Origin of the sequence: Arthrobacter sp. PAMC 25486 (assembly GCF_000785535.1) — a bacterium.
Classification (GTDB): domain Bacteria; phylum Actinomycetota; class Actinomycetes; order Actinomycetales; family Micrococcaceae; genus Specibacter.
This window is the reverse complement of the sequence record NZ_CP007595.1, coordinates 1840337-1898007: the sequence shown is the minus strand read 5'-3', so window position 1 is coordinate 1898007 and position 57671 is coordinate 1840337. Positions and strand designations below refer to the sequence as shown.

At 64.5% G+C, this 57671-nt stretch carries 50 protein-coding genes, 1 tRNA gene and 1 riboswitch (2 of these 52 running past the window's edge); of the genes, 31 read left to right on the top strand and 20 right to left on the bottom strand.

Going from position 1 to position 57671, the window contains the following annotated elements; all coding sequences use genetic code 11:
- Positions 1-469 carry the beginning of an alanine--glyoxylate aminotransferase family protein gene (locus art_RS08675; RefSeq protein ID WP_038464080.1) on the bottom strand. The gene continues 629 nt to the left of window position 1, outside the view, so the window shows 469 of its 1098 coding nt (coding positions 1-469); the start codon lies at positions 467-469; its stop codon lies beyond the left edge, outside the window.
- A gap of 213 nt (positions 470-682) precedes the next feature.
- On the opposite strand from art_RS08675, the gene putP reads away from it, so the two are divergent.
- On the top strand, positions 683-2200 hold the full coding sequence (gene putP, locus art_RS08670) for a sodium/proline symporter PutP (protein ID WP_038464078.1): 1518 nt from the start codon (positions 683-685) through the stop codon (positions 2198-2200).
- A gap of 102 nt (positions 2201-2302) precedes the next feature.
- On the opposite strand, the gene thiE is transcribed toward putP, so the two are convergent.
- Positions 2303-2962: a thiamine phosphate synthase gene (gene thiE, locus art_RS08665; RefSeq protein WP_038469397.1), complete on the bottom strand. Its 660-nt coding sequence runs from the start codon at positions 2960-2962 to the stop codon at positions 2303-2305.
- A 44-nt stretch (positions 2963-3006) separates the two neighbouring features.
- A riboswitch (TPP riboswitch) is annotated at positions 3007-3129 on the top strand.
- On the opposite strand from thiE, the gene thiO reads away from it, so the two are divergent.
- From thiO to art_RS08645, 4 genes are all read left to right on the top strand, one after another.
- Entirely contained in the window at positions 3124-4374 is a 1251-nt protein-coding gene (gene thiO / locus art_RS08660; RefSeq protein WP_253901529.1) for a glycine oxidase ThiO, read from the top strand. Its footprint overlaps the riboswitch before it by 6 nt.
- Positions 4375-4383: 9 nt before the next feature.
- Entirely contained in the window at positions 4384-4623 is a 240-nt protein-coding gene (gene thiS / locus art_RS08655; protein WP_038464075.1) for a sulfur carrier protein ThiS, read from the top strand.
- A gap of 75 nt (positions 4624-4698) precedes the next feature.
- The gene (locus art_RS08650; protein WP_038464072.1) at positions 4699-5499 is read left to right on the top strand and encodes a thiazole synthase; all 801 of its coding nucleotides are present in this window, start codon (positions 4699-4701) and stop codon (positions 5497-5499) included.
- A 23-nt stretch (positions 5500-5522) separates the two neighbouring features.
- Complete coding sequence (locus art_RS08645) at positions 5523-6179, top strand: 4a-hydroxytetrahydrobiopterin dehydratase (protein WP_038464069.1); 657 nt, start codon at positions 5523-5525, stop codon at positions 6177-6179.
- A 158-nt stretch (positions 6180-6337) separates the two neighbouring features.
- Here art_RS08645 and art_RS08640 read toward each other — a convergent pair whose 3' ends face one another.
- The 6 genes from art_RS08640 to art_RS08615 form a co-directional block, all read right to left on the bottom strand.
- Positions 6338-6643 (bottom strand): hypothetical protein, encoded by a 306-nt coding sequence (locus art_RS08640; RefSeq protein ID WP_038464066.1) that lies wholly within the window; start codon positions 6641-6643, stop codon positions 6338-6340.
- A 47-nt stretch (positions 6644-6690) separates the two neighbouring features.
- Positions 6691-6915: a DUF3107 domain-containing protein gene (locus art_RS08635; protein WP_038464062.1), complete on the bottom strand. Its 225-nt coding sequence runs from the start codon at positions 6913-6915 to the stop codon at positions 6691-6693.
- Positions 6916-6973: 58 nt separating this feature from the next.
- Positions 6974-7612 (bottom strand): TetR/AcrR family transcriptional regulator, encoded by a 639-nt coding sequence (locus art_RS08630; protein WP_052136148.1) that lies wholly within the window; start codon positions 7610-7612, stop codon positions 6974-6976.
- A 258-nt stretch (positions 7613-7870) separates the two neighbouring features.
- Positions 7871-8674 carry a MetQ/NlpA family ABC transporter substrate-binding protein gene (locus tag art_RS08625; RefSeq protein ID WP_038464057.1) on the bottom strand — a complete coding sequence of 268 codons (804 nt, stop codon included), beginning with the start codon at positions 8672-8674 and terminating at the stop codon, positions 7871-7873.
- 72 nt (positions 8675-8746) lie between these two features.
- Positions 8747-9448 carry a methionine ABC transporter permease gene (locus tag art_RS08620; RefSeq protein ID WP_038464053.1) on the bottom strand — a complete coding sequence of 234 codons (702 nt, stop codon included), beginning with the start codon at positions 9446-9448 and terminating at the stop codon, positions 8747-8749.
- On the bottom strand, positions 9442-10425 hold the full coding sequence (locus tag art_RS08615; RefSeq protein ID WP_038464050.1) for a methionine ABC transporter ATP-binding protein: 984 nt from the start codon (positions 10423-10425) through the stop codon (positions 9442-9444). Before art_RS08615 ends, art_RS08620 begins: the two co-directional genes overlap by 7 nt.
- 411 nt (positions 10426-10836) lie before the next feature.
- On the opposite strand from art_RS08615, the gene moeB reads away from it, so the two are divergent.
- Both moeB and art_RS08605 read left to right on the top strand, forming a co-directional pair.
- Positions 10837-12039, top strand: coding sequence for a molybdopterin-synthase adenylyltransferase MoeB (gene moeB / locus art_RS08610; protein WP_038464047.1), 1203 nt, complete (start codon positions 10837-10839; stop codon positions 12037-12039).
- A 60-nt stretch (positions 12040-12099) separates the two neighbouring features.
- Complete coding sequence (locus art_RS08605) at positions 12100-13086, top strand: SDR family NAD(P)-dependent oxidoreductase (RefSeq protein WP_038464044.1); 987 nt, start codon at positions 12100-12102, stop codon at positions 13084-13086.
- 58 nt (positions 13087-13144) lie between these two features.
- Here art_RS08605 and art_RS08600 read toward each other — a convergent pair whose 3' ends face one another.
- Positions 13145-14515, bottom strand: a complete 1371-nt coding sequence (locus tag art_RS08600) for a glutamyl-tRNA reductase (RefSeq protein WP_038469391.1) — start codon at positions 14513-14515, stop codon at positions 13145-13147.
- A gap of 164 nt (positions 14516-14679) precedes the next feature.
- On the opposite strand from art_RS08600, the gene hemE reads away from it, so the two are divergent.
- From hemE to art_RS08550, 10 genes are all read left to right on the top strand, one after another.
- Positions 14680-15735, top strand: coding sequence for a uroporphyrinogen decarboxylase (gene hemE / locus art_RS08595; RefSeq protein ID WP_082000202.1), 1056 nt, complete (start codon positions 14680-14682; stop codon positions 15733-15735).
- A gap of 52 nt (positions 15736-15787) precedes the next feature.
- Positions 15788-17323 carry a protoporphyrinogen oxidase gene (hemG, locus tag art_RS08590; protein ID WP_082000201.1) on the top strand — a complete coding sequence of 512 codons (1536 nt, stop codon included), beginning with the start codon at positions 15788-15790 and terminating at the stop codon, positions 17321-17323.
- 74 nt (positions 17324-17397) lie between these two features.
- On the top strand, positions 17398-18093 hold the full coding sequence (hemQ, locus tag art_RS08585; RefSeq protein WP_038464038.1) for a hydrogen peroxide-dependent heme synthase: 696 nt from the start codon (positions 17398-17400) through the stop codon (positions 18091-18093).
- Positions 18090-19313, top strand: coding sequence for a ferrochelatase (locus art_RS08580; protein ID WP_052136147.1), 1224 nt, complete (start codon positions 18090-18092; stop codon positions 19311-19313). Before hemQ ends, art_RS08580 begins: the two co-directional genes overlap by 4 nt.
- A 5-nt stretch (positions 19314-19318) precedes the next feature.
- On the top strand, positions 19319-20314 hold the full coding sequence (gene hemC / locus art_RS08575) for a hydroxymethylbilane synthase (RefSeq protein ID WP_082000200.1): 996 nt from the start codon (positions 19319-19321) through the stop codon (positions 20312-20314).
- Positions 20311-21240, top strand: a complete 930-nt coding sequence (locus art_RS08570; RefSeq protein WP_052136146.1) for a uroporphyrinogen-III synthase — start codon at positions 20311-20313, stop codon at positions 21238-21240. Before hemC ends, art_RS08570 begins: the two co-directional genes overlap by 4 nt.
- Positions 21237-22217 carry a porphobilinogen synthase gene (gene hemB / locus art_RS08565; protein ID WP_038464036.1) on the top strand — a complete coding sequence of 327 codons (981 nt, stop codon included), beginning with the start codon at positions 21237-21239 and terminating at the stop codon, positions 22215-22217. Before art_RS08570 ends, hemB begins: the two co-directional genes overlap by 4 nt.
- A 56-nt stretch (positions 22218-22273) precedes the next feature.
- A complete protein-coding gene (gene hemL, locus art_RS08560; RefSeq protein ID WP_038464033.1) occupies positions 22274-23581 on the top strand; it encodes a glutamate-1-semialdehyde 2,1-aminomutase in 1308 nt (435 codons plus the stop codon).
- Positions 23582-23633: 52 nt separating this feature from the next.
- Positions 23634-24338, top strand: coding sequence for a HipA domain-containing protein (locus art_RS23310; RefSeq protein WP_082000199.1), 705 nt, complete (start codon positions 23634-23636; stop codon positions 24336-24338).
- A complete protein-coding gene (locus art_RS08550; RefSeq protein ID WP_052136145.1) occupies positions 24220-24978 on the top strand; it encodes a glycosyltransferase family 2 protein in 759 nt (252 codons plus the stop codon). Before art_RS23310 ends, art_RS08550 begins: the two co-directional genes overlap by 119 nt.
- Before the next feature lie 73 nt (positions 24979-25051).
- Here the strand turns inward: art_RS08550 and art_RS08545 are convergent, their stop codons facing one another.
- The 6 genes from art_RS08545 to art_RS08520 all read right to left on the bottom strand — a co-directional run bounded on the left by art_RS08545 (position 25052) and on the right by art_RS08520 (position 30880).
- Positions 25052-26104, bottom strand: a complete 1053-nt coding sequence (locus art_RS08545) for an alpha/beta fold hydrolase (protein WP_367643772.1) — start codon at positions 26102-26104, stop codon at positions 25052-25054.
- A 42-nt stretch (positions 26105-26146) separates the two neighbouring features.
- Positions 26147-27157, bottom strand: coding sequence for an alpha/beta hydrolase (locus art_RS08540; protein ID WP_253901528.1), 1011 nt, complete (start codon positions 27155-27157; stop codon positions 26147-26149).
- 159 nt (positions 27158-27316) lie between these two features.
- On the bottom strand, positions 27317-28054 hold the full coding sequence (locus art_RS08535; protein ID WP_038464027.1) for an amino acid ABC transporter ATP-binding protein: 738 nt from the start codon (positions 28052-28054) through the stop codon (positions 27317-27319).
- 3 nt (positions 28055-28057) lie between these two features.
- On the bottom strand, positions 28058-28816 hold the full coding sequence (locus tag art_RS08530) for an amino acid ABC transporter permease (RefSeq protein WP_038464024.1): 759 nt from the start codon (positions 28814-28816) through the stop codon (positions 28058-28060).
- A gap of 3 nt (positions 28817-28819) precedes the next feature.
- Complete coding sequence (locus art_RS08525; RefSeq protein WP_038464021.1) at positions 28820-29752, bottom strand: ABC transporter substrate-binding protein; 933 nt, start codon at positions 29750-29752, stop codon at positions 28820-28822.
- A 441-nt stretch (positions 29753-30193) separates the two neighbouring features.
- The gene (locus art_RS08520) at positions 30194-30880 is read right to left on the bottom strand and encodes a 3'-5' exonuclease (RefSeq protein WP_038464018.1); all 687 of its coding nucleotides are present in this window, start codon (positions 30878-30880) and stop codon (positions 30194-30196) included.
- A 67-nt stretch (positions 30881-30947) separates the two neighbouring features.
- Between art_RS08520 and art_RS08515 the strand changes: the two genes are divergently transcribed.
- The 3 genes from art_RS08515 to art_RS08505 are packed head-to-tail and all read left to right on the top strand — an operon-like array spanning position 30948 to position 38448.
- Positions 30948-31421: an MGMT family protein gene (locus art_RS08515; RefSeq protein ID WP_082000197.1), complete on the top strand. Its 474-nt coding sequence runs from the start codon at positions 30948-30950 to the stop codon at positions 31419-31421.
- The gene (locus art_RS08510) at positions 31418-34855 is read left to right on the top strand and encodes an ATP-dependent DNA helicase (RefSeq protein WP_038464016.1); all 3438 of its coding nucleotides are present in this window, start codon (positions 31418-31420) and stop codon (positions 34853-34855) included. The genes art_RS08515 and art_RS08510 overlap by 4 nt, the downstream gene beginning before the upstream one ends.
- Entirely contained in the window at positions 34852-38448 is a 3597-nt protein-coding gene (locus art_RS08505; protein WP_038464013.1) for an ATP-dependent DNA helicase, read from the top strand. Before art_RS08510 ends, art_RS08505 begins: the two co-directional genes overlap by 4 nt.
- 118 nt (positions 38449-38566) lie before the next feature.
- On the opposite strand, the gene art_RS08500 is transcribed toward art_RS08505, so the two are convergent.
- Complete coding sequence (locus tag art_RS08500; protein WP_162182046.1) at positions 38567-38974, bottom strand: hypothetical protein; 408 nt, start codon at positions 38972-38974, stop codon at positions 38567-38569.
- Between art_RS08500 and art_RS22505 the strand changes: the two genes are divergently transcribed.
- Positions 38973-39149, top strand: coding sequence for a hypothetical protein (locus art_RS22505; protein WP_162182045.1), 177 nt, complete (start codon positions 38973-38975; stop codon positions 39147-39149). The two genes, art_RS08500 and art_RS22505, sit on opposite strands and share 2 nt — an antisense overlap.
- On the opposite strand, the gene art_RS08495 is transcribed toward art_RS22505, so the two are convergent.
- Complete coding sequence (locus art_RS08495) at positions 39130-40458, bottom strand: macrolide 2'-phosphotransferase (protein WP_082000196.1); 1329 nt, start codon at positions 40456-40458, stop codon at positions 39130-39132. The genes art_RS22505 and art_RS08495 overlap by 20 nt on opposite strands.
- 174 nt (positions 40459-40632) lie before the next feature.
- On the opposite strand from art_RS08495, the gene nudC reads away from it, so the two are divergent.
- Complete coding sequence (gene nudC, locus art_RS08490; protein ID WP_038464006.1) at positions 40633-41580, top strand: NAD(+) diphosphatase; 948 nt, start codon at positions 40633-40635, stop codon at positions 41578-41580.
- Positions 41581-41612: 32 nt separating this feature from the next.
- Positions 41613-43724 (top strand): ATP-dependent DNA helicase UvrD2, encoded by a 2112-nt coding sequence (locus art_RS08485; RefSeq protein WP_038469360.1) that lies wholly within the window; start codon positions 41613-41615, stop codon positions 43722-43724.
- On the opposite strand, the gene art_RS08480 is transcribed toward art_RS08485, so the two are convergent.
- Complete coding sequence (locus art_RS08480; RefSeq protein WP_157875215.1) at positions 43685-44779, bottom strand: TOMM precursor leader peptide-binding protein; 1095 nt, start codon at positions 44777-44779, stop codon at positions 43685-43687. The genes art_RS08485 and art_RS08480 overlap by 40 nt on opposite strands.
- 162 nt (positions 44780-44941) lie before the next feature.
- Here art_RS08480 and art_RS08475 point away from each other — a divergent pair, with 162 nt between their 5' ends.
- On the top strand, positions 44942-45574 hold the full coding sequence (locus tag art_RS08475; RefSeq protein WP_082000194.1) for a M48 family metallopeptidase: 633 nt from the start codon (positions 44942-44944) through the stop codon (positions 45572-45574).
- Between the two features lie 100 nt (positions 45575-45674).
- On the opposite strand, the gene art_RS08470 is transcribed toward art_RS08475, so the two are convergent.
- Positions 45675-47036 (bottom strand): zinc-dependent metalloprotease, encoded by a 1362-nt coding sequence (locus tag art_RS08470; protein WP_038469355.1) that lies wholly within the window; start codon positions 47034-47036, stop codon positions 45675-45677.
- Positions 47037-47268: 232 nt separating this feature from the next.
- On the opposite strand from art_RS08470, the gene art_RS08465 reads away from it, so the two are divergent.
- The 3 genes from art_RS08465 to art_RS08455 all read left to right on the top strand — a co-directional run bounded on the left by art_RS08465 (position 47269) and on the right by art_RS08455 (position 51653).
- A complete protein-coding gene (locus art_RS08465) occupies positions 47269-48363 on the top strand; it encodes a PDZ domain-containing protein (RefSeq protein ID WP_038464001.1) in 1095 nt (364 codons plus the stop codon).
- An 85-nt stretch (positions 48364-48448) separates the two neighbouring features.
- On the top strand, positions 48449-51439 hold the full coding sequence (locus art_RS08460; RefSeq protein WP_038463998.1) for a UPF0182 family protein: 2991 nt from the start codon (positions 48449-48451) through the stop codon (positions 51437-51439).
- 140 nt (positions 51440-51579) lie between these two features.
- Positions 51580-51653 (top strand) — tRNA-Met (locus art_RS08455).
- A 279-nt stretch (positions 51654-51932) separates the two neighbouring features.
- Here art_RS08455 and art_RS08450 read toward each other — a convergent pair.
- Positions 51933-53756 (bottom strand): SLC13 family permease, encoded by a 1824-nt coding sequence (locus art_RS08450; protein WP_038463995.1) that lies wholly within the window; start codon positions 53754-53756, stop codon positions 51933-51935.
- A gap of 199 nt (positions 53757-53955) precedes the next feature.
- Between art_RS08450 and art_RS08445 the strand changes: the two genes are divergently transcribed.
- The 4 genes from art_RS08445 to cls form a co-directional block, all read left to right on the top strand.
- Positions 53956-54333: an SHOCT domain-containing protein gene (locus art_RS08445; RefSeq protein WP_038463992.1), complete on the top strand. Its 378-nt coding sequence runs from the start codon at positions 53956-53958 to the stop codon at positions 54331-54333.
- Positions 54334-54365: 32 nt separating this feature from the next.
- Positions 54366-55919: an AbgT family transporter gene (locus tag art_RS08440; RefSeq protein ID WP_052136143.1), complete on the top strand. Its 1554-nt coding sequence runs from the start codon at positions 54366-54368 to the stop codon at positions 55917-55919.
- Between the two features lie 64 nt (positions 55920-55983).
- On the top strand, positions 55984-57486 hold the full coding sequence (locus art_RS08435) for a M17 family metallopeptidase (RefSeq protein ID WP_038463986.1): 1503 nt from the start codon (positions 55984-55986) through the stop codon (positions 57484-57486).
- Positions 57487-57539: 53 nt separating this feature from the next.
- Positions 57540-57671: the beginning of a cardiolipin synthase gene (gene cls, locus art_RS08430; RefSeq protein ID WP_253901527.1), read on the top strand. It continues 1374 nt past the right edge of the window; only the first 132 of its 1506 coding nucleotides appear in the window; the start codon lies at positions 57540-57542; its stop codon lies off the right edge, out of view.

Genomic DNA, 57671 nt, shown 5'->3' with positions numbered 1-57671 from the left:
CCTTGAGTTGGCCCAATGCGGCAATGTCCGAGAGTACGCCGGTAGAGGTCTCGGCGTGAACGGCTGCGATGACCTTGGGGTTTGGGTGGGCGGAGGCAACGCGCTCCGGGTCAATGGGCTGGCCCCATTCATGGTCCACACGGACCACCTCGGCACCGGCGCGGCGGGCCACCTCGCACATGCGCTCACCAAAAAGCCCGTTCACGGCCACCACGGCCACATCCCCCGCACCCACGGTGTTGACGAAGGCGGCTTCCATGCCGGCCGAGCCGGTCCCGCTCAACGGCAGTGTGCGCTCATTGCCGGTGCCCCAGACCAGGCGCAGCCCGTTGCACGTGGCGTCCATCACGTCGATGAACAGAGGGTCGAGGTGGCCCAGAATTGGATGCCCCAAAGCCGCGATGGCTTCCGGATAGCAATTGGTGGGGCCGGGGCCAAAAAGATGCCGGAAGGTGAGTGCGGTGCTCATGGTGCTCCTTTGCGCCTGACGTTGCTTGCCACCCAGCATAAGCACGGCGCTCATGAAGCCCGGGTGCGGCGCGCATGAAGGAATTCTCTATCAATCTTGATACGGTGTACGCACCAGTCCCACTATTGGCGCGTACTCTTTGCGAAGTTGCGCATCCCCGGCGGATGCCATCGATGATCCGATGAAGTGTCACAGAACGCAAAGGAATACCAAGTGTCAGACAATATTTTTCAATTACTCGCCATCGGCGTTTATATGGCGGGAATGCTCGCCATTGGCTACTTCGCCTTCAAAAAAACGGACGACCTGGACGACTACATGTTGGCCGGGCGCGATCTCAAGCCAGGTGTTGCCGCTCTCTCGGCTGGAGCTTCAGATATGTCGGGCTGGCTCATTATGGGCCTCCCCGGGGCCATCTACCTGTCGGGACTGGTCGAGGCATGGATTGCCATTGGGCTGACCATTGGCGCCTGGCTGAACTGGAAGTTCGTCGCGCCAAGGCTGCGTTCTTATACGATGATTTCGCAAAATGCCATCACCGTCCCCAGCTTTTTTGAGAAGCGGCTCAAGGACAATTCACATCTGCTCCGCATCACCGCCTCCGCCGTTATCCTGGTGTTCTTTACCTTCTATGTGTCCTCGGGCATGGTGGCCGCCGGCAAGTTTTTTGAGGGTTCCTTCGGCTGGTCATATCTGCTGGGCATGGGCGTCGTCACTGTCGTCACTTTGACATACACGCTCTTTGGCGGGTTCATTGGGGCAACACTGACCGACGTGGCCCAAGGACTGCTCATGTTTGCCGCCCTCATCGTGGTCCCGGTGATTGCCGTCATTCAAACCGGTGGCGTCGGCGCAACCGTGACGCGCCTGCAAAGCATTGACCCCGACACGTTGAACCTGTTCAAGGGCTTTGGCGAGGGAAACAGCCTGGTGTGGATGATCGGAATCTTTTCCACGGCCGCATGGGGGTTGGGCTACTTTGGACAGCCGCACATCATTGTCCGCTTCATGGCGTTGCGTTCCCCGCAAGACGCCAAGGCCGGCCGTCGGATCGGCATTGGCTGGATGTTCTTGACCGCGGCCGGGGCCGTGAGCACGGCGTTGATCGGCATTGGCTACTTTGCCGACAACCCCGACTTGACGTTGGCGGACCCGGAAACGGTGTTCCTGAAATTGAGCCAGGTGTTCTTCCACCCGTTCGTGGCGGGCCTGGTCCTGGCAGCCGTGCTGGCCGCCATCATGTCCACCATTTCCTCCCAGCTCATTGTGTGTTCCTCGGCGCTCGTCGAAGACCTGTACAACATGACAGGACGGGAGTCCTCGGCCAAGAAACAGGTGATTCTTGGCCGCCTGGGCGTGTTGGTGATCGCCGTCATTGCAGCCACCATTGCCTTGGACAGGAATGCAAGCATCCTGGAGCTGGTGTCATTTGCCTGGGCCGGCTTCGGTGCAGCGTTCGGCCCGATTGTGCTGCTGAGCCTTTACTGGCGCAAACTCACGGCCAAGGGCGCCCTCGTCGGCATGATTGTGGCGACGGTGACGGTGTTTGTGTGGGGCAAGACGCCAGTGCTGCATGACGCGATGTATGAAATCGTGCCCGCATTTATCGTGAACCTGCTGGTCGCCGTCATTGTTTCCCGGTACACCTACAAGGAGAACTCCGTGATCGAGGGCGAATTCGACGCCATGCTGGAAGATTCCGCCCCGAGCAAGGTCGCAGCCAACAGCTGAACCGGGCGGGACGGCAGCGCCGGTTTCCGGAACGGGGATGGATTTTGAGGTCGCCCAGCGACCGAGGAAATCTTACTGCCCGCGAGGAAACCGACGCGGACGCTACCCCAGCGCAGGCAGGCGGGAGAGCAAGGCCTGGGCGGCCGCCGTCGGATCTTCGGCGTGGGTGATGGCGCGAACAACAACAATCCGGGAAGCTCCGGCGTCGACCACCTGGTCCACAGTGGACAAATCCACCCCTCCGATCGCGAACCACGGCTTCGTCGTGCCGAGCGAGGCGGCGTGTTCCACGAGGGAGAGCCCGACGGCGGCCCGGCCCGGTTTGGTGGGGGTGGCCCACAGCGGGCCCACGCAAAAGTAGTCGGCCTCGGAGGCTGCCGCGGCGGAAGCCTGAGCAGGATCGTGGCAGGACAGCCCGATTGAAATCGCAGGCCCAACGAGCGAGCGGGCGGCCGGCAGTGGCAGGTCCTGCTGGCCCACATGGAACACGGGGGCTCCGCTGAGCGCGGCGATGTCGGCCCGGTCATTCACGGCCCACAACTTGCCAAACTCGGCCGCAACGGAGCGCAACACAGCAAGTTTTTCCAGCTCTTCGGCAGCCTCGATGGACTTGTCGCGCAACTGGATGATGTCCACACCACCGGCATACGCCGCCCGTAGGAAATCGGCAAAGTCACCTTGATCGGCGCGGGAATCCGTACACAAATACAGGCGGGCGGAGGCCAGGTCGGGGACAGCGGACGGTGCGGCGGAAGCGGACATGGCGTCATGGATGGCAGAAGTGCTGTGCATGTCTCATAGACTAGTGCAGTACCGCGGGAGCCAGTGAAGCTGGCTGAGAGGGCGCCGACTACGCCGACCGATTGCGCCTTGAGGGCGCGGAACCTGATCCGGATCATGCCGGCGTAGGGAAGGAGAACATTGTGGCACCCTCCGTGCCTTTGCACTTGAGCCCCGACAAATCAACCACCGGGGTGGCCGTCATCGGCGGCGGCATCGTGGGACTCGGCATCGCCTGGGAGGCCCAGCGTGCCGGCCACACAGTCACCGTGATCGACCCGGCCCCCGCCACCGGCGCCACTTTCGCGGCCGCTGGCATGCTGGCCCCCGTGAGCGAGCTCCACTACCAGGAAGAGCAACTCCTGGACCTCACGCTTGCCGCCGCCGCCCGCTGGCCCGACTTTGCCGCATCCCTGGCCGGCCCCGGTGTTCCGGGTACCGGATTTCGTACGACGCCGACCCTCGTCGTGGGTGCCGACGCTGCGGACCGGCGCGCCCTCGCCGAGCTGCGGGACGTCCAGCGCCGGCACGGGCTCGAGGTCGAGATGCTCACGATCAAGGCGGCCCGGGCGGAGGAGCCGCTGGTGGGCCCGCACATTTCCTGTGCCTTCCGGATCGTGGCCGACCACCAGGTGGACCCCCGCGGAACTGCTGCTGCCATCCGCACCCGGCTGGTCGAGGTTGCCGCTCATCGGGGCGAGTCGGATCCCTTCATTGGCCAGGGTGCTGCGGGACTGTTGTGGGACGGCAGGGGAGTCGAAAAGCGGAGGCGGGTGACCGGCGTCGTGCTTGCCGACGGCACGGAAATCCATGCCCGGGAGGTGGTGGTGGCCAACGGGCTGGACGCCCCGAAACTCCACAACCTGCCGGCTGGGCTCGAGCTGCCGCTGCGCCCGGTGCACGGCGATATTCTGCGCCTGCGCGTGCCCGAACACCTGCGGCCGCTGACCACGGCCACGATTCGCGGCCTGGTGCGCGGGCTCCCCGTGTACATTGTGCCGCGCGAGGACGGCACCGTGGTCATCGGCGCGACCAGCCGCGAGGACCACGGTGCCGGGGTCAGCGCCGGGGGAGTGCACCAGCTTTTGCGCGACGCCCAGGTGCTCCTGCCCGCCGTCGCCGAACTTGAACTACTTGAATGCACGGCCCGCGCCCGCCCCGGAACGCCGGACAACGCCCCGCTGCTGGGCCGGGTCGCAGCTGCCTCGGGGAAGGACATCCAGGGACTCATTATCGCCACCGGGTTCTTCCGGCACGGCGTGTTGCTGACCCCGATCGCCGCCTTGATTGTCCGCCAATTGCTGGGCGACATTACCGACCTGGCCTGGACGGGCTTCCGCCCCGACCGCTTTTCCCCCTCACTCCGCCCGGCACTCGCCGGCCCCACCGCGTAGGAGCATGCCATGCACACGATCGAACTCAACGGCACCACCCAGACCCACCCGGCAGGCACCACGGTCGCCGACCTGGTCACCGCCACTACCGGCCGGGCGCTGCTTCCCACCGGGCAGGCGGCCGACGGTGGACGGTTGGGTGTCGCTGTAGCCCGCAACTCGGCCGTGGTGCCGCGCAGCCAGTGGGCTGCCACCGCCGTGGAAGACCGGGACGACCTGGAGATTGTCGCCGCAGTGCAGGGCGGCTGAGATGACTGCCCAGGATGCTTCTTCCGCCCCTGCCGCCCACACCCCACATACGCCCCACGACCGAAAGTGAACGCCATGACCGAAACCCTGACCCGCAATGACGCCCTGGTGATCGACGGCGTGGCGCTGCAATCCCGGCTCATCATGGGCACCGGCGGCGCCCCCAGCCTCACCGGTCTGGGTGCCGCACTCATCGCCTCCGGCACCGAACTGACCACCGTGGCCATGCGCCGCTACTCGGTGGATGAGGCGGCCGGCGGCGGAACAAACCTGTTCAAGCTGCTGCTGGAAAACAACATCCGCATCCTGCCCAACACGGCTGGCTGCTTCACCGCCCGCGAGGCCGTCATGACGGCCGAGCTGGCCCGCGAAGCCCTCGAGACAGACTGGGTGAAACTGGAAGTCATCGCCGACGAACACACGCTGCTCCCTGACGCGCTGGAACTGGTGGAGGCAACGGAGGCGCTGGTCAACCGTGGTTTCAAGGTGTTCGCGTACACCAATGACGACCCGGTTCTGGCACTGCGCCTGGAACAGCTGGGTGCGGCCGCCGTCATGCCGTTGGGGGCCCCGATCGGTACCGGGCTGGGCATCCTGAACCCGCACAACATTGAGCTGATCGTCTCCCGCGCCTCCGTGCCCGTGGTGCTCGACGCCGGCATCGGCACCGCCTCCGACGCCGCCCTGGCCATGGAGCTCGGCTGCGACGCCGTGCTGCTGGCCACCGCCGTCACCCGCGCCCAGAATCCGGTGGTCATGGCGGAGGCCTTTAAACATGCGGTCATCGGTGGCAGACTGGCAGCACAGGGGGGACGCATCCCCAAACGGGCCCATGCACTGGCGTCGTCGGCGATGAACGGCCGCCCTGATTTGTAACCGAATACCCTAAGGAGCCTGCCATGGCTGCGAACGATGTTTTGACCAGGGACCAAATCGACACTGAACTGGCGGCGCTGCCGGACTGGACCCTGGGCCTCGGTGCCCTGCGCACGGTGCTGAAGTGTCCGACGTCGGCCAGCGCCTTGGACTTGTTCGCCGCCATCGGGGCGCTGGCCCAGACAGCGAACCACCACCCCGATGTGGACTGGCGCTACGACCACTTGTTCGTGACGCTGACCTCGCATGACGCCGGCTCCAAGGTGAGCGCGCGGGACACTTCCCTGGCCGGGGCAATATCGGCACGGGCCAAGGAAGCCGGTGCCGTGGCACGCCCGGAGTTGCTGCACACTGTTGAAATCGCCATTGACACAGACGATGCCGATGCCATTGCGGACACCTGGCAGACCGCACTGGGATACCGCACGGCCGCCGATGGGGCGCTCGTGGACCCGTTCGGCCGCGGTCCGTCCGTGTGGTTCCAGAAAACGTCAACCCCGAACGACAACCGCTTTCACCTTGATGTGACGGTGCCATACTCCCAAAGTGCCCGGACCCTTTCAGGGCTGGAGTCAGCAGGGGCGTCCCTGGACCATGGGGCCGCCCCGCGCTTCGTTGTGGCCACCGATGTTCAGGGCAACAGGCTGTGCGTCTGTACCGAAAAGGGCCGCGACGCGTAAACCTCGGGGTGCAGAAATTCCATAGTTCGTGAAAAATGCCGCCGTTTGCCGGAAATGCCATGGATCAAACCATGGCATTTCCGGCAAACGGCGGCATCTAAGGTGCCTCAGGCGCAAAGGCGGGACGGGCGCGGTGGTGACGTCCCGCCGTCGAACATTTAATGCATTTGCAGAATCTGGTTGGTCCGCTCAACCTGCCGGGTGTGGCGGGTGCGGCCCACAAAACCTGCGGTGGCCCAGGCAGCCGCGCCGCCAACCACCATGGACAGGATCCAGGGGATCCACGCGGTGCCGGCATTGTTGTCCAGACCAACGGCCATGGTGATGATCCACACGAGCAGGGCAGCCACCACGGCCACACCGGCCGGCAACAGGGCGCCGAAGGTGTGACGGTACTTGTCAACGGCCCAGGCAATGGCACCAAAAGCGCCAGCCGTCAGGGCAATAATGACCAATGCAACCATGAAGTGAGATCCTTAGCCTTGGACGAATCGTGGAGTTTTGTGCCGGTTTAGAGTGCGCCGAATCCTACGCTGCGGGCCTTCTCGCCGCCCAGTTCAACGTACCCGATGGTGCTGCCGGGAACAATCACCAGACGTCCCTTTTCGTCCTTCAGACGCAGCTCGGTGCCCTTGGCCAGTGCCTCGGACACCAGGGCGGCAACGTCGTCCGCGCTTTGCTCGGACTCAAGGACAATTTCACGGGTGATGTGTTGGATGCCGATCTTGATTTCCACAGTTGTCTCCTTGGGTGCAGACCTATAAGTATGTACAAACCACTCTAGGGGCAGGTGGTCAGGATTCCTTGGGGAAGCGGCTAATTCCGCGCCAAGCTAAACGGTAGACCAGCTCGCTGGCAACATCGATGTCCAGGTCGCCCTTGGCCTCGAGCCAGTAGCGGGCGCTGACCTGCGCCATGCCGGCCAAGGCGCGGCCCAGCAGGATTGCCTCAACCGGCGGCAGCTTGGTGTCTTCGGCAATGACCTGGCCGATGGCGTCGGCGTAGTCTGCGTTGAATTTTTCCAGCCGGGCGGCCACCTCGGGGTCGTTGACAAGGTCGGACTCGAACACCAGCCGGTGCGCCTGGTCGTCGTTGGCCATGAACGTGAAATACGCCTTCATGGTCGCGTGGACTCGGAGCTTGTTGTCCGTGGTGGAGCTCAGCGCCGTCACCAGCATGTTGGTCAGGGACTCCAGATGCGCATCCAGCAGGGCCAGGTACAGGTCCCGCTTGCTGGGGAAGTGCTGGTAGAGCACCGGCTTGCTGACCTTGGCGGTCTCCGCAATTTCATCCATCGCGGCCCCGTGGTAGCCGTGGTTGACAAACACTTCAAGGGCGGAGGCCAGCAACTGGGCCCGGCGTTCATCGCGGGGCATGCGGCTCGGCTGTGTCTTGGGTGCAGGACGTTCCTTGGCGGCTGGGTCCAAAGTCATGGCGGCTGCCTTTCTCTCCGTAGCCCGTGGCTGGTGCATGGGGTCGTTGTGTCATTCTACCGGCCGGTAATGCGCCGACGGGAGCAGCCAGGGCCGGACGGTGGGCGCAAGTCCCGGGTGCCGAGGCCATTGGCGGGGCGGTGGCGTTTCCACTCACTTGGATGTGGCCCGAATCTGGCAGGGACATCAGCAGACCACAAAAGGGGGCCGCCTGTCGCGACACCCCCTGTGCACACCTAAGGGTCGGTGCGAAAAAAACTAGGACGCGGGGACGACCAGACCCTTGAACTCGGTCTCGACGAAGTCCTTCATGTCCTGCGAGGTGAGCACCTTGAAGAGCTTCTGCACGCGGGGATCGTCCTTCATCTCTGCCCTTACGGCGAGCACGTTGTAGAAGGGGCTGTCTTCGCCCTCCACCAAAAGCTGCTTGTCCGAGCTCAGGCCCGCTGGCAGGGCGAAGGCCAGCGTGACGATCGCCGCGTCCTTGTCGTTGAGTGCCTGGGGGAGGCTGGCGTTCTCAATCTCCGTGAACTTGAAGTTCTTGGGGTTGGCGGTGATGTCCTTCAGTGTGATGGGGTTCTCCTTGACCTCGATCAGGCCTTTGGACGCCAGCAGCAACAAGGCGCGGCCTTCATTTGTGGGGTCGTTGGGGATCGCGATGGACGCACCCTCGGGCAGGTCGGCAAGCGCGGCAATCTCATTGGAGTAGAGGGCCATTGGGGGCAGATACACCTTGCCAACGCTGACCAGATCCTTGCCGGCAGCCTTGTTGTAGGTCTCCATGAACGTGGTGTTCTGGAATAGGTTGGCGTCGATGTCGCCGTCGCTGAGTGCCGCATTGGGAGTGTTGTAGTCGCTGAATTCCTTGTAGTCGACCGTTAGCCCTTCCTTCGGGGCAAGCTCTTCGGACACGTGCTTGAGCATGTCGCCGGCCGGGACGGCGAGTGCCCCCACCTTGATGGTGTCGGCGGCGGAAGAGTCGGAGCCCGTGCCGCAGGCGGTGAGTGCGAAGACGGCGGCTACGCCGACGGCGGCGGCCTTGAGGAAGGTGGAACGGATCATGGTGATTCTTTCGATAGAGAGGTGTCCGCATGCGCGGATTGTTCCGGCACATGCACAGTTGAGGTGTGGTCCCTAGCGGTGCGAGAGGCGCCGCGCAGCAAAGTTGCCCAAGGATTGGAACAGCTGGACCAACAGGATCAGGAGGATGACCACGGCGAACATGTATTCGGGGCTGTAACGCTGGTATCCGTAGCGGAAGGCGACGTCGCCCAGACCGCCGCCGCCCACGGCACCGACCATGGCCGAATAGCCGATGAGCCCCACAATGGTCGTGGACAGGCCCAATGCGATGGCGGGCACCGCCTCGGCCACCATGACCTTGGCAAGGATCGTCCAGCGCGTGGCGCCCAGCGATTCGGCGGCCTCGATGAGCCCGACAGGCACTTCACGGATGCCGATTTCCACCAGCCGGGCGAAGAAGGGAATGCCGGCAATGGTCAGCGGAACAATGGCGGCCGTGGGGCCGATGAAGGATCCCACGATCAACCGCGTGAACGGAATCAGGAGGATCATCAAGATGATGAACGGGATGGACCGGCCCACATTGACCAAAAGATCCAGCACCCTGTTGATGACGATGCCCAAGGCGCGACTGCCGAAGGGCTTGGCAAGCAGGCCGCCGGCTTCGGTGGTCACCAGCACCACCCCTGCGGCAAGGCCGAAGATCACGGTGAAGAGCAGGCTGACGCCCACGGTGTACAACGTTTCGCCGGAGCCCTGCAGGATGGTCTCGAAGAGGTCGGTCCAAAAGGACGGGTCATTGCGGTCTAGCATCCGATTACCTCCACAAAAAGTCCTTGGCTGCGCAGATCGTCGATGGCTGCGGCGACGTTTTCCTGGGCGCCGGGCAGTTCAAGCCGGGTCCTGCCCGTTTGGTGCCCGTGGATGGTTTCGATGGCAGCACCGAGGATGCCCACGTCGATGCCGTGTGTCCGGGCCAGCTGTGCGATGACCGGGCGGTCGGCTGTGACGCCGTTGAAGGTGATCTCAATGATCGTGTTGCCGTTTTGCGGAATCTCGCCGAGCGGGAAAAGGGCCTGCCCCAACAGGGACTTCTCGGTTGTCAGCAACCCCTCGACGGAGCCTTGCTCCAGGATCCTGCCTTGGCTCATGACAGCGGCGGAATCGCAGATCCTCTTCACCACATCCATCTCATGGGTGATCAGCATGACGGTCAATCCCAATTCCCTGCTGAGTTCGCGGATGAGGTCCAGGATCTGGCGCGTGGTCTCAGGGTCCAGTGCGGACGTTGCCTCATCGCTCAGGAGCACCGACGGTTTGGACGCAAGCGCGCGGGCAATGCCGACACGCTGCTTCTGGCCGCCGGAGAGTTGCGAGGGATAAGACGTGGCTTTGCCTTCGAGTCCAACGAGTTCCAGGATTTCCGCGACGCGCCTGCGCCGGGCACCGCGGTCCATGCCGGTGATTTCCAGTGAGAGTTCCACATTGGACTGGACCGTCCGGCTGCTCAGCAGGTTGAAGTGCTGGAAAATCATGCCGATGTTGTGGCGGGCCGAGCGCAGCCCCGCGCCCTGCAGGCGGCCGATGTCTTGTCCATCGACGGTGACGGTGCCGCTGTCTGGGCGCTCCAGGGAATTGATGGTCCTGATCAAGGTGCTCTTGCCGGCGCCGCTTTGGCCTACGACGCCGAAAATCTCGCCCTTGGCGATGTTCAGGGAGACATCGTCGAGTGCGTGGACAGCATTGTCCCCCGAGCCATAGCTCTTGCTGATCCGGTCAACTGAAATCATGTTGCTCCTGTTCCCGTTGATAAATTCGGCGTGTCCCTCCGGGGCACTCAGACAGTGCGCACCGCACAAAATTCTTGCAAATGGCGGATGGCGAAGCAAAATCAGAACTATCGCAGGCTTAGGGGTGAAATTACGGCATTTAGTTCATCCAAAGTGCCGGCATTGAAGCGGTTGGGGCCACCGGGGCCGGCAATGCCCGGATAATCATCAACTCGGAGACGGTCGTCTTGCGATGAGACCTTCCCCACAGGGCTCGGCAGGCGTTGCGCCGGCGAAGGTCTCCTCCGCGGAGGGCCAACACCCGCACTCAACGCCCAGGGACAGAGGTGTCTTTATTCCCGAGCCGTCAGCACCGCCGGGCAGCAACCAAGGGACTGGCCACTTGAGCGGGCACGCCCTAGATTTATAGGTATGGTTTCCTTGATCCAGCCCTTGAAGTCCGCCACACCCCAGTCACTGCCGCCCCTCGTTGAGCCCGGCCCGCCCCTGGCCCCCGAGGAACTGGAACGGTATTCCCGCCACGCGCTGATCCCCGAAATTGGCTTGGAGGGCCAGCGCAGGCTGCGCAACGCCCGAGTGCTGGTCATCGGCGCCGGAGGGTTGGGCTCCCCGGCCCTGCTGTACCTGGCCGCGGCCGGGGTGGGCACGCTTGGCATCATTGACGACGACAGCGTTGAACTGAGCAACCTGCAGCGCCAGGTCATCCACGGCGTGTCCGACATTGGCCGCACCAAGCTGGAATCCGCCCGCGACTCCATCCTGGAACTGAACCCGGGCGTCAACGTGGTGCTGCACCAGATCCGGTTGGATTCCTCCAACGCGCTCTCGCTGTTCGAGGACTACGACATCATCCTGGACGGGGCAGACAACTTCGCCACCCGCTACCTCGTCAACGACGCCGCGGCGTTGCTGGGCAAGCCCTATGTGTGGGGTTCCATCCTGCGCTTCGATGGCCAGGTCAGCGTCTTCTGGGACAAGTTCGGCCCCAATTACCGCGACCTCTACCCCGAACCGCCGGCCCCCGGCACCGTCCCCTCCTGCGCCGAAGGCGGCGTATTCGGCATGCTGTGCGCCTCGATCGGGGCCATGATGGTCACCGAGGCCGTCAAACTCATCACCGGCATCGGCCAAACACTCCTGGGCCGGCTCCTGATCTTCGACGCACTCACCTCCCGCTGGCGCGAAATCCGCATCGCCAAGGACCCCGCCGCGCCGCCCATCACCGAGCTCATCGACTATGAGGTGTTCTGCGGGATATTCCCGCCTTCTTCCGAGAACGACGGCGATCTCATCTCCGCGGATGAGCTCGCCTCCCGCCTGGCCCGCCGAGAGGCTGGTGAGGACAGCTTTGTGCTGGTGGATGTGCGCGAGCCGGTGGAATTCGAGATCTCCAAGATTCCTGGTTCCGTGCTGATTCCCTTGGGAGGGATCCGTGAAGGTTCCGCGCTGGGACTTCTGCCCCACGGGGTTCCCTTAATACTGCATTGCAAGGCGGGCACCCGCTCGGCCCAGGCCTTGGCGAGCCTGCGCGCGGCCGGGTTTGCCGACGTCGTGCATCTCGCAGGGGGTATTGATGCCTGGGCCACTCGAGACAAACGCGGCGCGCAGGAGTAAATTGCGCACAAGGGCTCCCTCGCGCCATGGAGGGACCGGCACTTAAAGAAGAGGCGCATCATGAGACGTGTGGACATTCAGCCAACCCCGCAAAAGCCCATTGATTCGGGGTTTGGCCATGACACCGCGGCGGGCTCCGTGGTTGAGGGCATGGACCTTTCCGGGTGCGCGGCCATTGTGACGGGCGGTTATTCGGGGCTGGGGCTGGAGACGGTGCGCGCCCTGGCCGGAGCAGGCGTCAGTGTCACCGTGCCGGCGCGGCGCGCGGATCATGCGCGCGGGGTGCTGGCGGCGGCCGACCTCGGCGGTGTGGCGGTTTTTGAGATGGACTTGGGTTCTCAGGAGAGCGTGAAAAGGTTCGCCGCGGGCTACCTCGATGCGGGGCAGCGGCTGGACATTCTTATCAACAATGCCGCCATCATGGCCTGCCCGGAAACGCGGGTGGGGCCCGGCTGGGAGGCTCAATTCGCCACGAACCACCTGGGCCATTTCACCCTCACGAACGAGCTGTGGCCGCTGCTGTCCGACGGCGGGGCGCGCGTGGTTTCGCTCTCATCCACGGGGCACAAACGCTCCGGCATCCACTTTGACGACCCCCAGTTCTTAAGGGGGTACGACAAATGGGAGGCGTACGGACAGGCGAAAACAGCCAACAGCCTGTTCGCCGTGGAGCTGGATGCGCGCGGGGCCGGGGACGGGGTGCGGGCCTTTGCCGTGAACCCGGGCGGCATCATGACGGGGCTGCAGCGCCACCTGACCCAGGAAGAAATGATGGCTGCCGGCTGGATGGACTCCGCCGGAACAGTGCGCAAGGGTTTCAAGACTCCCGAGCAGGGTGCCGCGACCTCCGTGTGGGCTGCGACCTCGCCGCTGCTCGACGGTCGCGGAGGCGTGTACTGCGAGGACTGCGACATTGCCGCACCCACGGACCCCGCCTCGGAGCTGGCCCGCATTGCCGGAGTGGATGCGCACGCCGTCGATCCTGACAGTGCGCGGAGGCTGTGGGACCTTTCGGCGGAACTGACCGGCGTTAACGCGTTCGGCTGAGTCCAGCCCGGCCGGAGTGTGGGTGTGCAGGGCCGGGTGGGCGGGCGAACCTGGCAGCTCAGGCGCTGGCTTCGGTGTCCGATGCCGTTCCGGCGGCGGCCACAGCCGTGCCGATGGTGTCGGCGGACAGCTTCAATCCGTAGAGGACGTCCAGTGCGGCCACATAGCTTTCCGCGTCGCCGGCCGCGGCCAATTCCTTGGCCCTGACGGTGGGCACATGCAGGAGCTGCTTGACCATGCGGCGCATGGCGAACTCCACCTCGGCTGTGGCAGCGGAGCAGCCGTGCTGCTTGCGAACCTTGGCAAGTTCGTCGTCGAGCACGGCCATGGTGTGTCGGCGCAGGGCCACGATGGCATGGTCCAGGGAGCGGGAGTTTTGCGACTGCTCAAAGTTGTCCGTGGCCTCGGCGACCAGCGCCGAGGCTTGAACCAGGGTCGCTTCCTGTTCGGCGGGGGCTGCCTGGCGGACAGTTTCCAAGGTCAACAGTTCGACGCCGGGCAGCTCGGCAACGTCCGGGGCAAAGTCGTGGCTCAGCGCCAGATCGATGACCGTGAGTTGGGGTGAACCGTCATGGCGCAGCGGTGCCAAATCCGACTTGGAGACTTGATGGTCCGATCCGCTGCAGCCCACCAGCAGGGAGGCGTTGGCCAGGGCCTGCGCCAGGGTGTCGTCGTTGAGTGCCGTGCCGCCCCGGGACGCCACAAAGATGTCAGCACGGCCGGAAGATGAGAACACCGAGATGTCAGTACAGCCGCGCTCCATGAGTTGTGCCATGGCAGCACCGGCATAAGCGCCGGTGCCAAACAGGACAGCCGACTTGCCGACCAGTTGGCGGAAAGCCCCGGCAGTTGAGGCAATGTTGGGGGGAAGTGCCCCGGAAGGTGAGGGAACGTTGTGAAGGTCGGTGGCGAGGTCAAGAGCCACGGAGACGATCGACATGCCGCGGCGCCCCAGTGCCGTTTGGGAACCCACGTCCTTGGCGGTTTTGGCGGCGGCCTGGAACAGCCTGACAAGTGAAGGCGTGGTGACGCCCTGGTCCTGGGCTGTGCTGAGCGCGCGGCGCACCTGGCCGGCGATTTCCCGCTCACCCACAACGGCCGATTCGAGCCCCGTGCTGACGGCAAAAAGATGGCGCGGAACCGCGTCGGCGTGCAGCGTGGTCAGGGCCTGGGAAACCTGGGATTCGGCCAGGCCGGAATGCCTGCTGACCGCTTCGATCGCCGAGCTGCGTGCTGCTTCAAGCTCTTCACCGCTACGGGCATGGACATAAAGCTCGTAGCGGTTACAGGTTGCCAAGGTCACAAGGCCGGCCACGGCATTTTGGCCGGCAACAAGCTCAGCACTGACAGCCGCGGCCCCGGCGCTAAGGCGGGCAACGGTTTCCAGGTCAAGGGCGGTGTGCGAGGCAACGAGAGAAAAGAGAACCACAATTTCAACATGGTAGACCCCCAACCTGATGGTTTATGCACAGGAAGTTCAAAAGCGTCACCAAGCATGTGTGATGCTGCTTACGGCGGGCCGCAGGGCGGCGCCCTCCTGCGGTGACAACTTGTGCACAAAATATGCCCAGATTCGCTCTGTATGGTGGTGCCATGACACTGAGCCCAAACCACCCGTTGATGGATGGTCGCACCGAAAAGTCCCCGCTGATCACCGCCTACAGAGGTGGCAAGCCCAGCCGCCGCCCCGTCTGGTTCATGCGCCAGGCAGGCCGCTCGCTGCCCGAATACCGCGAATTGCGGGTGGGCACCACCATGCTGGAATCCTGCCTCAAGCCGGAAATGGCCGCCGAAATCACGTTGCAGCCGGTCCGCCGCCACGACGTTGACGCCGCCATCTTCTTCTCCGACATCGTCATCCCGCTCAAGCTGGCAGGGGTGGGCGTCGACATCGTCCCCGGCGTCGGCCCGGTCCTGGATAAGCCCATCCGCACGGCCGAAGACATCGCGGCCCTGCCCGAGCTGACGGATGAGTCCCTGGACCCGATCCGCGAAGCCGTGGCGCTGACCGTGCAGGAACTAGGCAGCACGCCGCTGATCGGCTTCGCAGGTGCGCCCTTCACTGTGGCCGCGTACATGGTTGAGGGCCGCCCGTCCCGCGACCACATGGGCCCGCGCACCATGATGCACGCCCAGCCCGAACTCTGGACGCAGCTCATGCGCTGGGCGGCGGACGCCTCCGGGAAGTTCCTGCGCGCCCAGATCGAGGCCGGCGCCAGCGCGGGCCAGCTCTTCGACTCCTGGGCGGGGTCCCTCAGCCTTGCCGACTACACCAAATCTGTGGCCCCGGCGTCGGTCATTGCCTTGGACCATGTCCGCGACCTGGGCGTGCCGCTGGTCCACTTCGGCACCGGCACCGGCGAACTCCTCGGCGCCATGTACGACGTCGGCGTTGACGTCATGGGTGTCGATTACCGGCTCCCTCTGGACGAGGCGAACCGCCGGCTCGGCGGCACGGTGCCGCTGCAGGGCAACATCGACCCGGCGCTGCTCAGTGCCCCGTGGGAGGTGCTGGAACAACATGTCCGCGAAGTCGTCGCGGCTGGCTCCGCGGCGCCCTCACATGTGGTGAACTTGGGACATGGCGTGCCGCCGGAAACGGACCCGGCCGTCCTGACTCGACTCGTTGAGCTGATCCACTCGATCTAGCGCATCGACCGCCAGGCCCACCGCCAACTTGCACCAGCCGTAAGGGGACACCATGGAAAACCGAAAGACCGCAGCCAAGGCCCACCGGCCGCAGAGCCACCCCTCGCCGCAGCAGGCGATCGTGGTGGGCGGCGGCGTGTCCGGGCTGTTGGCGGCCAGGGACCTGCAAGCTGCGGGATTCCAGGTGAGCATCTACGAGGCCTCCGGCACGTGGGGCGGCTGCGTTGGCCGCCACGAGGTGGCCGGGACGGTGCTGGATTCCGGCGCGGAATCGTTCGCCACCCGCAATACGGCCGTGGCCGACCTTGCCGCCGAGCTGGGCTTGGCGGAGCGCATCGTGACCCCCAATCCGGCCGGCGCCTGGGTGTGGCTGCCCGACGGCCCCGTGCCCTTGCCGCGCACCGGTATTCTGGGCATCCCCTCGGACCTGAACGCCCCTGAGGTGCGTGCCGCATTGGGCGCTTCCGGCGTGCTGCGGGCCGCCCTGGACGCCAAGATGCCGGTCACCATCGGCACCACCGAAGAGGTCTCCAGCGTGGCAGAACTGGTCCGTGCCCGCATGGGCAAGCGGGTGCTGGAGCGGCTCGTGGCGCCGGTAGTTGCGGGCGTGCATTCGGCCGATCCGGAGAAGCTCGACGTCGACGCTGTGGCGCCGGGACTGCGCGCCGGCATCCGCGAACACGGCTCACTGGCCGCCGCCGTGGCTGCGCAGCGGGCCGCCAGTACCCAGCCGGGGTCCGCCGTGGCCGGGCTGGCCGGCGGCATGCACACGCTGGTCGCCGCGCTTGTTGCCGCGCTGCGGGAGGCCGGGGTGGCCATGTATGCCGGCTACCAAATCAAGGCTGTCTACCGCGGCGACACGGATGCCGAGGCGGCCCCTGCCCCCAAGAAGTACGACGGCGGAGCCCCCTCCCCGTGGATCGTTGACTGGGAGCATGGCACAGACCGCGGCTTCGAGTCCGCCAAGCTGCTGGTCATGGCCACCGACGGCCCCGCCGCCGTGGCGCTTTTGACCCCGGAGCTGCCGGAGCTGGAACCCTTCACCCCGGCCCCCGGCCCCGACGTTCGCCTGGTTACGCTGGTCGTGGACGTGCCGGAACTCGACTCCGCACCGCGCGGCACCGGCATCCTCGTGGCCCCCGATGTTCCCGGCATCAAGGCCAAGGCGCTCACCCACGCGACGGCAAAATGGGATTGGCTGGCGGACGGCACAGGCCCCGGCACGCACGTGCTGCGGCTCTCGTATGGCCGCGCCGGCGTCAAGCCCTCGGACGCCGTCCGGCTCACGCCTGCAACGCCCCGGGAGGACGACCTCATCGCCACGGCGCTGGCCGATGCCAGCAAGCTGCTGGGCCTTCCCGTGACCGAATCCGACCTCCTGGGTGCGGACATTGTCCGGTGGAAGGGCGCACTGCCGTTCGCCGCCGTCGGGCATCAGGCAAAGATGGCGCAGCTCCAATCCGTGGTGGCCAAGGTTCCGGGACTCGTGCTGACGGGCGGCTGGATGAGCGGGAACGGCTTGGCGGCCGTGGTGAGCGGCACCCGGCGGGCGGTCCGGGCCGCCGTCGACCGCTCCAGGAAAGTGTAATCTTCCTCACTTTCTACGCCTTGTAGAGAAGTCTGGTTTTAGCTTTTGTGCGGTTTGGGTGCAGACTTGAACCCATGAGCCACACAAACGCACAATCTGTCACTAAAACTCCTGCCGAGACGCCGTTCACCCTCTGGACCGTCTTCAAGCGCACCGGATCCTTCGCCGGCGGGGAAGGGGCGGTAGCGGCGTTTGAAACGCTGGTCGCCGAGCTGGCCGCCGAAAGCATCACCCTGCGCGGCAGCTACGACGTCTCGGCCATGCGCAACGATGCGGACATCATGCTCTGGCTCGTGGGCGCCGACGCCGAAGGCCTGCAGCGGGCCGTGCGCAGCATCCGCCGCACTGAACTGTTCGCGGCCACCGAGATCGCCTGGTCCGCCATGGGCGTGCACGTCGAGGCCGAGTTCGCCAAGAGTCATGCCCCGGCCTACATGGGCCCCAACGCGCCGAAGGGCTGGGTTTGCGTCTACCCGTTCGTGCGCTCCTACGACTGGTACATCCTGCCTGCCGAGGAGCGCTCCCGCATGCTGCGCGAACATGGCATGCTGGGCCGGGAATACCCGCAGGTGCAGGCCAACACCATCTCCGCGTTCGCCCTGGGCGACTGGGAATGGCTGCTGGGACTGGAGGCCGACAACCTCATCGACTTGGTCGACATGATGCGCAGCCTGCGCTACTCGGACGCCCGCCTGCACGTGCGCGAGGAAACACCGTTCTACACCGGGCGCCGTATCGACGCCGCCGAGGTTGCCGAGGTGCTCCGATGACCGCGGACCTTCGTGCAGCAACGCCTGCCAGCCCTGCCCGCTATGACGCGGTGCTGCTCGCCTCCTTCGGTGGGCCCGAGGGTCAGGATGATGTCCTGCCGTTCCTGCGCAACGTCACGCGCGGCCGCGGCATCCCTGACGAGCGCCTCGAAGAAGTTAGCCACCACTACCGCGCCAACGGGGGCATCAGCCCCATCAACGCCCAGAACCGCGCACTCAAAGCCGCCCTGGAGGCCGAACTGGCCGCCCGCGACATTGCGTTGCCCGTGCTGTGGGGGAACCGGAACTGGGATCCCTACATCCCCGCTGTTTTGGCGGATGCGTACGACGCCGGTCACCGCCGACTCTTGATGGTCACCACGAGCGCCTACTCCTCATACTCCAGCTGCCGCCAGTACCGCGAGGACATCGGCATGGCCTTGACCGAGACCGGCCTGGACGGAAAGCTGGCCGTGGACAAGGTGCGCCAGTACTTCGACCACCCCGGTTTTGTTGAGCCCTTTATCGAAGGCACGGCCGCCTCCCTGGACCGCGTCCGGGCTGCGCTGGCCGCCGCCGGCACCCCGGACGCCCCCGTGCACGTCATGTTTGCCACGCACTCCATCCCCATCCGGGATGCCGAGGCCTCGGGCAACTCCGAGCTGGAACTACGAGAATTCGCCGAGAATTCGGCCTACGTGGCGCAGCACCTGGCCGCAGCCGAGGCCATCATGGCCCGGGTCGACCCGTCGCAGGAATGGTCACTGGTTTACCAGTCCCGTTCGGGTGCTCCGCATGTGCCGTGGCTGGAGCCGGACATCAACGATGCCCTGGCCGAGAAGGCCGCTGCCGGCACCAAGGGCGTTGTTGTTGTCCCCTTGGGCTTTGTCAGCGACCACATGGAGGTCCGCTGGGACCTCGATACCGAAGCCGCAGAAACATGCGCCGAGCTGGGCCTGGCCTTCGACCGCGCCCCCACGCCCGGCACCCACCAAAAGTTTGTTGCCGGGCTGGTGGACCTGATCTGCGAACGCACCATTGAAAACCACATCGCCGAGCGCCCCGCCATGACGAAGCTCGGGCCCTGGTTTGATGTGTGCAACCCCGGCTGCTGCGCGAACTTCCGCGGCGAAAAACCGGTCATCGCCGAAACCGGCAGCACCGTCGGGCTGCCCGCGGGCGCAGTCGCTGCTGCCCCGGTCGATTCCGCCCCGGTCGATTCCGTGCAAGGTGGTTCTTAATCTCCATGGCTGAAACAATGGCAAGTGTGAAAATTGGAACCCGCGGAAGCAAGCTGGCCCTGAGCCAGACCCAGCAAATTACCGACCAGCTGCGCGCAGTCGGCGGCTTTGCGGCCGAGATCGTGCCCATCAAGACCGACGGCGACATCCTCACGGGACCGCTGTCCCAAATGGGCGGCACCGGCGTGTTCGCCGCCGAACTCCGGGCAGCCATCCTGGACGGGCGCGTCGATGTGGCGGTGCACTCGCTGAAGGACCTGCCCACCGCGGCCGTCCCCGGCCTGACGCTGGCCGCCGTGCCAGTGCGGGCAGACGCCCGCGACGCACTGTGCTCCCGCGACGGGCTGAAACTCTCCGAGCTGCCCGTCGGAGCCACCGTCGGCACCGGCTCACCCCGCCGGGCGGCCCAGCTGCTAGCGGCCCGTCCCGACCTGTCGATTGTCGACATCCGCGGCAACGTCGACACCCGCCTGGCCCGGGTCCCCGGGTTGCCGGGCAACCCCGACGCGGACATGGTGCCCGGCAAGGTGGGCGACCTCGACGCCGTCGTGCTTGCCGCCGCCGGGCTGACCCGGATCGGCCGGCTCGACACCGTCACCGAATTCCTCGACACCGACGTCATGCTCCCGGCTCCCGGCCAAGGCGCACTTGCGCTGGAATGCCGCACCGCCGACGCCGAACTGACAGGTGTTTTGGGTCAGTCACTGTCCGCCGTTGACGATCACGATACCCGCCTCGCCGTCACCGCCGAACGGGCACTGCTCGCCCGTCTTGAGGCCGGTTGCAGCGCACCCGTTGGCGCCCTCGGGCACCGCAAGGGCTCCATGCTGCACCTGGAAACCGTTGTTGTTTCCCTGGATGGCAAGCGTTCACTGCGCCTGAAGAAGGCCACCGACGGCCTGACGGTTGTTGGCGCCACGTTGCTGGGCATCGAACTGGCCGAGGAACTTCTTGCCGGCGGCGCCGCAGACCTGGCGGATTTGGCCGGCCCCGCGCAATGACCGAACTCGGTGACGGGGCCGCGACTTTGGCTGCGTCCTCTCGGCCGCTTGCGGGTTTGCGCGTTGCCGTGACCCGGAGTGTGGATCGGGCCGGGGCGCTGATTTCTGCTCTCCAGGATGCAGGGGCCGATCCTGTCCTGGTGCCGCTCATCGATTTCGAGATGTCAGATAATGCCCTCTTGAGCGCTGCCCTCCGGCGCCTGGCCGCGGGGGAGTACCGCTGGCTGGTGATCAGCTCCATCACAACAGTGCGGGCACTGAAGCAATGGTGTGAGTCGGCTGGGACCACGTTGGTGGACGTCATCCCGTCGTCGACAGCAGTGGCAACGATCGGGCCCACCTCCGTTGCGGTCCTGGCAGCGGAGGGGATCCACGCCCTGCTGGCGCCGGTGGACGTACAATCCGCCGCCGGGCTCGTCGCCTTGTGGCCGGACTTCAGCCCGGCCGACGGCGGCTCCAACAAGGTCCTGCTGCCGCAATCGAACATTGCAGAGCCGACCCTTGTGAATGGCCTGGCAGCGAAGGGCTGGACGCCGGAAGTCGTCACCGCCTACAAAACCGTCAACTACCCCGCGCACGATGGACTCCGACTGACCGCGAGTCTGGAACTGAGAGCCGGCGGCCAGTCGCAGGAGCTGCAGGAGATTCTCACCCCGGCCCAAGCGGCAGGCGAGATTCGCGCCGGGGCGATTCACGCCGTCGTACTTGCTTCGGGAAGCGCGGCGAGAAGGACGGCCGAAACGATGGCGCCACTGCCGGAAAACTGCCTCCTCATCGCCATCGGGGAGCCCACGAGGGCCGAGGCCGAACGGCTGGGAATGAACGTTGCCGCGACCGCCGAACACCCCACGCCCGAGGGGATTGTGGCCGCGCTGACCCAGGCCCACACCATTTTTCACACGCTAGATTCACAGGAGCCATCATGAGTTTCCCCCAGCACCGACCGCGCCGCCTGCGCACCACGCCCGCCATGCGCAGGCTTGTCAGCGAATATTCGGTGGCGCCGTCGGACCTGATTCTGCCGGTTTTCATCCGCGAGGACCTGACCGAGCCGCGCCCCATCACCTCAATGCCGGGCGTGGTGCAGCATACGACGTCGTCACTTGTGTTGGCGGCGCGGGATGCGGTTGCGCTGGGGCTGGGCGGCATCATGTTGTTTGGGATTCCGGCCGTGCGCGACGCCCAGGGCAGTGCCGGCACGGACCCGTTTGGCGTGCTGAACAAGGCGATTCGGGACGTTCGCGCCGCGGTGGGGGATGAGCTCGTCATCATGAGCGACCTCTGCCTCGACGAATTCACCGACCACGGGCACTGCGGTGTGCTGGCCTCGGACGGTTCAGTGGACAACGACGCCACGCTGGAAATTTACGCGAAGATGGCCGTGGCGCAGGCTGCGGCAGGCGCGCATGTTGTGGCGCCGTCGGGCATGATGGACGGGCAGATCGCCGTGATCCGCGAAGCCCTCGACTCCGCCGGCTACACGTCCGTTTCCGTGTTGGCCTACGCGGCCAAGTACGCGTCCGCGTTTTACGGCCCGTTCCGTGAAGCCGTGGATTCCCAGCTGCAGGGTGACCGCCGCACGTACCAAATGGATCCGGGCAACAGGAGCGAGGCGCTGCATGAAGTTGAGCTGGACCTGGCAGAAGGCGCCGACATTGTCATGGTCAAGCCGGCCATGAGCTACCTGGACATCCTGGCCGACGTGGCAGCCATGTCACCTGTGCCGGTTGCGGCGTACCAAATCTCCGGCGAGTACGCCATGATCGAGGCTGCTGCGGCGAACGGCTGGATCAACCGCCGGGCCGCCATCGAAGAGTCGGTGCTGGGCATTAAGCGCGCAGGGGCGAATATGATCCTCACCTACTGGGCGGCCGAACTGGCCGGCTGGCTGCGCGAAAACTAAGCCCGACGGCACCCGCCTCACCTTCACCGTTCGACCGAAAAACCAAAGGACTTTTCATGACCAGCTCGCAGGAACTTTTTGACCGCGCCAAGACGCTCATGCCCGGCGGGGTGAACTCGCCCGTGCGCGCCTTCGGCTCAGTGGGCGGCACACCGCGCTTCATGGTGAATGCCAAGGGCGCCTACCTGACCGACGCCGACGGCCGGGACTACGTCGACCTGGTCTGCTCCTGGGGTCCGGCCCTGCTGGGCCACGCACACCCCGACGTCCTCGCCGCCGTCCACGCCGCCGTGGACCACGGGCTGAGCTTTGGCGCCTCCACGCCGGCCGAAAGCGAACTTGCCGCCCTCGTGCAGGGGCGGGTGTCCGGCGTCGAACGCCTGCGCATGGTCTCCACCGGCACCGAGGCGACCATGACCGCCGTTCGCTTGGCCCGCGGCTTCACGGGGCGTGAGCTGATCATCAAGTTTGCCGGCTGCTACCACGGCCACCTCGATTCGCTGCTGGCCGCCGCCGGATCCGGCTTGGCCACCCTGGCGCTGCCCGGTTCCGCCGGCGTCACGGCCGCAACGGCCGCCGAAACACTGGTGCTGCCGTACAACGACCTCGCCGCCGTCGAGGCCGCCTTCGCCACGCACGGGGACCGGATCGCCGCCGTCATCACCGAGGCCGCACCCGCCAACATGGGCGTTGTCACCCCCGGAGACGGTTTCAATGCGGGGCTGTCACGCATCACCTCCGCCCACGGTGCTCTGCTGATCCTGGACGAGGTGCTGACCGGGTTCCGTGTAGGGGCGGCAGGCTATTGGGGTCTGACCGGTGCCTCCGAGGGCTGGACTCCGGACCTGTTTACCTTCGGCAAGGTCATCGGCGGTGGGCTTCCGACGGCGGCGCTCGGCGGCCGCGCTGAGGTCATGGACTATCTGGCCCCCCTGGGCCCGGTCTACCAGGCCGGAACGCTGTCCGGAAACCCGGTGGCCATGGCCGCCGGCGTTGCGACACTGACCGCCGCAACGTCTGACGTGTACGCCACGGTCGACGCCCGCTCGCTGGAACTTTCCGCCGCGCTCTCCTCGGCGTTGGCCGCCGAAGGAGTGGACCACTCCATCCAGCGTGCCGGTAACCTGTTCTCCGTTGCGTTCGGCACCTCTGCTGCCGGCGTGCGCAACTACGCCGACGCGCAGGCCCAGGAAGTCTTCCGGTACGCGCCGTTCTTCCACTCCATGCTGGACTCCGGCGTGTACCTGCCGCCGAGCGTGTTCGAGGCCTGGTTCCTGTCCGCGGCGCACGACGACGCCGCCATGAACCGCATCTTCGGCGCCCTGCCGGCAGCAGCAAAGGCAGCCGCTGCGGCAACCGCCTAACCCCTCGAAGATTCTGTGTGGCAGCTGTTGGCCGAAAAACCACGGCGGCATCGTGAGTCTGAAGCGCATCGACGACGTGCTGAGAACTCACGGTGAGGCGAACGATATGCGGCAGCTTGCCGTCATTACAACCCTCGGCGTCGCCATCTCAAACCTCGACACGCACGCGAAGAACTTGGGTCTCCTGCATCATGCCGATGGGCACATTGCGTTGGCGCCGGCGTATGACTTTGTACCTCACGGTCTTCGCAAGGGGCTGGGCGGGCAGCTGGCCCTCGCTGTGAGCCAGAAGTGCCTGCACACGACCATCACCAAGGATGATCTCATCAGCGAGCTCAGCTCGTGGGGCATCCGCGGCGCTGAAGGCATCGTCAACGACACGCTCGAACAGGGGCAAGCCGTCGCGGCCAGAGAGAAGCCTGTGGCCCAAGCTGCGGCAGCGCTGGCCGAGAACGCGAGTGCCACTGTGCAGAATCTGCTCGACGGACGCGCAGCGGGGCAGTGGGAGCAGGGTCGTGATGACAAACGAGGTCAGCTGGATGCGCTAGCTCCAGCATGCTGTCTCGGACGTCCAAGTCTCGTTCCGACGGCGGCATTTGGGACGCGCCGTCGTCCATCACCTGTTGTAAGGTGTGCCCATGGGGAGCAACCGCCAATCCATGCGGACCATCGCCGTCGTCATTCCCTCGCGCAACGATGCAGCGATGCTTGCCGTGTGCCTGGCCCACCTGGCCCTGCAGTCCCGCCCGGCCGATGAGATCATCGTGGTCGACAACGCCAGCACCGACAATACGGCCGAGATTTGCGCTGCGGCCGGTGTGCGGCGGATCTTCTGGCCGGTGCCCGGTGTGGCCGGGGCCTCTGCCCGCGGCTTCGATGCGGCCGGCACCGACATCATCGCGCGGATCGATGCCGACTCCCGCCCCGGACCGGACTGGCTGGCCCGGGTTGAATCCGATCTGACCGGTGCTGGGCCGTTGGCGCTCGTCACGGGGCCGGGCGATTTCTATGGCGGTCCGCGGGTGGTGTGCTGGCTGGGCCTGACCCTGTATCTGGGCGGCTACTTTCACGTGGTTGGATTGCTGCTGGGGCACCCGCCGGTTTTTGGCTCAAACTATGCCATGACCTCCGAGGTTTGGGAGCGGATCGGTCCCGCCGTGACCCGGAATGTGCCCGCCATGCACGACGACCTGGAAGTCTCCTACCTGCTCCGGCCGGACATGCACGTGAATTACGACGCCGGCCTGCGCATGCCGGTCTCGGCCCGCCCCTTCGAATCGTGGTCGTCTTTGGGACGGCGGCTGGTCATGGCCTGGGGGACTTTTGGGCACCTATTCGCCTCGGAACGTCCCCTGATACGACGCCGGACCCGCTTGCGTTGGGCGCGTGGTCACTAGAAGTGAGCGAGCGTTTGGGAAAAGTGCCCCGTATGTGAGCGAGCGTTTGGAATGGGGTGCCGGATTGGGACGCTCAGGGCGATAATCTGAATAGTTGGAGCAGGTCGCGGCAAAACTGGTTCGGTGAGGTCTCGCACGGGCTGTGGCCTGCCGGGTAGACGGCGAGCCCGGCCCCGATTGACTCGGCAAATTCAACATGCAGGCGCGTGGGCCAAAGGTCGTGTTCGCCCACGGCCACCAGCTTGGGCAGTTTTGTGCCGGACAGGACGGGGCGCAGGTCGGGGTTGTGTTTCATGAGGGACACGATGTCGCGCACCGACTGTCTGCGGGTCAACTTGAACCTGTCCCGGGCGAAGCGCAGGCGCCCTGCCGGGACCGGGACGACATTGGATTTGATGCCCCAGATCATAAGCGCGGCCCCCACCCTGCCGGGGGCGATGCCGGTGGCAGGGCCGATCCTGCTGACACCGCGGAAACTTTGTCCCTCCAGTGGCGGACAGCTGAGCAGGGTCAGGCTGGCGAACAGCTCGGGCTCCCGGGCTAAGGCAAGCCCAGCGACGGTGCCGGCAAAGGAGTAGCCCACCACATGGGCAGGCCGGCCGATATCGTGCAGGACTGCTCGGAGGTCGTTGACGAACAGCTCGAAGTCATAGTGCGCCTGTGGAGGTGTGAGATGCTCGGGGCCCGCCCCGGACGATTCATATTGCCCGGCCAGGTCAAAGCTGAGCGTGAAAAACCCTGCCGCAGCCAGGACCGGCATCATCAGCACAAAGTCTTCCTTGGACCCGGTGGCACCCGGGACCAGCACCACCGGCGGCCTCAGCGGTTCGCCGCAGCTGATCACGGACAGCGGGCCGCTGGGTGCTGAAAAGGTTGACCGGGTGAAGCCCTTCGGCAGCACCGCCCAATCAAAGTCGGAGAGTCGTGAATCGGCCAATTCCGCGGCATCGCTGACTCTCTCACTTGCCGCCGCGTCCCGGGCCCGTCCCCTTATCGGCTCGCCAGGTGCCGCCGCGTTCTTGGCGTCGCCTGCCTTGGCGTCACTTTCCTTGGGGGCACCCGGGCCGCCGGGGCCGCTTGGCCAGCTCACGCCGTCGTTCTTCCCTTGATCGGCAACAAAACCCACGGCAACACCTCCGGTTCGCATCGGGGCCTGGCGGCGCAATGGCTAGGCCTGCACCGTCACCTTCGTTATAAAGGATTCTAGGCGCCGGTAAACCTCCTGTGATTCGGGGTAGCGGTAGTTTTGCTGCCAGGTATGTTCGGTGTTGGAATTTCCCCAGCCGTAGACCATGGAATCGACCGCTACGCCGTGCTCGCCCAGCAGCCGGATGAATTTCATGTTGGAGTGGTAGAAGAAGTCGCGTTCGGACGTCGTGATGAAGACGGGCGGGCAGCGGGAATCCAGCCATTCAATGGGCGACATGTAGTGGGCGGCCTCGCGCAGCTTGTGCCGGTCGGTGGCAGCCGCCTCCCCGCGGGGCAGCAGCATGCGGATGAAGTTCAAGCTCATGACAAAACCCTTGTCAAAAAACACGGAGAAATCCACGATGCTGCAATGCTGCACCAGGCCGCGCAGCTGGCCCGACTGCAGCACCGGATCCAGTGAGTAGTGGCGGGTCAGTTCGGGACGGAAGGTGGCTGCGGCCATGAGGGCGGAAATCTGGCCGCCGGCAGAATCGCCGCCGAGCACGATGCGCTGGCTGTCGCCGTTGAATTCTCCAATGTGCTGGGACACCCAGCCGAGCGCCGCATTGGCATCCTCCAACACGTGGCCCAGGTGGAAGTGCGGGGCCATCCGGTAGTTGACGTTGACCACCACGACGCCGCTGGCCGCCTGCCCGGCACAGTATTTTGTCAGGGAAGCCTTGTCCCCGGACGTCCACCCGCCGCCGTGAAAGTACACGTACACGGGTAAGTTGTTCGGGGTGTTTGTTGGGCGGGCCGGGCTCACCGGGGCCAGGACATCCAGGCGGTGCGAACGGATGTGGTCGCCCACAAAGTCGATGTCATGCCAGTGCCTGATGCCGGTGATGGGGTCCTGGTTCAGGTGCCGCAGTTCCACCTTGCCCATGCCGTGCATGAACAGCCGCCAAGCCCACACCGGCACGCGTTTTAATACGTTCCGGGCTCGGCGGCCTGGGACAAAAGAGCCTTGGACCGGCTGCTGATGGACCATGCCTCCAGCGTACGCCCGGGGTGCTGGGATGAGCCTGTGAATTCTTGGGCACCATCTTAAGCAACTGACCCGCAGAAACTGCCCCGCAGAAAACGACGAAGATTCGCGATTTCGCGTTGATTTTCGTCGTTTTCTGCGGGACAGCTGTAAGGAAAGGGACTACAGGACGTCGGAGAGGAAACCCTTCAGGCGGTCCGTCTTCGGCTCGCTGAACAGTTGGTCCGGTGAACCGGTTTCCACGACGACGCCGGCATCCATGAAGGTGACGGTGTCGGAGACGTTGCGGGAGAAGCCCATCTCGTGGGTGACCACAACCATGGTCATGCCTCCCTGGGACAGGTCCGTCATGAGTGCCAGGACGCCCTTGACCAGCTCCGGGTCCAAGGCCGAGGTGGCCTCGTCAAAGAACATGACCTCCGGTTCCATGGCCAGCGCGCGGGCGATGGCCACGCGCTGCTGCTGGCCGCCGGACAAGTTGCCGGGACGCGAATCAGCCTTGTGCTTGAGCCCCACCAACTCCAGCTGGTCCAGGGCCTTGGCGCGGGCCTGCTCCTTGGGCATCTTGCGCAGCTTGATCAGGGCCAGGGAAACATTGTCCAACACGGTTTTGTGGGGGAACAGGTTGAACTGCTGGAACACCATGCCAATTCGACGCCGGAGCTCGTCCGGGTTGTCCTGCAGAACAGAGCGTCCGTCCAGAAGGATGTCGCCCTGGTCCGGCTCGATCAGCCGGTTCATGACGCGCAGCAGCGTTGACTTGCCCGACCCCGACGGCCCAATGACCGAGGCCGTGGTGCCCTGAGGGACATGCAGGTCAATGCCGCGCAAGACCTTGTTGGAGCCGAAAGCCAAGTGGATGTTTGTTGCTGTCAGGGAGCCTGACTTGAATTCACTCATGCGCTAGACGCCCTTTCCAATGACTGCTGCCGCCGCGTCGGGTTCGACTTTTTGGGCCTTGCCCTCACGCATGCGCTTGTCCATGAAGTTGACCAGGTGGGTGAGCGGGATGGTCAGAATCAGGTACAGCAGGCCGGCCGCCACCAGGGGGGACAGGTTGCCGGTGTTGGCAGCCTGGTCCTGCCCGATCTGGAAGATTTCCCTCTGGCTGGCTAAAAGCCCCAGTAGGAAGATCAAGGACGAATCCTTGATCAGGGAGATCAGTTGGTTCACCAATGCGGGCAGGACCCGGCGGATGCCCTGGGGGATGACGATCAGGACCATGGCCGAACCGTAGCTGAACCCCAGGGCGCGGGACGCCTCGAGCTGGCCGCTTTCAACGCTTTGAATGCCCGAACGGAAGATTTCACCAATGTAGGCCGCCGCCATCAGAGAAAGCGCCGCAATACCCAAGGGGACAGGGTTGGTACTACCGGTCAGGATACGGATGACTGGACCGAAGCCCAGCCCAATCAGCAGAATGGTCAAGATGGCGGGCAGTCCGCGGAAAATATCGGTGTAGACCCGGGCGATCCAGCGCGGGATGGGATTGCGGGAAATGCCCATCACTGCCAGGACCATACCCAGGAAACAACCGATCACGGCCGAGGAAACTGCCAGGATCAAGGTGTTGGGCAGGCCGACGGTCAGCATTTCGGGGATGACTTCCCCCATCGCTTCCCAATCGAAAAACGTCTTTGCAAGCTGCTCGAGAACATCCATAAATTAGGCCTTCGGAACCGTTACGGCCTTGGAGCCCGGTGTCCAGTCTGTGGGCGTTTCACGCGTCGGGTACCATTCCTTGGTCAGCTTGGACCAGGTGCCGTCGGCAACAACGGAATCCAGTGCGGAGTTCAGCGCATCGGTCAGGGCCTTGTTCTCGGAGTTCACGGCGTACGCGGTAAAATTCTGCGTGTTGACAACGCTCTCAACGATCGTGGCGCCATCGCCTTCCTTGACCTGGCCTTCAGCCTGCTGCGAGGGGGCAACCCAGGCGTCAATCTGGCCGTTCTTCAGATTTGCGTAGGCAATGTTGTAGTCCTTGAAGCGGACCGGCTCGTACTTGAGCGTGTTGGTGACGTAATCATCCTGGACGGTGCCCTGGACTACGCCAATGCGGGTCTTGTCCGTCAGGTCGGCGAAGCCCTTGATGGGCGTCTTGTCCATGGCAACAACGGCCATGTAGCCAAAGTCGTAGCCGTTGGTGAAGCCGACGTTCTTGCGGCGGGCGTCGGTGGTGGAGATGGAGGAGGATCCGACGTCGAACTGCTTGTTCTCAACCTGGCCCAGGAGGGAGGCGAAGGAGGTTGACTTGAATTCAACCTTCAGGCCGAGCTTGTCGCCCATGGCGCGCAGCAGCTCGTTGTCGTAGCCGGTGAACTTGCCGTCCTTGATGAAGATGTTCGGCGGGGCATCGGAAAGCGTGCCAACTGTGATGGTGCCGGGAACGATCAGGCCCAGTTCATCGACGTTGATCTTGTCCAGCGGGGTGACGTCGTCGGTGGTGTACTTGTCCAGCGACGTCTGGTCGCTGCCGGCCAGGGCGTCGGTGGGCTTGTCCGAGGCGGTGTCGCCTGCGCCGCCGCAGGCAGCGAGGGAGAACGCCAGGGCAACGGCCACGGGGACGGTTGTGAGCCACTTCAGGGCTGATTTCTTCATCAAACATTCACTTTCATTGCAGGATCCAGCCCGAAAAATGCCTCGGGAAGGGAATACTTGTGATGCCGGGAATCATGGAAGAGGTCTCACAGGAGTTTCTTAGCAGACCTCGGCCAGCAAAACTAAATTATGTCACCCAAGCGGAAATTGTGGCGGATGCGAATTTATGCGAAGCCATAAGCATGTTCATCAGAAGAAGATGCGAACATTGATGTGTTTCCGAGGGTGGGGGGCGGCTGTGAGGCTGGCGACTCTGCACGATTGACGCGCAGGAAAGTTCCCCATGCCGAATTTGTTTGGCTGTGATTTAGCTCATGAGCGAAAGTGGGCAGGATTCAGGCATTGTTTGTGACGGCCTGTGACAACGGGGCCACCGCGTGATGCCTGTGCCCCGAGGGCCCAGGGCGTTGGACGGGCCCGCGCCCGCCTAGCAGGCGCAGCCTACGGCAGCACCGGCCAGTCGCCCTCGATGACGGCGGCGGGATCCTTGACGCGGCGCAGGTACCCCTGGAAATCGGCGGCTTGCTCCTGTGCCCACACGACCTGGGCGTTGTGCAATTCCATGACATCCACGCGCAGGGCGCTGTACTTGGCGGCCAGCGCATCGGCGAGCCGGAGCGTGGCTTCCGCGTCGGCAGCCGACGTGTGGGCGTCGTCGAGCTTGATGCCGTACTCCTCACACAGGGCCACCAGTGTGCGGCTGCCCTTGCGGAACTTGTCCACGTTCTTGTTGCAGATGAACGGGTCGATGACCGGCACGGCCGTGATCTGGTCCAGCTCGTGGCGGCGGGCCTCGTTGGCCAGGACCGTGAAATCGTAGCTGGCGTTGAAGGCGATGACGGGGATGTTGTTCTTAAACAAGGTGGCCAGGACGGCACCCACCTCGGCCGTCACAACGTCGGAGGGCCGGCCGTTCTCGCGGGCATGGGCGGTGCTGATGCCGTGGATGGCTGCGGCTTCTTCGGGGATTTCGACGCCCGGATCGGCCAGCCATTCGTGGGTGTCGGCAACGGCCCCGGACTCGTCAACGATCACGATGGACGCCGTCACGATTCGGGCCGTGCGGGGGTCCTTGCCGGTGGTCTCCAGATCGAAGGCGGCGCGGGGGTGCATGCTCCAGCTAGTCATGCCTTTACGGTACCTTCTGCCACCGACATTGCCGCATTGGGATACCCCGGCGGACTACGCTTGAGGCATGCGTGAGCAGTATATGGAAGCAGTTTTGGCCGTCGCGGGGCTCATTCCGCCGTCGAAAGTCCTCTCTTATGGGGACATTGCGGCCCTGTTGGAAAGCGGCGGGCCGCGGCAGGGGGGCGCCGTCATGTCCGCGCAGGGCAGTGCCGTCCCGTGGTGGCGTGTCATCCGCGCCAACGGTGCCGCGCCGCTGTGCCACGAGGGCCAGGCACTGACGCACTACCGAGCCGAGCGCACTCCCTTGCGCGGCGATACTTCCGCCCGGACGCCGTCGGGCAAGGCGGTGCCGTGGGGCGTCGAGATGAAGGCCGCCCGCTGGAACCCGTCCGAATCCGATTTTGACCGGATCGACGCCATTGCCTCCCGCCTGCAGTCCGCCGATTCCGCTCCCAGGGAAGACCTGGAAGACATGGACGACGGCGGATCCCGCCCGCGTGCCACAATGTCAGACCCTCGTGGTGGACTGGAGTCATGAGCACGCACGCAGAACACGCATTGCCGCAGTTGACGCTGGTCCCGCCGGCCAACAGCGTCCGCAGCGCCCCGCAATTGAGCGCCGACCAGCAAGCAATTGTGGCACTGTCGCCCGGCAGCGGTCCGGTGTTGGTGTGGGGTGCCCCGGGCACGGGCAAATCCACCGTACTGATTGAGTCGGCCGTCAAGCGGATGGAGCACGACGGCGTTGATCCCGGCGGTGCGCTCCTCCTGGCACCTTCCCGGCTGGCTGCCGCACGGCTGCGTGATGGCCTGAGCGCCCGGCTCACCAAAAGCCTGAGCACGTCCCCGGCCAGGACCTGGTCCTCCTACGCGTTCGACCTGCTGCGCCGGGCCAAGGTTGAGGGGCGCATGCCGCACCTTGACGGCCCGCCGCGGCTCATGAGCGGACCCGAACAAGACCTGATCATCAGGGACCTGCTGGCCGGCCACAAGTTGGGGCTGGGTACGGCCCCGGACTGGCCCCGGGAGCTGGCTGATGCGCTGGAGACCCGCGGCTTCCGCCAGGAGCTCCGCCAACTTTTTGACCGCGTCATTGAATACGGCCTGGTGCCGGAGGAGCTGGCTGCGCTGGGAGCAGCCAACCACCGCCCGGACTGGGCGGCGGCGGCGTCCCTGTACCGCGAATACCGGGACGTGGTGGATTGGGGAAAATCGGGCTCCTTCGACCCCGCCGGCATCATCACCGCGGCAACCACGCTGCTGCAGCTCGACCCGGAGTTCCTGGCCCGCGAACGCCACCGGTTGGCGTTGATCGTGGTGGACGACATCCAGGAGGCCAACAAGGCAGTCCACGAACTGCTGGCGTTGGTGGGGCGCGGCAAGGACATCGTTGTGGCCGCCTCGCCAGACACCGTGGTGCAGGGGTTCCGCGGTGCCCGTCCGGACCTGGTCGCCTCGCTGGCAGACTCGCTGTCCACGGAGGACCGGGCGCTGCAACACTTTGCGCTGTCCACCTCGCACCGCATGAGCCCGGCACTGGCAGCTGCCTGGGCGGGCGTGGCGGAGCGGATCTTCCAAATCCGCGGCGGCCACAAAGCCCGGGAGTTCACCTGGCCGGCAGGGGCAGGCGCCCCGGAAGGTGACCGGGCAGGCACAAGGACAGGTGCCCCGAAGGCCCAGGCCGGGGACCCGGCGTCGTCCATCAAAGACGTGTACAGCAGGGAACCGGCCGTCACCGCCCACGTGGTGGCCTCCGAGGTGCATGAACTGCGGCTGGTGGCCGAGCGCATCCTGCACCTGCAGCACCTGCGAGGGCACAGCCTCAGCGAAGTCGCCGTCATTGTGCGCACCGGTTCAGCCCTGGCCGCGTTGCAACGGTACCTGAGCGCGCAAGGCATCGCCGTCAAGGTGCCTGTGGCCGAGAATCCGGTGCGCGACGAGCCTGCCGTGCGGCCGCTGCTTGAAGCGCTGGGCATTGCGCTGGCACCGGAATCGCTCGACGCCGAGGCTTGCGTTGCGCTGCTGACCTCGCGGCTGGGGCGCTCAACCGCGCTGCATCTGCGACGGCTGCGGCAGGCGCTGCGACAGCAGGAACTGCACGACGGCGGCGGGCGCGCCAGCGATGAGCTGCTGGTTGAGGCGTTGCTGAACCCGGAAAAACTGGCCCCGCTGGGCTGGGAGGCGGCCAATGCACGGCGGATTGCGGCCATGCTCGCCGCGGGCAGGGGCGCCGTTGCCGAGCCGGGCGCCAATGCGGAGACCGTACTGTGGGCGTTGTGGGATGCCTGCGACAGTTCCGGCACGTGGGAGTCGCAGGCGTTGCGCGGCGGGCCCACGGGCATCCGCGCCGACAGGGACCTGGACGCCGTCATGGCCCTGTTCCAGACGGCCGAACGCTATGTTGACCAGCTGCCCGGTTCCAGCCCTCAGCAGTTCCTTGACTACCTGCTGAGCCAGGAACTGCCCATGGACACCTTGGCCGCCCGCGCCCAGCGCAGCGACGCCGTGGAAATCCTCACCCCTGCCAGTGCGGCGGGGCGGGAATGGCCCATCGTCATTGTTTCCGGGTTGCAGGAAGGGGTCTGGCCCAACACCCGCCTGCGCGGTGAGCTGCTGGGCAGCCAGCTGCTGGTTGACGTGCTGGAAAACGGGTCCGAAACTGCGCGCCAGATTGAGCCGGCCGCCAGGCTGCGCGACATCCGCTACGACGAGCTGCGCAGCTTTGCCGCAGCCATTTCCCGTGCCGGGAACAAACTCATTCTCACGGCGGCCGCCGGGCATGACCTCCAGCCCTCCCAATTCATCGACCTGGCCGCGCCCTACATCCCCGTCACTGATTCCGGCGGCGAATCCCAATACCCGGTGCGCCCGGTGGAACAGGTGCCGCGGCCCATGACACTGCGCTCGCTCGTGGCCGAACTGCGCCAGGAATCGGAAATGCGCGCCGATCCGGAGGCGGCGCGGATCCTCGCCGTGCTGGCCGCAAACCGGGTGCCGGGTGCCGCCCCGGACCAATGGTGGGGGCTGCTGCCGCTGAGCACAGAGGCGCCCATCATTGCGCCGGGGGAGCCCGTTGTGGTCTCGCCGTCCAAGGTCGAGGAAGTGCTTAAATCCCCCTTGAACTGGTTCATCAAGGCCGCCGGGGGAGAGGCCACCACCGATTTTGCCCGCAGTCTCGGCACGCTCATTCACGGCATCGCGGAGCAGATCCCGGACGGCGCCGGCCACGAATACCTGGTCGAACTGGAGCGCCGCTGGCCGTCACTGGGCCTGCCCGAGGCCTGGGAAACGGACCGCGACTATCAGCGCGCCCGGGACATGCTGGGCAAACTCGCCCAATACGTCATCGACGCCCGCATGGACGGGCGCACCCTGCTTGGTGTGGAACAGAACTTCACGGTTGACGTGGGCGAGCTGCCTGCTGAGACTGCTCGGACCGCAAGAATGGACGACGGCGGGACGTCGCCTGCAGGGGATGGCGGCGGTTCCGCTGTGCCCTCGGAAGAGCCGCAGCCGGAGGGACTGCCCCGCGTGGTGCGGTTGCGCGGGCAGGTTGACCGGCTCGAGGCCGATGCCAACGGAAACCTGATCGTCGTCGACATCAAGACAGGTCGCAGCAAACCCACCAAGGAACAGGTGCTCGTGCACCCGCAACTGGGTGCCTACCAGGTGGCGGTGGCGGCGGGCGGCTTTGCCGAACAGGCGGCGGCGGCCGGACTGGCCGGTGCCGCCTCCGGCGGTGCGGCTCTGCTGCCCCTGGGGGACGCCACCAAGTCCGTCAAGACCCAGGACCAGCCAGCCATGGTGCCCGGCAGCGACGACGACCCCACCCGGAAGGTCATGGAAGCCGCACTGCTCATGGCACAGGCAGCCTTTCCGGCACGCCACGGAGCCGACTGGTCCGAACGCAACGGCTGCCCCCTGCCCACCATCTGCCCGCTGTGCCCGGAAGGAAAACAAATCACCGAATGAGCACTTCATCCACAACGAGTCCGGCGGAAGCACCCAGCCCAGAAGAAGCGCCCAGCCGCGCTGAGTCCTCCCCCGCTGAGTCAGCGGCCGCCGCCGAGGCCCAAGATGCGCGGGCAGTGTTGAGCCCCTACGAGCTGGCCGAACTGCTGGGCCAATTCCCGCCCACCGCAGAGCAGGCGGCCATCATCTGCTCACCGCTGGAACCACTGCTGGTCATCGCCGGCGCCGGTTCGGGCAAGACCACCACCATGGCCGACCGGGTTGTCTGGCTCGTCGCCAACGGGCAGGTGCTGCCCGAGGAGATCCTCGGCGTCACGTTCACCCGGAAGGCAGCTGGCGAGCTGGCATCTCGGATCCGCGGCCAGCTGGCCAAACTGGGGACCCTGGCCCGGTCGGGCGAGGTGGCGCTGGCACCCGCAGCAGCAGCCCGCGACGCCTTGGAACCCAAGGTTTCCACCTACCACTCCTACGCGAGCGGAATCGTCACGGACTACGGGCTGCGCCTGGGCATCGAACGCGACGCCGTGGTGCTCGGTGCCGCCGACGCCTGGCAGCTGGCCAGCGAAGTTGTCGAGGGACACGACGGCGCCCACGAGCACTTCACGGCGGCCAAATCCACGCTCATCCAATCCGTCATGGACCTGGCCGGGGAGTGCGCCGAGCACCTGCAGGAACCCGAGGCAGTCATCGCCACGATTGAGCGTTACCTAGCCAGTTTTGGCGCACTACCGTACATTGCCGAGACGGCCAAGCCGCGCACCGGCGTCGTCAACAAACAGCTCGACGTCCTGCGCACGCGGGCATCGGTGGCCGCACTGGTGCAGAAATATGCGGAGGCCAAGCGCCGCCGCAACGCCCTTGACTACGGCGACCTCGTGGCGCTGGCCGCCAGGATTGCCCGCGACGTGCCGCACGCCGCCGAGATGGAGCGTCAGCGCTACAAGGTGGTGCTGCTGGATGAATTCCAGGACACCTCACATGCCCAGCTGCAGCTTTTTGCGGAACTTTTCGGTGCCGGGCACCCGGTCACCGCCGTGGGCGATCCACACCAGTCCATTTACGGCTTCCGCGGCGCCTCCGCCGGCCAGCTGTTCCGCTTTCCCGAGATTTTCCCCAAGTCCGACGGCGGGTACGCACCAACAGCCGAACTCACCATCGCCTGGCGCAACTCCGCACATATTTTGGCTGCGGCCAATGTGATGTCGGCTGAGCTGACACAGGCCCAAACCCGCAAGGCCAATGCCAAGCTGGCCGCCGGTCTGTCCGGGGAGGAAAGAGCTGCTGCCGGGCCGCGTGTTGTTGTCTCGCCGCTGCGGGAAAAGCCGCAGGCACCTGACGGAGAGGTGCTGCTGGCCCGTTACGACACCGAGCTGGCCGAAGCCGAAGCAATTGCGGAGCAGATCCTTGACCGCAAGGGCGACTTCAGCCACCGGGGCGGGGCCCAAGGCGCCATGACAGTGGCAGTGCTGTGCCGCCGTCGAGCACAATTCACCAGGTTCCAGTCAGTGTTTGAGGCCCGTGGCATCCCCTATGAAATTGTGGGGCTGAGCGGCTTACTGGGGACCCCTGAAATTGTTGACTTGGTGGCAACGTTGCGGGTCATCGCCGATCCCGGCCGTTCGGATGCGCTCATGCGGCTGCTGACGGGGGCACGCTGGCGGATAGGGCCCGCCGACCTGATGGCTTTGGCCGACTGGGCCCGGTACCTGGCCCGCCGTCGGGAGTGGGCGGCGAAGCACCGGGTGGACTTTGATGCAGCCGTGCTGCGGGACGATGCGCCGGATCATGCCGGGGGCGCCCCTGGGCAGGTGGGGCCAGAACCTGCCGGAACTGTCCAACCGGCGGTGGTGACGGCGGACCTGGTAGACGCCTCATCACTCGTTGAGGCGCTGGACTATTTGAGCCCGGATTACTGGCCGACGTCCGCCCGGCCGTTGAGCGGGGTGGCACGCACCCGGCTGCTGGCCCTGCGCGATGAGCTGCGCATGCTGCGCGGATTTGTGGGGGAGGATCTCGTGAACCTGCTCGGCGTGGTGGAGAAAACCATGCTCCTTGACGTGGAACTGGCAGCCAAACCCGGCTCCAGCATCCATCATGCCCGGCGCCACCTTGACGCCTTCGCCGATGCCGCCGCGACGTTCATGCAGGCCGCGCAGAGAGTGGACCTTGACGCCTTCCTCGGCTGGCTGGAAACCGCAGAATCCGAAGAGGGCGGGCTGGAAATGACGCCCGTGGAGAGCAATCCGGACGCTGTTGCGCTGCTGACGGTGCACGCCTCGAAGGGGCTGGAATGGGATGTGGTTTTTGTGCCCGGCATGAACTCCGGAGCCTTTCCCAGCACCCGTGCGGACCGCTGGAGCACGGGCGCGAAGTCACTGCCGTGGCCGTTGCGCGGGGACAGGGACGACCTCCCCGTGTGGGACCTGGACGTGCCCGACCTGAAGACCCTGATGGAGAACGAGAAACTGTTCGCGGCGGATGTCCAGCTCCACGGTGAGGAGGAGGAACGCAGGCTGGCCTATGTGGCCTTCACCCGTTCCCGCGACTTCCTCATGTGCTCCAGCACCGTATGGGGCGGCGGGAAAAAGCCGCTGGCCGTCTCGCCCTTTCTGGACGAGCTTCTGCCGCTCACGGAAGGCGCCCAACAGAGCGCCGTGCGGGGCCCGTGGGGTGCCGACCCGGAGGACGGGGCCGAGAACCCGGTCAGCGCCGGGGCCGAAAGTGCGCCCTGGCCGTACGATCCGCTCAACGGCCCCGTCATCGTAGGCAGGTCAGGTATCGCCGCCCGCGTTGGACGTCGCGACAATGCGGAAAGGTCGGCCGCGGCCGTGGCCGCCGCCTCCACCGGTGTTGGAGTCGGCGGCACACCCGATGGGCCGGGAGGTGTGGAATTCCTGGAAGCCAACCCCCGATGGGGCGCCGAAGCCAGCGTGCTGCTGGCCCAGGAGCAGATGGAATCGGACCAGCTGCGGGTGGAGCTGCCTCCGCACATTTCAGCGTCTCGGCTCGTGGCGCTGGGGGAGGATCCGGAAAAGGTCACCCGCGCCATGCGCCGTCCCGTGCCCACCAAGCCTGGGATGGCAGCCCGCAAGGGAACTGCGTTCCATGCGTGGATTGAGGATTTCTTTGCCACCACCGGACAGCTCGACTTTGACGAGGAGCCCGGCGCCGACGCCTACGTCGATGAGGCCTACGGGCTGGCCGACATGCAAGAGACGTTCAAGAACTCGGTTTGGGCCACCAGGATTCCCGCCGATCTGGAAGTCCCCATCGAGACGAGGGTGGCCGACGTCGTCGTCCGTGGGCGCATCGACGCCGTCTTCCGCGACGACGACGGCGGCTGGGACCTGATCGACTGGAAAACGGGCAAGATCCCCTCAAAGGCGCAGCTCGCCGTGCGCGGGGTGCAGCTTGCCGTGTACCGGCTGGCCTGGTCACGGTTGAAGGAGGTGCCGCTGGACCAGGTCCGTGCGGCGTTCTACTACGTGGGTCAGGACAAGCTCATTCGCCCGGTCGACCTGGCTGGGCAGGAAGAGCTTGAAGCCATCGTCAGCAACGCCTATACCGTTTCTAAAGCAACTAACCCGCAGTAAACGGCGAAAATGCGCGTTTTGGACACGATCTTCGCCGTTTGCTTGGGCCCACACCGGCAGGGTTCCCTGGCCAAGGCACGAGGTTGGGGTGCCGGTGGGGAGGGTCAGATCAGAAGAGCTAGTAGATGCTGTCGTAGGCCAGTTGCCTGTTTGAATAGATGGTGATCCAGAAAGTGGTCCCGGCAGGTACATCCACCGTAACGCTGCTGACCTCTGCCGGGTCTGCTGGGGCGAAAGTCATGGAGCCGTGGTTGGTCGGGGAACAGTCGCCGCTGCCCGATATCCCTTGCTCGGAGGAAATGCCGGCGCTCCACCCACCTGGTCCGTCGCAGTTGATGACCAGGCCAATCAGTTTTTGCTTGTCTGTGAGTCCTGACAGGTTGAAAACGCTTTTTCCCGAACCGGTGGACTGTTCAATGAGCGTTCCGGGAGTCGGTCCCTCTGCGATCAAGGCTTTCTGTGCGGCCAGAATTCTCTCCGTGGGCGGCGTGGAAGCCGATGCCTCAGTTGTAGGGGCTACTGGCATGTCCGCCGGTGTTGCACACCCTGACAATGCCAAGGCAGCGACGGCTGCGGTGCTGATGAGTGCCAAAAACCTCTTTGCTGTCCCCATGGGCGACAGTCTGGCACAGATCGGTGCCTTTGGCTCGGGCCACCACCTTGTCGGCGGTGGCACGCAGACTACTTCTCAAGCGGGATGACCTTCATGGCAGTGGTGTCCACATCCTCAGTTGCCGCCTTGGTGATGCCAGAGTCTCCGGATTCCGCTGTTGCTGAATCCTTCTCGGAGGTCTCTGTGGCCTCAGCAGAATCGAGCGCCGCATCCGTGCCTGCCCCGGTGGCACTTTCGGTGCCGGCCTCAGCGGGGGCGGCGGCAGCAACGGCGTCGTCCGTTGCTTTAGGCTCTTCATGGGCTGCCGGCCGGTCAGCCGTTTCCGGGATAGGTGCGGCTGACACTTTTTCAACCGGAACAACTTGAACAACCGGGGCAGCGACCACGACGGGGGCGGCCGGCGCAGCGACCTCAACCGGTGGGACCTGGGCAGGGTCCTCAGCCGGTGCGGCCGGGGCAACGGCCGTTTCGATGCTGATCGGCTGCCCGCCGTGCTCGGCGATGTCGGCTTCGAGCGTGCGCAGCATGGACTCGGCGTCCTCAACCATGCGGGCACTGTCGGCCGCGTAACCCTTGACGAGCCACTGGGCCAGCGCAAATTCGGCGCTCAGGGCTGCGCGGCGCAACAGGTGGGGGTCGGGAGTTTCGTTGCGCGCCGCGGCATAGGCCTGCATGACGGTGTCAACAAAGTCGGGGTCGTTGACGGCCACCAACCAGGCGAAATCGTCGGCCGGGTCGCCCACGCGCAGGTCGGTCCAGCCAATGACGGCGCTGACCGCATCGCCGTCGAGCAGGATGTTATCTTCGTGCAGGTCGCCGTGGACCACGCAGGAATTGAAGCGCCACAGGGCCACATCCTCCATGGCGTGCTCCCAGCGGCGCAGCAGCGACGGCGGGATCTTGCCCGTGGTGGCGGCCTGGTCCAGCTCGTTCAGCTTGCGCTGGCGAAACTCATTGGCCGTGTAACTGGGCAGGTCAAAGGTGGTGACAAGTTCCTGTGGCAGGTCATGAATGGCGGCGATGGCCCGACCAATTTCCAAGGCCAGGGTGGCACTGCCGGTGGCCAGGTCGTCCACAGTTTCGGCCTTGCCTGCAATGTGCGAGTACACAAAAGTGATCAGTTCGCCTTGCCTGACGGTTCCGGCGACGGTGGGCAGCAGGAAGGGCAGCTCGGCGCGGATGGCGGGGGAAAAGGCCCGCAAAACCTGGCGCTCGGTTTCCAGCCGGGTGCTGGCCTCGGCATGGCGGGGGGAGCGCACACGCCAGCGGCGGTTTTCCGAATCCACAAGCAAGGCAGAACAGAAATTGGCGCCATCATCGGGTTCCGGACCGAACGCTGTGACGTTGAGTCCGGGCACGGCGGCGCTGGCTATCGCGGCCAATTCAATTGCTGTCATTCTTCTCACCCCTCCACCGTAGAGCGCGAAGCCGCCAACCCGGCGTCGTTGGGGCGGCGAGTCGCAAGTTCTCCTGTCACAACAGGGCCAAATACGCCTCCAACGCGCGCATGGTTATCCACAGTAACGGCGGCAGGAATGTCAAAATCTGCAGTGGATGCGTACGGTAGAAACATGACCAAAGCCAACCCCTCACCCGAATCCGTGCTTGATCGCCAATGCGAGCAGCGCAGCGAACCAGGGTATTTGGCGGCGGTGCTGGCTTCCCCCACCCATAAGGTGATGTTTTTTCACCGCGGCAAGGCGCTTTTGAGCGGTTCCGAGGTCGGCTATTTCGACCCGGCAGGGCTCCCTGCTGCCCTTCCCGCCGGGACGGTCCCTGTGTACCTCGGCAAGGTGTTGGCTGGCCACGGGCACCCTTTGCGGGCGGGCACCGACATTGTGCTCCAGGTTCTTCCGTACGACGCCGGTGACCTCACCTGGCTGCCTGGGGGCGTCGAGTTTGCCGGGTATAGGGACGCGGCACGGCAACTCAGTGTGGGCGATGCCCAGACTTTTGTGGTTGCCCAAGCCATCTCCAATTGGCATGGCACCCACACGAACTGCCCCCGGTGCGGTAGTCCCACCGAGGCGCAGTTCTCTGGCTGGATGCGGCGCTGCGTCCAGGACGGTTCGGAACATTTTCCACGCACAGACCCGGCCGTCATCGTGGCCATCGTTGGAGCCGACGAGCGGATTCTGCTGGCCAACAACTTCCAGTGGGAAGAAAACAGGTATTCCACGGTCGCCGGTTTTGTTGAGGCGGGCGAGAGTGCTGAAGAGGCGGCCGTCCGCGAAATTCAGGAAGAGGTGGGCGTCCACATGCATGCCCTTGAGTACTCTTCCTCGCAGGCGTGGCCTTTTCCGCGTTCACTCATGCTGGGCTTCATTGGCTACACCACCGACGTTGCGGCCACGCCTGACAACGTGGAGGTGCGGGCTGCCCGCTGGTTCGGCCGCGAGGAACTGCAGGCCGCAGTTCTCAGCGGCGAAGCAATTATTTCGCACAGGCTGTCCATTGCCCGGTCCCTGATTGAGCACTGGTACGGCGGCCCCATACTTGAGCCCGGTGACAACGCATGAGTTTTGACCCGCAGCAATCTGGCCTTCCGGTCATGGATGAGCACACAGCGGAGCAGCACATCCTTGCAGGACTAGACGAGGAGCAGCGCCAGGTTGCCACCACCTTGAACGGGCCACTGTGTGTCTTGGCCGGGGCCGGCACAGGAAAAACCCGAGCCATCACTCACCGCATCGCCTATGGCGTGCACACGGGCGTTTACAACCCCAACAGGCTCCTTGCCGTGACTTTCACTGCCCGTGCCGCAGCTGAAATGCGAACCCGGCTGCGCGACTTGGGCGTGGGCACTGTCCAGGCGCGCACCTTCCACGCCGCAGCGTTACGGCAGTTGCAGTATTTCTGGCCGCACGCCGTCGGAGGTCAGCTCCCGGGGCTGCTGGACCATAAGGCGCAAATTATTGCCGAGGCTGCCCGGCGGCTGCGGCTGCCCACGGACAGGGCCGCGATTAGGGACCTTGCCGCCGAAATTGAGTGGGCAAAAGTTTCCATGCTGACCCCTGAGACGTACCTTGTGAAGGCGGTGGACCGCGGCGAGCCGGGCGGTCTGGACAAGTTGGCCGTTGGGCGCCTGTTCCAGGCCTATGAGGATGTGAAGGCAGACCGGAACCTGATCGACTTTGAGGATGTTCTGCTGATTACCGTGGGCATCTTGCAGGAAGATCCGCGGGTGGCCGCCACCGTGCGCGACCAGTACCGGCACTTTGTTGTGGACGAGTACCAGGACGTGTCCCCGCTCCAGCAACGCATGCTGGATCTGTGGCTGGGCGGGCGCGACGACCTGTGCGTGGTTGGCGATGCCAGCCAGACCATTTACTCCTTCACAGGTGCCACGCCGCGACATCTCCTGGATTTCCCCAAGCAATACCCGAGCGCCAATGTGGTGAAGCTGGTGCGGGACTACCGTTCCACACCGCAGGTTGTGGGCTTGGCAAACACCTTGTTGGGCAGCAGGCGCAGCGGCGGGATGACGGCCGATGCGTTGTGGTCCAAGCCGCTTGAGCTGCTTGCCCAGCGGCCCAGCGGGCCTGCGCCAGAGTTCCTGGAGTGCAGCGATGATGAGGCTGAGGCGGCTGCCGTGGCAGCCCGCATCAAGACGCTGATTGAGCACGGCACCAAGGCCAGCGAGATCGCCGTGCTGTTTAGGACCAACGGACAGTCCGAGGCCTACGAACAGGCCTTGACAGCTGCCGGGGTTGGCTACCAGCTCCGCGGCGGTGAACGCTTCTTTGCCCGCAAGGAAGTCCGTGATTCCATGCTGCAGCTGCGGGCGGCAAGCCGTGCGGCAGAGGATGAACCACTGGGCCAACTGGTGCGGGATGTGCTCAACAACCTGGGATACCAGCCTGACGCGCCCAAGACCGGTGGCGCCGTGCGGGAACGGTGGGAGTCGCTCTCCGCCATTGTGGCGCTGGCCGATGAACTGGTGGTTTCACGCAGCACCCCCGAGCACACCTTTACCTTGGTGGACTTTGTTGCTGAGCTGCAGGACCGGGCCTCAGCCCAGCACGCGCCGACAGTGCAGGGCGTCACCCTGGCGTCCCTTCACTCGGCCAAGGGGCTTGAGTGGGATGCGGTGTTCCTTGTTGGCCTGAGTGAAGGCCTGATGCCGATCTCCTTTGCCGACACTCCGGAAACGGTGGATGAGGAGCGGCGGCTGTTGTATGTGGGCATCACCCGTGCCCGGGAGTTCCTGAACTTTTCCTGGTCCACGGCGCGCACACCTGGCGGCCGGGCGAACCGTAAACCGTCGCGCTTCCTTGACGCCTTGCGGCCTGGGTCCGTTGGTGGGGCGCCAACGGGACCGCGCATGGCCACCACGCGCAAGTCCCGAAAAGCAGCCGGGCCGTCCGTGTGCAGGGTGTGCGGGAAAATCCTCAACACCGGGGCGGAACGCAAGGTGGGGCGCTGCGTGGAATGCCCGCCAGGCTACGACGAGGCTGTCTTTGAACAGCTGCGAGCATGGCGGCTCGGTGAGGCAACAAGCGCGGCAGTTCCTGCGTTTGTGGTGTTTACGGATGCCACGTTGATGGCCATCGCCGAGGCGGCACCGCAGGACCTGGACGCCCTGGCGGCACTGCCGGGTGTGGGGCCGGCCAAGCTTGAACGTTACGGTGAGGCTGTTTTGGAAATCCTGGCCAGGGACTGATTCTGCCACTGGCAGCCGCAGTCTGGATGGGCGCTGAACTCCTGCCGGGTCCACCTGCCATTGTCCTGATGGAAGGTCAACACCGAAGACCACGAATTTGGCTGGTTGACGGCATCCAGAAACAGCAGGATCTGTGTGGCTGCCGCCCCGGCCAATGTCATGGCCAGGGCCACGTTCTCCAGATGTTCAGCCCTTGGCTTGCGCCCCGGGGGGTGGGCCGCCTTGGCGGCAAGCTGGGCGGAGATGTCCAACCACTGCGGGTCCACGACGGTGCGGTTCCTGTCCACACATTCGGCACATGCCGTTTCCCCCGGGACGACCAGCGGGCCGATCGTGCCGTCCTGCTCACGGAGCAACACAAAAAGGTGCGGACGCTCGGCCGCCAGAAAACGTGCTGCAGTCTCTGCTGAGGCGGTGTCATGCCCCACCATGACGGCAAGGTCAAGGCAAGCCGGGCCGGGAGCCGAGGCCCCGCCGTCGTGCACCACATGGGCCTGGGTGCCAGGATCAATTCGCAGCAGCTGGCGCCGCACGGCAATGGACCTGGCCAGGCCAATGTCGCTGAGTGCAAACGCGCCGGGGCCCACATCGGCGGCCGCAACCGCCCTGTCATCCTCCAACAAGATGGTGCCCAAACCGGCGCTGACCAGCACGGCGGCCAATGCAGCCCCCGTGCGCCCCAATCCGATGAGATGGACCACTGCCTGCTCGCGACGGGTCATGAAGTCATTGCAGGGGCCCTGATACAAACCTAACAGGGCAAGGCGTTCGGGGAGCAGGCGTTCGGCACGAAAACCCTGCGTGCGCAGGTCGGCGTCGGTGAAGAGCAGACCCATCAACTTCGTGCAAATTTCCTGGGCGCGCAGGATGTCCACACCCAGGGCTGCGGCCTTCTCCATCACCTTCTTGTCGGCAATCCCGTGATGCAATGCCTCCACGAACTCCATTTCAGCGTCTTGCAACCCGGTCAGGATCTTCCCGCCTGCGCCCATGCCGATCTGAACGCTGTGCCCGCCACGGCGAACCATGCGAAGCCCCGGATTGATAGTTGCCATGATGCCCTCCCGCACTGTTGAGCAGACTCTTCCAGCGTGTTTCCCTGTCCTGATCATGGCACGTTGGCGTGCTCGGCGTGCAGAGTTATCCACAGGCAGGGGTTGTCCACATTTTGCTGTGGCAGTTACAAAAAGTGCCGGGATTCGTTGTACCGTCGATGCATGGCAGCACCAGCATCCCCGCGTCGAACCCTTGGCACCGGCACCCCCGGCCCGCTGGGGGACTCCGTCTCCGCGCACCTGCTCAGCAACGGCAATCCAGTGATTGTTCGGCGCACCGCCCGGCGCAAAACCGGGCTGAGCGCTTTTTGGGAGGACGGTCAAGCGGTCATAGCAGTCCCGGCCAGGTTGACGCTGGAAGAAGAAAAATACTGGGTGCCGCACATGGCCGCCAAGCTGGAGGCGAGCCGGCGCGAGCGGCAGCGGAGGATCCCCGCCAGTGACGAAGCGCTTCTGCAGCGCAGCCTGTCGCTGAGCAGGAAGTATCTCGGCTCCCGCGCCCGCCCCGACTCAGTGCGATGGGTCAGCAACCAGAATGACCGTTGGGGCTCTGCCACCCCGGCACGCAAAACCATCCGCATCTCACACCATGTGCAGGGCATGCCCGAATGGGTGCTCGACTACGTGGTGCTGCACGAACTGGCGCACCTGATCCATCCCAACCACAGCCCCGCTTTCTGGGCCGAATTGGAGGGCTATCCGGAGCTGGAAACCGCGAAGGCCTTTCTCGCCGGGGCTTCCTTTGCCGCCGCCCGCAACATCAGCGGAATGGGTGGGGACGACCTGGATCCCTAGACGATTAAAACGGCACGGCGGCTGGTTGGCTCTTGGCGGCGATGCATCACCCACAAGAGCCAACCAGCCGCCGAACCTGCAACCGGGGCCAAATTCCCGCTTATTTGTCCTCTTCGGGCTCCGGATCATCGAAGCCGCCGTCAAGCAGCTTGGCCAACGCGGCATCAACGTCCGATTCGGAGGCAGCCTCGGCGGTGCGGCGGGCGCTGAAGCCGGCGGCGTCGTCCAGGTCGGCTGAGGTGGGCAGCAGGTCGGGGTGGGCCCAGATGGCGTCGCGCCCGGCAATGCCGTGCTGTTCCTTCAATGAAGCCCACAGGGCAGCGGCTTCGCGGAGCCTGCGTGGGCGCAGCTCCAACCCGACCAGGGTGCCGAAGGCATGTTCAGCGGGACCGCCGGTGGCCCGGCGCCGCCGGATGGTTTCGCGGATGGCGGCAGCCGACGGGAGGTTGGCGGCTGCTTCAAAGGTCAGCTCATCAACCCAACCCTCAACAAGTGCCAGTGCGGTTTCCAGCTTGGCCAGGGCGGCATCTTGGTCCGGGGTGCGCGCTGGCATGAAGACGCCTTCGGAGAGGGCAGCCTGCATGGATTCCGGGTTGGCCGGGTCGATGTTATGCGCCAAATCCTCAATGCGGGACATGTCGATGTGGATGCCGCGCGCATACGATTCGATGGTTCCAAGCAGGTGGCCGCGCAGCCAGGGGACCTGGACAAACAAGCGCGCGTGGGCTGCCTCGCGCAGGGCCAGGAACAAGCGGATTTCCTGCTCCGGGACCTCCAAACCCTCGCCGAAGGCTTTGACATTCGCCGGCAACAAGGCCATCTGCAAATCTGCCAGCGGGATGCCGATGTCAGTTGAGCCAACCACTTCCTTGGCAAGCGCGCCCACGGCCTGGCCCAGCTGCAGCCCGAACAACGCACCGCCCATGTTTTGCATCATGGATGCTGCACCGCCCACCATGGACTTCATCTCTTCGGGGAGCTGCTCATTCATGGCCTTGGATATGGCAAAGGCGATGCTGTTGGCCACCGGTTCGGTCAAACGCTGCCAGGTGCCAAGTGTTTCCTCAACCCATTCCGCGCGTGACCAGGCACGGCCAATGATGGCGGTGGGGGCCAGTTCGGTGAACGGATCAAGCCACATTTCGGCAAGTCGCAGGGCCTCGTCCACCTCTTTTTGCTGGGCGGGGGTGACTGACGGGTCATCGCCGGCGGCCGCCTTGCGGGCAGCATCCCGGGCAAGGTCCCAGTTGACGGGGGTGTCCGAGGAGCCACTCATCATGGCCTGCACCTGCGAGAACATTTGCGCCAAGGCGTTGGGGTCGGACGGCAGGCCGGCAGCCTTTGCCAACTCGGCCGGGTCAAAGCCTTCCATGCCCTGGCCGCCCAAAAGGTTGGCGAGCATTTCCTGAAGGGGGTCCTTCGGTGTGTCGTCGTCGTCGTTGTTGGCTGGTGTGGAAGACATGATGGCCCGATCGTTGGCGTGGACGCTGAATAACTTCACGTTACCGCCGTCGTCCTGCGTTGTCGCCCTGTGGACGGGCACTGTTCGCTCTAGGCAAAGGGTGGCCGGCATTCACGGCCAACTCCCAGCAGGGGCACAAGCACAGTACATCTGAACACAGTAGGCTAGGGGCTTGGCGACTGTTTTCTGCGGTTGCAGGCGATAGCGCGGACCAGCGTGGAGAGGCACGGTTTTGAGCCAGGAGTCAATGGATGCGGCGCAACCACCCACGACGGTTCGCGACCGCAGATTCTCCTTCATGGTGGTCTCCGGTGTCCTGACGGTGGTGCTGGCCGTCGCCGCCATGACCATCCCCGTCCCGTACGTTGTTGAGTCCCCGGGCCCGGCCATCAACACCATCGGCCAGTTGAACGGCAAGGACATCATCACGGTCTCCGGGCGTGAAAGTTTCCCCGCTACCACCGGCACCTTGGACCTGACTACGGTGCACATGACCGGCGGGCTGCCCGACAGTCAGATCCGCTTCGCCGATGCCGTGGTGTCTTGGCTGACGCCTTCGCACACCGTGTACCCGGCCGAGCTCATTTACGCCCCAGGCACCAGTCAGGAGGCTGTCAACAGTGAGAACTCCGCCGCCATGACAGGTTCCCAGGACAACGCCACCGCCGCTGCCCTGACCGTGCTCGGCATCGAGTATGAGTCCAACCTTTCGGTGGCCTCCATCCCCGCCGACGGTGCCGCCTCCGGGATTTTGAAGCCCGACGACGTCCTTCTCACCATCGATGGACGGAAGATCGCCAAACTGCAGGACATTCAAGAGGTGCTGGCCCAGGGCGAGGGTGCGTCCGTGGACATTGCCGTGCGGCGCGAAGGTGCCGAAAAGACACTGACGCTCACACCGAAGCTGGGTGCGGAAGGCAAATACCTGCTCGGGATTGCCCTGCAAAACACGTTCAAGTTCCCCTTTGACGTGAAATTTGCGTTGGACAACATTGGCGGCCCCAGCGCCGGAATGATGTTCGCCCTTGGCATCATGGACAAATTGACGCCTGGTGAGCTGACCGGCGGAAAACATTTCGCCGGCACCGGAACCATTGACCCGGCCGGAAATGTTGGTGCCATCGGCGGCATCGCACAGAAGATGGTGGGGGCGCAGAACGCCGGGGCGGAGTACTTTTTGGCCCCGGGCGCGAACTGCCAAGACGTGGTGGGACACATTCCCAACGGGCTTGAGGTCTTCAAAGTCAATACACTCAAAGAAGCGTATGACGCAGTTTCCAGCATTGGCTCCGGCAAGGACAGCACTGCACTTCCCCGCTGCGAGTAACGATTGAGCATCATCCGGAACATAGTTCACGAACCGTTCGTGAGACCAGTAGATACAAGTACATCAGTTGAGTAAGAGGTAGAGAGTGACATCCCGCCCATCCCCACCGCCCGGCAATACTGTCCGGCCGAAGCGCCGCAGCGCCCTGCTGCCCACCATTTTGGTGGTCGCAGCACTGGTCATTGCCATCGCGATCTTCTCCGGCTATTACACGGACTTCCTGTGGTTCAACCAGCTGGGCTATTCCGGCGTGTTCTGGACTGAGCGCCTTGCCAAGCTGTTGATCTTCCTCGCAGGGTTCCTGATCATGGCACTGGGGGTGTACTTCTCCATCCGGGCCGCCTACAAGGCCAGGCCGATCTATGCACCCGACAGCGCCCGTGAGGACAACCTCAACCGCTACCAGATGCAGCTTGAGCCGGTGCGCCGCGTCGTCATGATCGGTGTACCCGTGGTCTTTGGACTGTTTGCCGGGACTGCCGCCATGGCCCAGTGGGACAAGGTCATGCTGTTCCTGAACCGTGTCCCGTTCGGCAAGACCGATCCGGAATTTGGCCTGGACATCAGCTTCTACACCAGCACACTGCCGTTCTTCGGCTTCGTGGTGGGCATGCTGATCAGCGTCACCGTGATCGCCTTTATCACTGGGTTGCTCACGCATTACCTCTACGGTGCCATCCGGCTCACAGAGCGCGGCATCTTCACGTCCCGCCAGGCCCAGATCCACATTGCCATCCTGGCCGGTGTTTTCCTGCTGCTACTCAGTGCCAACTTCTGGCTGGGACGCTACGGGACCGTGCAGGACAACGGCGGCTACCGTGCCGGTGCCATGTTCACAGATGTCAACGCGGTCATCCCCACCAAGGCCATCCTGGCTGCGGCAGCCATCATTGTCGCGGTGCTCTTCATCATTGCCGCCTTCATGGGCAAATGGAAGCTGCCGCTGATCGGCACCGGAATGTTGGTTGTCACTGCCATCGTGGCCGGTGGCATTTACCCGTGGGCCGTGCAGGAATGGCAGGTCAAGCCCTCTGAAGGCAACGTGGAACTGCCCTACATTGAGCGCAACATCAACATGACCCGTGACGCCTACGGGCTGACCGGCATGGAGGTCACCCCCTACAACGCCAAGGTTGATGCGGAAGCCGGCGCGCTGCGCCAGGATGCCGACACGGCAGCCAACATCCGTTTGCTGGACCCCAACCTGATCTCTTCAACCTTTGCGCAGCTGGAACAGTACCGTCCGTACTACAAGTTCCCCAAGACGCTCAACGTTGATCGGTACACGATCGACGGCAAGGTCCAAGACGCTGTCATCGCAGTGCGCGAACTGAACCCCGCGGGCATCAGCCCGGACCAGCAGAGCTGGTACAACCAGCACCTGGTGTACACGCATGGTTATGGTGTTGTGGCGGCCTATGGCAATACCGTCACCTCGGACGGCAAGCCGGTCTTCATGCAGTCGGGCGTACCCTCAGTGGGCAAGCTGGGCACGGACACCAGCTACCAGCCGCGCGTCTATTTCGGCCAGTCCACCACCGACTATTCAATCGTGGGTGCCCCGGAGGGGACCGATCCCATCGAGCTGGACCGCCCTCAGGGCAACACCCCGGCAGCCACCGACAACGCCTCGGACGAGACCCTGACAACGTTCACAGGCCAGGCCGGTCCCAACGTGGGCAACTGGTTCAACCGCGTCATGTACGCGCTGAAGTTCCAATCCACGGACCTCTTGCTGACCAACGGCGTGAACGAAAAGTCACAGATCCTCTATGACCGCACCCCGGCCGAACGTGTTGCCAAGGTTGCCCCGTACCTGACCCTGGACGGCAACCCCTACCCGGCGATTGTTGATGGCAAGGTCAAGTGGATTGTGGACGGCTACACCACCAGCTCCTACTACCCGTATTCGCAGCAGCAGCAGCTTCAGGAAGCCACCACTGACTCACTGACCGCAGCCGGCGGCATCGCTCCCTTGCCGAACGCGTCCATCAATTACATCCGCAACTCCGTCAAGGCAACGGTTGATGCCTACGACGGCTCAGTTGACCTGTATGCCTGGGACACCGAGGACCCGATCCTGAAGGCGTGGCAGAAGGTGTTCCCCACCAGTGTGAAGCCCTTCACGGAAATGTCGGGTGACGTCATGTCCCACGTGCGCTACCCGGAGGACCTGTTCAAGGTGCAGCGTGAGTTGATGGGGCGCTACCACGTCACGGATCCCACGAACTTCTTCAAAAACACCCTGGCCTGGAGCGTCCCGGACGACCCCACCACCGAGGCCGTTGACAAGCAGCCCCCGTACTACCTGTCATTGAAGATGCCGGGCAAGGATAAGACTGCCTTCTCCTTGACCACCGACTTCATTCCGCAGGAAGTCAAGAACACTGATTCCCGCAACATCCTGTACGGCTTCATGGCTGCCAACGGTGATGCCGGCAACGTCAAGGGTGTCAAAAGCCCCGACTACGGGAAGCTGCAGCTCCTGCAGCTGCCGGATGCCACCCAGGTGCCCGGTCCCGGTCAGGTGCAAAACACCTTCCAGTCCGACCCCACTGTTTCCGAGCAGCTGAACGTGCTGAAGCTGGGACAGTCCGATGTCATCAACGGCAACCTGCTCACGCTCCCCATGGGCGGTGGCATGTTGTATGTGCAACCGGTCTATGTGCAGTCAACGGGCTCCACGTCGTACCCCACGCTGCAGCGCGTCCTCGTGGCCTTCGGTGACAAGATTGGTTATGCGCCCACGTTGAATGAGGCCCTGGACAAGCTGTTTGGTGGCGACTCCGGTGCCGCCGCGGGCGATGTTGGCGTCCAAAAGCCCGGCACAGGCGGTTCCGCGGAAGGCGGCACCGCCACGCCCGGGGCCGGTGACAATGCGGCCCTCACCCAGGCGCTCAGTGACGCAAACACGGCCCTGCAGGCCGGACAGGCCGCCTTGGCCAAGGGTGACTTTGCCGCCTACGGTGTGGCCCAGAAGCAGTTGGAGGCTGCGATTGCCGCAGCGCTGGCCGCGGAAGGTGCGGGCGCAACGCCAGCACCGGAGGCGACGCCCTCGCCGAGCGCGGCACCCTAGTTCCGCGTCGTGCATGACTGAAAGGCCCCGGACGCACCACTTGGTCCGGGGCCTTTCCCCTGGTCGGCAGCAGGGGAGATGAACGTCACGTGTCCACAGTTTTGCCTGCGAGACAATGCACGGTAAAGTAATAATCACATCGCGGGGTGGAGCAGTTCGGTAGCTCGCCGGGCTCATAACCCGGAGGTCACAGGTTCAAATCCTGTCCCCGCAACTCCACAAGGAAAGTCCCCAGTCTTCGGATTGGGGACTTTTCTGTTTCCCGGCAAAGTTCGTTTGGGGAAATGATCCCGATCACGCTTTCTGCTCCCGGAATCCCAGAATCATTTGGCGGAACCGCGATCATTTTTCGACGGCGGGCTGGGTCGCAGGGTTAGATTCGACGGCGGGCTGGGTGGCAGGTTTAGATTCGACGGCGGGCTGGGTCGCAGGGTTAGATTCGACGGCGGGCTGGGTCGCAGGGTTAGATTCGACGGCGGGCTGGGTGGCAGGTTTAGAAGGGCCAGAACACCGGCACCAGGAACACCGCCACCACCAGGTAGAGGGCCATGATGACCGCACCGAACTTCCAGTAGTCGCCAAACTTGTATCCTGCGGGGCGCATGATCATCATGTTGGCCGGAGTGGCGATGGGCGTCAGCAGCGCCGCGGCGGACGCCACGCTGACACACATGAGCACCGTGATGGGTGACAGGCCCGCCTCCGTGGCAACTGACAAGGCGATGGGGATGATGATCAGCGCGGTGGCCGTGTTGCTGATGAGCTGGCCCAGCACGGCCGTGACAAGGAAGATGCCGACCAGCAGCAGGTAGGGGCTGCCGCCGCCGGTGAGGGTGACAATGCCGTCGGCAAGCATCTTGGCGGTGCCTGTTTTAGTGATGGCGGCCGAGAGCGGGATCATGCCGGCCACCAGGATCAAGGTCTGCCAGGCCATGGATCGGTGCGCCTGACCGATCGTGACAACGCGGCTCAGCACCATGGCCATGGCTGCCAGCAGCGCCGCGACGGCAGCCGGGACGATGTTGGTCGTCATCATAACGACCATCGCGGCCAGGATCACCAGTGCCGGGATGGCTCCGGGGCCAAGCGGGACCGTCTGGCGGCGGATGGCGTCCGGGGAGTCGACGAGGAGGACGTTTTGGTCCTGCGTGTGCTTGTCGAGAGCCACCCAGCTGCCCTGCAACAATAATGTGTCGCCGGCCTTGACCCCTGTGGCCCGTGTGGCAGGAGTGTTGCCGGCAGTGGCCTTTCCGGCCCGCTGGTGTGCCAGCACCACCAGGGATCCGCTCTCCGTGACCATGCCGGGGTAAACATCGGTGCCGATGAGGTTTGACCGGGGGGATACAAGCACCTCCGCCACGCCAAAGGACTTGCTGACGAGCCCGCAGGCAACGCCGTTTTCGCCTGCAGACTCCACACTCATCTCGTGTTCCACCGCGAAGTCCGCAATGTCCGTGGCGGTTCCCCGGACCACCAGGTAATTGCCAGCCTCCAGGGTGTCCCGTGTCAGAGGCTTCCCCGCAGAATTTTGCACGCTGATCAGGTGTACATCACCGCGGGTTGCCGGAAGCACTCCCTCGATGGCGTGCCCAACATGGGTGCTTGCAGCCGGAATGCGGAGCCTGGTCAGTTCGTGTTCATCCGGCCAATAATGGCTCAGTATGACGCGCGGATGGTTGCTCAGATCCTTCGGCGTTGCCTCCGGAACCCGTTGCGGCAGCAGCTTCGGTCCCAGGTAGATGGCAATGAGAATGGTGCCAATGAGCAGCGGCAGCCCCACCAGGGCAAACTCGAAGAAGCCAATGCCATCCCCCGTGGCACCAATGGCCGCCTCAAGGATGAGGATGTTCACAGGCGAACCGGTCAACACCAGCAAGGATCCTGCGTGCGCGGCAAAGGCCATGGGCATGAGCAACTGGCCGGGTTCCCGGCCGAGGCGCACGGCCAGCACCACCACCATTGGCAGCAATGCGGCCACGGCGCCGTTGACACTGATAACGGCGGTAAGAAACGCCGTGAACAGCATGATCAGGGCAATCAGGCGGGGACGGCTGTCGCCGGCAAAGCGCACCAGCAACCCGCCCATCCAGGTGGTGATGCCGGCAGCGTCGATGGCCTCCGCCACCACAAATAGGGCGGCGATGAGGACCACAGTTTGGGAGCCAAATCCTGAAAATGTGTCATCAATGTCGATAATCCCGGTGGCAAAGAGCAGCAGTGCCACACCAATGGCCACTATTTCAACGGGAATCTTATTCCAAACAAATATGACAATCGTAATTGTCAGAATTACCAGCATTGTAGCTATTTCACTCATAGGCACAGGCTAGTGAACAAGGAGTGGCAGGACAATTGTGACGCGAAGTTCTACCGTATGTAGATTGTGACCTTTGTAGGGGACAAAATACTGTGAAGGGCTGCTATTCTGACAGCATCATCACTGATTGGGATCAACGTCTGGTCCTGCTGGCGACGCCTCGGGCACGCCGTAACTACCGAATTTATTGGGGAAAATAATGCAGTTTTTTGAAGTTTTTTGGTCCATTACCATTGCCTTCTTGTTTTTGGCCTACCTGATCCTGCTGTTTCAGATTGTGGCCGACATTTTCCGGGATGAATCACTTTCCGGAATTTTCAAGGCAATCTGGATATTCTTCCTGCTGGTGACCCCGTATATTTCGGCACTGATTTACATCATTGTCCGCGGTGCCGGGATGTCCAAACGAAGTGTCAAGGTGGCAGCGTCTGCGCAGCAGCACACTGAGGAATACCTCCGCCGGGTCGCCGGCACCCAGAGTCCGGCCGACCAGATCGCAGCGGCAAAGTCCCTGCTCGACGCCGGCACCATCAATGAGTCCGAGTACACCCAGCTCAAGGCCAAGGCCCTGGCATAACCGTTTGACCTTTTGATTGGGGCAGATACACCATGGCTAGTAAAGAGGCGGCGCTCAAGCCGCAAAAGAAGTCGGTGCTTGAGAAGTTCCTGACGGGTGTTGAGGTGGTGGGGGACAAGGTTCCGCACCCCGCAGTCATCTTCCTGATTCTTATCGGGATCGTCATGGTGCTGTCCGTCGCCTTCTCTTGGGCAGGCGCCAGCGCAACGTTCCAAAGCGCCAACATTGTCACGGGCGAGATCGACGATGTCACCACCAAGGTGCGCAGCCTCCTCGACGCCGACGGCATCCGCTTCCTCTTTACCTCCATGGTCACCAACTTCACCAACTTTGGCGTGGTGGGGGTCATCCTCGTCGCCATGCTCGGTGTGGGCCTGGCCGAGGAAGCAGGGCTGATCTCCGCCCTGATCCGTAAGCTGGTCCTGGTCACGCATCCCAGCATGATCACCTTCGTGATCGTGATCCTGGGTGTCATCTCCAGCATCGCCACCGACGCCGGCTACATGGTCCTGATCCCGCTTGGCGCAGCCATTTACCACTCCCTGGGAAGGCACCCGCTGGCCGGCCTGGCCGCAGCCTTCTCAGGTGTGGCGGCAGGCTTTGGCGTCAACATCCTGATCACCCCGCTGGACGGCATGCTCACCGAGGTCACCAACGAGGCGATCCACATGATGGATCCGGCCCGGAACCTCGACGTGACGGCCAACCTGTACTTCAGCATCGCCTCCACGGTCCTCGTAGCCATCATCTGCACCATCCTGACGGACAAGTTCGTCGAACCCCGCCTGGGCGTCTACGAAGGCCCATCAGCCGGGCACGAGGACGGCGCATTGAACAAGGAGGAAAAGAAGGGCCTGCTGTGGGCTCTCTACACGGCGGTGGGGATTGCCGCCGTCGTGCTTGTCCTCTCGCTGCCCTCCTGGGGTCCCCTGCGCAACCCGGAAACGGGCTCGCTCATTGTGGCCGCCCCGCTGATGGACAGCATCATCTTCCTGGTTATGATCGTGTTCCTTGGCTGCGGCATCGCCTACGGGCTGGGCGCCGGCACCATCAAGAACAGCATGGACATCATCAACCCCATTGTGAAGACGTTCGCCAACCTGGCCGGGCTGATCTTCCTGCTGCTGGTCATCGCCCAGTTCATCGCCTACTTCGCCTACACCAATCTGGCCACTGTGGGTGCCGTGGGCATGGCCGACTGGCTGGAAACCTCCGGCTTCGGACCCATCCCGCTGCTGATCGGCTTCGTCATTGTCGCCCTCATCATCGACATCCTGATGCCCGGCGGACTGCCGGCCTGGGCCATCCTGGCCCCGATCTTCGTGCCCCTGTTCATGCGCCTTGGCATCGAGCCGGAGGCAGTTCTCGCCGCCTATCGCGTGGGGGACTCACCTATGAACATCGTCACCCCGCTCATGCCGTACTTTGCCATGATCGTGGTCTTCGCCCAGAAATACCGCCCCAAGTCGGGCGTGGGCACCATCGTGGCCATGATGCTGCCGTACACGGTGGTCTTGATTGTTGTGTGGACGGCTTTCCTGATCCTCTGGTTCGTCACCGGCATCCCGTGGGGCCCGGCTTCCTAGCCCACCCTCCGGCCCCTTCTTCGCCCAGCAGTCAACCCGCATTCCCTTGAAAGGTTGTTCTTCCATGGCACATTCACCCAACAAGCTCATCCCGGAATCCTACGATCCGGCACCATCCCTGCAGCTGGATCCCACCGTTTCCGCCGCGACGACGCTGGGAGGGGCGGCCACCGCCGTCGGATATTACGTGTCCACTGAAGGGGACGTCCCGACCGAACTGGGTCTGGGCCGAGATGCCCTGGCTGCCGCCGGATTTACCGGCGCTGCCGGCCAGGCATTGCTGCTGCCCCGTGAAGGCACGACGGCGGTACTCGCCGTGGGCGCCGGCAGCGGTGCCGCCCGCACCGTGGATGAGTTGCGGGACGGCGCTGCCGCGTTTGCCGCGGCCGCCGCCCGCCATGTGAACCTGGCGCTGGTGCTCCCGGACGGGCACGGCGTTGATGGTGCGCTGGCCGCCCAGGCCTCGGTGGAGGGTGCGCTGTTGGCCCGGTACCGCTTCAATGCCCTGAAAAACAAGCCCACGTCCCTTGCGGTCGAAAGCCTTGAAATTGTAGGTGCGGGTGTTGGTGCCGAGTCAGGCGCCGCCCGTGGCAAGGTCCTGGCCCGCTCGGCCGCACTGGCCCGCGACCTCGCCAACAACCCTCCCGGCCATCTCACGGCCACGGAGTACGCCGACTTTGCGGCCGAACAGGGGCCCGGATTCGGGCTCAGCGTGGAAACGTACGGCTTGGCAGCGCTCATTGAGATGGGCTGCGGCGGGCTGCTGGGCGTCAATGTCGGCAGCTTCGAGGAGCCGCGCCTGATCGTGCTGCGCTATGTGCCCGACGGCGAACCCACGGCGAACCTGGCGTTGGTGGGCAAGGGCATCATGTACGATTCCGGCGGCATCAGCCTCAAGCCTTCCGACCCCATGCACCTGGCCATGAAGATGGACATGGCGGGCTCCGCAGCAGTGCTGGCCGCCATGACCGGCCTGCGGGACCTGGGCGCCACGGCAGCGGTCAGTGCCTGGCTGGTCTGCACCGACAACATGCCCTCCGGCACGGCCACGAAGCTTGGCGACGTGCTCAAGGCCCGCAACGGCACCACGGTTGAGGTCAAGAACACCGACGCCGAGGGCCGCCTGGTCATGATGGACGCACTGTCCCTGGCCATGGAGGAAAGCCCCGACGCCATTGTTGACGCCGCCACGCTCACGGGCGCCGCCATGGCCGCCCTCGGCACCCTGGTCGGGGCCGTGATCGGCAACGACCAGCCCCTGGTGGAGCAGATCAAGACGGCCGGTGGCGTTTCGGGCGAGTCCATCTGGCAGCTGCCGCTGGAAACCCGCTACCGCAAGCAACTGGACTCGGATATCGCCGACATCTCCAACATGGGCGGACCCACGGCCGGCGCCATCACGGCGGCGCTTTTCCTCTCGGAGTTTGTCAAGGGCACCCCGTGGGCGCACCTGGACATTGCCGGCACCATGAAGAGCGACTCCGACGAGTCCTGGCGTCCCAGCGGCGCCACCGGCTACGGGACTCGGCTGCTGAGCGAATTCATCGTCAATTACGCCAAGCCGTAGGCTCCCCCGGCGGCACCAGTAGGTAGGATCAACAAAGGCGACGGGCACCGTGTGTGCCCGCCGCCTTTGCCATCCATGACCGGACCAGAGAGCGGAAATACATGATGATCGATCCGGAGACGTGGGCCTGGATCCTCCTGGCGGGACACCTCATTTTGGGCGCCGTTGCCGTTGCCTACATTTCG

Coding starts and splice junctions, on each gene's coding strand:
- thiE (WP_038469397.1), bottom strand. CDS start 2,962: ATGTCCGCTTCCGCCGCACCGTCCGCTGTCCCCGACCTGGCCTCCGCC.
- thiS (WP_038464075.1), top strand. CDS start 4,384: ATGCACACGATCGAACTCAACGGCACCACCCAGACCCACCCGGCAGGC.
- art_RS08650 (WP_038464072.1), top strand. CDS start 4,699: ATGACCGAAACCCTGACCCGCAATGACGCCCTGGTGATCGACGGCGTG.
- art_RS08645 (WP_038464069.1), top strand. CDS start 5,523: ATGGCTGCGAACGATGTTTTGACCAGGGACCAAATCGACACTGAACTG.
- art_RS08640 (WP_038464066.1), bottom strand. CDS start 6,643: ATGGTTGCATTGGTCATTATTGCCCTGACGGCTGGCGCTTTTGGTGCC.
- art_RS08630 (WP_052136148.1), bottom strand. CDS start 7,612: ATGACTTTGGACCCAGCCGCCAAGGAACGTCCTGCACCCAAGACACAG.
- art_RS08625 (WP_038464057.1), bottom strand. CDS start 8,674: ATGATCCGTTCCACCTTCCTCAAGGCCGCCGCCGTCGGCGTAGCCGCC.
- art_RS08620 (WP_038464053.1), bottom strand. CDS start 9,448: ATGCTAGACCGCAATGACCCGTCCTTTTGGACCGACCTCTTCGAGACC.
- art_RS08615 (WP_038464050.1), bottom strand. CDS start 10,425: ATGATTTCAGTTGACCGGATCAGCAAGAGCTATGGCTCGGGGGACAAT.
- moeB (WP_038464047.1), top strand. CDS start 10,837: ATGGTTTCCTTGATCCAGCCCTTGAAGTCCGCCACACCCCAGTCACTG.
- art_RS08605 (WP_038464044.1), top strand. CDS start 12,100: ATGAGACGTGTGGACATTCAGCCAACCCCGCAAAAGCCCATTGATTCG.
- hemE (WP_082000202.1), top strand. CDS start 14,680: ATGACACTGAGCCCAAACCACCCGTTGATGGATGGTCGCACCGAAAAG.
- hemG (WP_082000201.1), top strand. CDS start 15,788: ATGGAAAACCGAAAGACCGCAGCCAAGGCCCACCGGCCGCAGAGCCAC.
- hemQ (WP_038464038.1), top strand. CDS start 17,398: ATGAGCCACACAAACGCACAATCTGTCACTAAAACTCCTGCCGAGACG.
- art_RS08580 (WP_052136147.1), top strand. CDS start 18,090: ATGACCGCGGACCTTCGTGCAGCAACGCCTGCCAGCCCTGCCCGCTAT.
- hemC (WP_082000200.1), top strand. CDS start 19,319: ATGGCTGAAACAATGGCAAGTGTGAAAATTGGAACCCGCGGAAGCAAG.
- art_RS08570 (WP_052136146.1), top strand. CDS start 20,311: ATGACCGAACTCGGTGACGGGGCCGCGACTTTGGCTGCGTCCTCTCGG.
- hemB (WP_038464036.1), top strand. CDS start 21,237: ATGAGTTTCCCCCAGCACCGACCGCGCCGCCTGCGCACCACGCCCGCC.
- hemL (WP_038464033.1), top strand. CDS start 22,274: ATGACCAGCTCGCAGGAACTTTTTGACCGCGCCAAGACGCTCATGCCC.
- art_RS08550 (WP_052136145.1), top strand. CDS start 24,220: ATGGGGAGCAACCGCCAATCCATGCGGACCATCGCCGTCGTCATTCCC.
- art_RS08540 (WP_253901528.1), bottom strand. CDS start 27,157: ATGGTCCATCAGCAGCCGGTCCAAGGCTCTTTTGTCCCAGGCCGCCGA.
- art_RS08535 (WP_038464027.1), bottom strand. CDS start 28,054: ATGAGTGAATTCAAGTCAGGCTCCCTGACAGCAACAAACATCCACTTG.
- art_RS08530 (WP_038464024.1), bottom strand. CDS start 28,816: ATGGATGTTCTCGAGCAGCTTGCAAAGACGTTTTTCGATTGGGAAGCG.
- art_RS08525 (WP_038464021.1), bottom strand. CDS start 29,752: ATGAAGAAATCAGCCCTGAAGTGGCTCACAACCGTCCCCGTGGCCGTT.
- art_RS08520 (WP_038464018.1), bottom strand. CDS start 30,880: ATGACTAGCTGGAGCATGCACCCCCGCGCCGCCTTCGATCTGGAGACC.
- art_RS08515 (WP_082000197.1), top strand. CDS start 30,948: ATGCGTGAGCAGTATATGGAAGCAGTTTTGGCCGTCGCGGGGCTCATT.
- art_RS08510 (WP_038464016.1), top strand. CDS start 31,418: ATGAGCACGCACGCAGAACACGCATTGCCGCAGTTGACGCTGGTCCCG.
- art_RS08505 (WP_038464013.1), top strand. CDS start 34,852: ATGAGCACTTCATCCACAACGAGTCCGGCGGAAGCACCCAGCCCAGAA.
- art_RS22505 (WP_162182045.1), top strand. CDS start 38,973: ATGTCCGCCGGTGTTGCACACCCTGACAATGCCAAGGCAGCGACGGCT.
- art_RS08500 (WP_162182046.1), bottom strand. CDS start 38,974: ATGCCAGTAGCCCCTACAACTGAGGCATCGGCTTCCACGCCGCCCACG.
- art_RS08495 (WP_082000196.1), bottom strand. CDS start 40,458: ATGACAGCAATTGAATTGGCCGCGATAGCCAGCGCCGCCGTGCCCGGA.
- nudC (WP_038464006.1), top strand. CDS start 40,633: ATGACCAAAGCCAACCCCTCACCCGAATCCGTGCTTGATCGCCAATGC.
- art_RS08485 (WP_038469360.1), top strand. CDS start 41,613: ATGGATGAGCACACAGCGGAGCAGCACATCCTTGCAGGACTAGACGAG.
- art_RS08480 (WP_157875215.1), bottom strand. CDS start 44,779: ATGGCAACTATCAATCCGGGGCTTCGCATGGTTCGCCGTGGCGGGCAC.
- art_RS08475 (WP_082000194.1), top strand. CDS start 44,942: ATGGCAGCACCAGCATCCCCGCGTCGAACCCTTGGCACCGGCACCCCC.
- art_RS08470 (WP_038469355.1), bottom strand. CDS start 47,036: ATGTCTTCCACACCAGCCAACAACGACGACGACGACACACCGAAGGAC.
- art_RS08450 (WP_038463995.1), bottom strand. CDS start 53,756: ATGAGTGAAATAGCTACAATGCTGGTAATTCTGACAATTACGATTGTC.
- art_RS08445 (WP_038463992.1), top strand. CDS start 53,956: ATGCAGTTTTTTGAAGTTTTTTGGTCCATTACCATTGCCTTCTTGTTT.
- art_RS08440 (WP_052136143.1), top strand. CDS start 54,366: ATGGCTAGTAAAGAGGCGGCGCTCAAGCCGCAAAAGAAGTCGGTGCTT.
- art_RS08435 (WP_038463986.1), top strand. CDS start 55,984: ATGGCACATTCACCCAACAAGCTCATCCCGGAATCCTACGATCCGGCA.